The 57,671-nt window shown below is 43.7% G+C and carries 49 protein-coding genes, 3 tRNA genes and 1 pseudogene (1 of these 53 running past the window's edge); 29 read left to right on the top strand and 24 right to left on the bottom strand.

Features of this window, described 5'->3' with window-relative positions; translation table 11 throughout:
* A partial coding sequence (locus B3X18_RS01695) for a phosphate--AMP phosphotransferase (protein ID WP_286935082.1) occupies positions 1–1,024 on the bottom strand: 1,024 nt, incomplete at its 3' end.
* A 212-nt stretch (positions 1,025–1,236) separates the two neighbouring features.
* Here B3X18_RS01695 and B3X18_RS01700 point away from each other — a divergent pair.
* The 13 genes from B3X18_RS01700 (at position 1,237) to B3X18_RS01760 (ending at position 15,801) form a co-directional block, all read left to right on the top strand.
* Positions 1,237–1,944 carry an FFLEELY motif protein gene (locus B3X18_RS01700; protein WP_005023108.1) on the top strand — a complete coding sequence of 236 codons (708 nt, stop codon included), beginning with the start codon at positions 1,237–1,239 and terminating at the stop codon, positions 1,942–1,944.
* 153 nt (positions 1,945–2,097) lie between these two features.
* Positions 2,098–3,042 (top strand): bifunctional demethylmenaquinone methyltransferase/2-methoxy-6-polyprenyl-1,4-benzoquinol methylase UbiE, encoded by a 945-nt coding sequence (ubiE, locus tag B3X18_RS01705; protein WP_005023106.1) that lies wholly within the window; start codon positions 2,098–2,100, stop codon positions 3,040–3,042.
* Positions 3,043–3,055: 13 nt separating this feature from the next.
* Positions 3,056–3,730: a ubiquinone biosynthesis accessory factor UbiJ gene (locus B3X18_RS01710; protein WP_005023103.1), complete on the top strand. Its 675-nt coding sequence runs from the start codon at positions 3,056–3,058 to the stop codon at positions 3,728–3,730.
* Positions 3,731–3,742: 12 nt separating this feature from the next.
* Positions 3,743–5,362, top strand: a complete 1,620-nt coding sequence (locus tag B3X18_RS01715) for an ABC1 kinase family protein (protein ID WP_005023100.1) — start codon at positions 3,743–3,745, stop codon at positions 5,360–5,362.
* A gap of 182 nt (positions 5,363–5,544) precedes the next feature.
* Positions 5,545–6,327: a bifunctional phosphoribosyl-AMP cyclohydrolase/phosphoribosyl-ATP diphosphatase HisIE gene (gene hisIE / locus B3X18_RS01720; RefSeq protein ID WP_005023099.1), complete on the top strand. Its 783-nt coding sequence runs from the start codon at positions 5,545–5,547 to the stop codon at positions 6,325–6,327.
* 8 nt (positions 6,328–6,335) lie between these two features.
* Positions 6,336–7,838, top strand: coding sequence for a UvrD-helicase domain-containing protein (locus B3X18_RS01725; protein WP_005023095.1), 1,503 nt, complete (start codon positions 6,336–6,338; stop codon positions 7,836–7,838).
* A gap of 16 nt (positions 7,839–7,854) precedes the next feature.
* A complete protein-coding gene (locus B3X18_RS01730; RefSeq protein WP_005023092.1) occupies positions 7,855–9,207 on the top strand; it encodes an ATP-binding protein in 1,353 nt (450 codons plus the stop codon).
* A gap of 332 nt (positions 9,208–9,539) precedes the next feature.
* Positions 9,540–12,377, top strand: coding sequence for a monovalent cation/H+ antiporter subunit A (locus B3X18_RS01735; RefSeq protein WP_005023090.1), 2,838 nt, complete (start codon positions 9,540–9,542; stop codon positions 12,375–12,377).
* A 6-nt stretch (positions 12,378–12,383) separates the two neighbouring features.
* Positions 12,384–12,752, top strand: a complete 369-nt coding sequence (locus tag B3X18_RS01740) for a Na+/H+ antiporter subunit C (RefSeq protein ID WP_005016960.1) — start codon at positions 12,384–12,386, stop codon at positions 12,750–12,752.
* Positions 12,752–14,560, top strand: a complete 1,809-nt coding sequence (locus B3X18_RS01745; RefSeq protein WP_005023088.1) for a monovalent cation/H+ antiporter subunit D — start codon at positions 12,752–12,754, stop codon at positions 14,558–14,560. Before B3X18_RS01740 ends, B3X18_RS01745 begins: the two co-directional genes overlap by 1 nt.
* Before the next feature lie 3 nt (positions 14,561–14,563).
* Positions 14,564–15,103: a Na+/H+ antiporter subunit E gene (locus B3X18_RS01750; RefSeq protein WP_005023086.1), complete on the top strand. Its 540-nt coding sequence runs from the start codon at positions 14,564–14,566 to the stop codon at positions 15,101–15,103.
* Positions 15,100–15,372, top strand: a complete 273-nt coding sequence (locus tag B3X18_RS01755; protein ID WP_005016968.1) for a monovalent cation/H+ antiporter subunit F — start codon at positions 15,100–15,102, stop codon at positions 15,370–15,372. The genes B3X18_RS01750 and B3X18_RS01755 overlap by 4 nt, the downstream gene beginning before the upstream one ends.
* Positions 15,373–15,381: 9 nt before the next feature.
* Positions 15,382–15,801 (top strand): Na+/H+ antiporter subunit G, encoded by a 420-nt coding sequence (locus B3X18_RS01760; protein WP_005016970.1) that lies wholly within the window; start codon positions 15,382–15,384, stop codon positions 15,799–15,801.
* A 497-nt stretch (positions 15,802–16,298) separates the two neighbouring features.
* On the opposite strand, the gene B3X18_RS01765 is transcribed toward B3X18_RS01760, so the two are convergent.
* From B3X18_RS01765 to tpiA, 9 genes are all read right to left on the bottom strand, one after another.
* The gene (locus tag B3X18_RS01765; RefSeq protein ID WP_005016973.1) at positions 16,299–16,697 is read right to left on the bottom strand and encodes a ribosome-binding factor A; all 399 of its coding nucleotides are present in this window, start codon (positions 16,695–16,697) and stop codon (positions 16,299–16,301) included.
* On the bottom strand, positions 16,697–19,423 hold the full coding sequence (infB, locus tag B3X18_RS01770) for a translation initiation factor IF-2 (protein WP_005405706.1): 2,727 nt from the start codon (positions 19,421–19,423) through the stop codon (positions 16,697–16,699). Before infB ends, B3X18_RS01765 begins: the two co-directional genes overlap by 1 nt.
* 10 nt (positions 19,424–19,433) lie before the next feature.
* Positions 19,434–20,918 carry a transcription termination factor NusA gene (nusA, locus tag B3X18_RS01775; protein WP_005016980.1) on the bottom strand — a complete coding sequence of 495 codons (1,485 nt, stop codon included), beginning with the start codon at positions 20,916–20,918 and terminating at the stop codon, positions 19,434–19,436.
* Positions 20,919–20,958: 40 nt separating this feature from the next.
* A complete protein-coding gene (rimP, locus tag B3X18_RS01780; protein ID WP_005016981.1) occupies positions 20,959–21,483 on the bottom strand; it encodes a ribosome maturation factor RimP in 525 nt (174 codons plus the stop codon).
* Positions 21,484–21,690: 207 nt separating this feature from the next.
* Positions 21,691–21,767, bottom strand: a tRNA-Met gene (locus tag B3X18_RS01785).
* A gap of 86 nt (positions 21,768–21,853) precedes the next feature.
* Positions 21,854–21,930 (bottom strand) — tRNA-Met (locus B3X18_RS01790).
* Between the two features lie 42 nt (positions 21,931–21,972).
* A tRNA-Leu gene (locus tag B3X18_RS01795) sits at positions 21,973–22,057 on the bottom strand.
* Positions 22,058–22,109: 52 nt separating this feature from the next.
* Entirely contained in the window at positions 22,110–22,439 is a 330-nt protein-coding gene (gene secG / locus B3X18_RS01800; protein WP_005023077.1) for a preprotein translocase subunit SecG, read from the bottom strand.
* 10 nt (positions 22,440–22,449) lie between these two features.
* On the bottom strand, positions 22,450–23,244 hold the full coding sequence (gene tpiA, locus B3X18_RS01805; RefSeq protein WP_005023075.1) for a triose-phosphate isomerase: 795 nt from the start codon (positions 23,242–23,244) through the stop codon (positions 22,450–22,452).
* 288 nt (positions 23,245–23,532) lie between these two features.
* Here tpiA and pilB point away from each other — a divergent pair, with 288 nt between their 5' ends.
* The 4 genes from pilB to coaE are packed head-to-tail and all read left to right on the top strand — an operon-like array spanning position 23,533 to position 27,971.
* Positions 23,533–25,242: a type IV-A pilus assembly ATPase PilB gene (gene pilB / locus B3X18_RS01810; protein ID WP_005023073.1), complete on the top strand. Its 1,710-nt coding sequence runs from the start codon at positions 23,533–23,535 to the stop codon at positions 25,240–25,242.
* 29 nt (positions 25,243–25,271) lie between these two features.
* The gene (locus B3X18_RS01815; protein ID WP_005016988.1) at positions 25,272–26,498 is read left to right on the top strand and encodes a type II secretion system F family protein; all 1,227 of its coding nucleotides are present in this window, start codon (positions 25,272–25,274) and stop codon (positions 26,496–26,498) included.
* On the top strand, positions 26,498–27,358 hold the full coding sequence (locus tag B3X18_RS01820) for a prepilin peptidase (RefSeq protein ID WP_005016989.1): 861 nt from the start codon (positions 26,498–26,500) through the stop codon (positions 27,356–27,358). The genes B3X18_RS01815 and B3X18_RS01820 overlap by 1 nt, the downstream gene beginning before the upstream one ends.
* Position 27,359: 1 nt before the next feature.
* Entirely contained in the window at positions 27,360–27,971 is a 612-nt protein-coding gene (gene coaE / locus B3X18_RS01825; RefSeq protein ID WP_005016991.1) for a dephospho-CoA kinase, read from the top strand.
* On the opposite strand, the gene B3X18_RS01830 is transcribed toward coaE, so the two are convergent.
* The 4 genes from B3X18_RS01830 to B3X18_RS01845 form a co-directional block, all read right to left on the bottom strand.
* Positions 27,968–28,903, bottom strand: coding sequence for a DMT family transporter (locus B3X18_RS01830; RefSeq protein ID WP_005016993.1), 936 nt, complete (start codon positions 28,901–28,903; stop codon positions 27,968–27,970). The genes coaE and B3X18_RS01830 overlap by 4 nt on opposite strands.
* A gap of 24 nt (positions 28,904–28,927) precedes the next feature.
* Positions 28,928–29,683, bottom strand: a complete 756-nt coding sequence (gene rlmB / locus B3X18_RS01835; RefSeq protein WP_005016996.1) for a 23S rRNA (guanosine(2251)-2'-O)-methyltransferase RlmB — start codon at positions 29,681–29,683, stop codon at positions 28,928–28,930.
* Between the two features lie 103 nt (positions 29,684–29,786).
* Positions 29,787–30,110 (bottom strand): pyrimidine/purine nucleoside phosphorylase, encoded by a 324-nt coding sequence (locus B3X18_RS01840; protein ID WP_005016998.1) that lies wholly within the window; start codon positions 30,108–30,110, stop codon positions 29,787–29,789.
* Between the two features lie 67 nt (positions 30,111–30,177).
* A complete protein-coding gene (locus B3X18_RS01845) occupies positions 30,178–30,315 on the bottom strand; it encodes a hypothetical protein (RefSeq protein WP_005405738.1) in 138 nt (45 codons plus the stop codon).
* A 402-nt stretch (positions 30,316–30,717) separates the two neighbouring features.
* Here B3X18_RS01845 and recN point away from each other — a divergent pair, with 402 nt between their 5' ends.
* The 3 genes from recN to ruvX all read left to right on the top strand — a co-directional run bounded on the left by recN (position 30,718) and on the right by ruvX (position 33,698).
* Entirely contained in the window at positions 30,718–32,379 is a 1,662-nt protein-coding gene (recN, locus tag B3X18_RS01850; protein ID WP_005023065.1) for a DNA repair protein RecN, read from the top strand.
* A 328-nt stretch (positions 32,380–32,707) separates the two neighbouring features.
* On the top strand, positions 32,708–33,262 hold the full coding sequence (locus B3X18_RS01855; protein ID WP_005017002.1) for a YqgE/AlgH family protein: 555 nt from the start codon (positions 32,708–32,710) through the stop codon (positions 33,260–33,262).
* Positions 33,255–33,698, top strand: coding sequence for a Holliday junction resolvase RuvX (gene ruvX, locus B3X18_RS01860; protein ID WP_005023063.1), 444 nt, complete (start codon positions 33,255–33,257; stop codon positions 33,696–33,698). The genes B3X18_RS01855 and ruvX overlap by 8 nt, the downstream gene beginning before the upstream one ends.
* Positions 33,699–33,763: 65 nt before the next feature.
* Here ruvX and B3X18_RS01865 read toward each other — a convergent pair whose 3' ends face one another.
* The 3 genes from B3X18_RS01865 to B3X18_RS01875 are packed head-to-tail and all read right to left on the bottom strand — an operon-like array spanning position 33,764 to position 37,096.
* The gene (locus tag B3X18_RS01865) at positions 33,764–34,777 is read right to left on the bottom strand and encodes an HlyD family secretion protein (protein ID WP_005023060.1); all 1,014 of its coding nucleotides are present in this window, start codon (positions 34,775–34,777) and stop codon (positions 33,764–33,766) included.
* A gap of 26 nt (positions 34,778–34,803) precedes the next feature.
* A complete protein-coding gene (locus tag B3X18_RS01870) occupies positions 34,804–35,010 on the bottom strand; it encodes a DUF1656 domain-containing protein (RefSeq protein WP_286935085.1) in 207 nt (68 codons plus the stop codon).
* Between the two features lies 1 nt (position 35,011).
* Positions 35,012–37,096: an FUSC family protein gene (locus B3X18_RS01875; protein WP_005023056.1), complete on the bottom strand. Its 2,085-nt coding sequence runs from the start codon at positions 37,094–37,096 to the stop codon at positions 35,012–35,014.
* A 459-nt stretch (positions 37,097–37,555) separates the two neighbouring features.
* Between B3X18_RS01875 and B3X18_RS01880 the strand changes: the two genes are divergently transcribed.
* The gene (locus B3X18_RS01880; protein WP_005017013.1) at positions 37,556–38,326 is read left to right on the top strand and encodes an IclR family transcriptional regulator; all 771 of its coding nucleotides are present in this window, start codon (positions 37,556–37,558) and stop codon (positions 38,324–38,326) included.
* 227 nt (positions 38,327–38,553) lie between these two features.
* On the opposite strand, the gene B3X18_RS01885 is transcribed toward B3X18_RS01880, so the two are convergent.
* Entirely contained in the window at positions 38,554–39,168 is a 615-nt protein-coding gene (locus B3X18_RS01885) for an alpha-ketoglutarate-dependent dioxygenase AlkB family protein (RefSeq protein ID WP_005017014.1), read from the bottom strand.
* Positions 39,169–39,316: 148 nt separating this feature from the next.
* Between B3X18_RS01885 and B3X18_RS01890 the strand changes: the two genes are divergently transcribed.
* On the top strand, positions 39,317–41,119 hold the full coding sequence (locus tag B3X18_RS01890; RefSeq protein WP_005017016.1) for an ABC transporter ATP-binding protein: 1,803 nt from the start codon (positions 39,317–39,319) through the stop codon (positions 41,117–41,119).
* Positions 41,120–41,188: 69 nt separating this feature from the next.
* Here the strand turns inward: B3X18_RS01890 and pgsA are convergent, their stop codons facing one another.
* The 4 genes from pgsA to lpxO form a co-directional block, all read right to left on the bottom strand.
* Positions 41,189–41,776 (bottom strand): CDP-diacylglycerol--glycerol-3-phosphate 3-phosphatidyltransferase, encoded by a 588-nt coding sequence (gene pgsA / locus B3X18_RS01895; RefSeq protein ID WP_005017019.1) that lies wholly within the window; start codon positions 41,774–41,776, stop codon positions 41,189–41,191.
* A 106-nt stretch (positions 41,777–41,882) separates the two neighbouring features.
* A complete protein-coding gene (locus tag B3X18_RS01900; protein WP_005023051.1) occupies positions 41,883–42,680 on the bottom strand; it encodes an acyl-CoA thioesterase in 798 nt (265 codons plus the stop codon).
* A gap of 107 nt (positions 42,681–42,787) precedes the next feature.
* Positions 42,788–44,587 (bottom strand): excinuclease ABC subunit UvrC, encoded by a 1,800-nt coding sequence (uvrC, locus tag B3X18_RS01905; protein WP_005023049.1) that lies wholly within the window; start codon positions 44,585–44,587, stop codon positions 42,788–42,790.
* Positions 44,588–45,087: 500 nt separating this feature from the next.
* On the bottom strand, positions 45,088–46,002 hold the full coding sequence (lpxO, locus tag B3X18_RS01910; protein ID WP_005023047.1) for a lipid A hydroxylase LpxO: 915 nt from the start codon (positions 46,000–46,002) through the stop codon (positions 45,088–45,090).
* Positions 46,003–46,539: 537 nt separating this feature from the next.
* Between lpxO and fadB the strand changes: the two genes are divergently transcribed.
* The 3 genes from fadB to B3X18_RS01925 all read left to right on the top strand — a co-directional run bounded on the left by fadB (position 46,540) and on the right by B3X18_RS01925 (position 50,893).
* Positions 46,540–48,690 (top strand): fatty acid oxidation complex subunit alpha FadB, encoded by a 2,151-nt coding sequence (fadB, locus tag B3X18_RS01915; RefSeq protein WP_017400658.1) that lies wholly within the window; start codon positions 46,540–46,542, stop codon positions 48,688–48,690.
* Between the two features lie 12 nt (positions 48,691–48,702).
* Positions 48,703–49,875 carry an acetyl-CoA C-acyltransferase FadA gene (gene fadA / locus B3X18_RS01920; protein WP_005017032.1) on the top strand — a complete coding sequence of 391 codons (1,173 nt, stop codon included), beginning with the start codon at positions 48,703–48,705 and terminating at the stop codon, positions 49,873–49,875.
* A 169-nt stretch (positions 49,876–50,044) separates the two neighbouring features.
* The gene (locus B3X18_RS01925) at positions 50,045–50,893 is read left to right on the top strand and encodes a lipoprotein (RefSeq protein ID WP_414632241.1); all 849 of its coding nucleotides are present in this window, start codon (positions 50,045–50,047) and stop codon (positions 50,891–50,893) included.
* 92 nt (positions 50,894–50,985) lie between these two features.
* Here B3X18_RS01925 and B3X18_RS01930 read toward each other — a convergent pair whose 3' ends face one another.
* Positions 50,986–51,735 (bottom strand): hypothetical protein, encoded by a 750-nt coding sequence (locus B3X18_RS01930; RefSeq protein ID WP_034688278.1) that lies wholly within the window; start codon positions 51,733–51,735, stop codon positions 50,986–50,988.
* A 202-nt stretch (positions 51,736–51,937) separates the two neighbouring features.
* On the opposite strand from B3X18_RS01930, the gene B3X18_RS01935 reads away from it, so the two are divergent.
* The 4 genes from B3X18_RS01935 to B3X18_RS01950 all read left to right on the top strand — a co-directional run bounded on the left by B3X18_RS01935 (position 51,938) and on the right by B3X18_RS01950 (position 55,541).
* Positions 51,938–52,645: a DsbA family oxidoreductase gene (locus B3X18_RS01935; RefSeq protein WP_005023037.1), complete on the top strand. Its 708-nt coding sequence runs from the start codon at positions 51,938–51,940 to the stop codon at positions 52,643–52,645.
* A 628-nt stretch (positions 52,646–53,273) separates the two neighbouring features.
* Complete coding sequence (locus tag B3X18_RS15210) at positions 53,274–53,495, top strand: DUF456 domain-containing protein (protein WP_372410743.1); 222 nt, start codon at positions 53,274–53,276, stop codon at positions 53,493–53,495.
* Positions 53,496–53,801: 306 nt separating this feature from the next.
* Complete coding sequence (locus tag B3X18_RS01945) at positions 53,802–54,131, top strand: hypothetical protein (RefSeq protein WP_017400654.1); 330 nt, start codon at positions 53,802–53,804, stop codon at positions 54,129–54,131.
* Between the two features lie 255 nt (positions 54,132–54,386).
* On the top strand, positions 54,387–55,541 hold the full coding sequence (locus tag B3X18_RS01950) for a hypothetical protein (protein WP_016801146.1): 1,155 nt from the start codon (positions 54,387–54,389) through the stop codon (positions 55,539–55,541).
* Between the two features lie 352 nt (positions 55,542–55,893).
* Here B3X18_RS01950 and htpG read toward each other — a convergent pair.
* A pseudogene (htpG, locus tag B3X18_RS01955) lies at positions 55,894–57,671 on the bottom strand (molecular chaperone HtpG); it runs 145 nt beyond the window's last position.

The following is a 57,671-nucleotide window of genomic DNA, read 5'->3' on the forward strand; positions in this document are numbered from 1 at the left end:
TCATGATATCTTCATGTTCATCCAGCTTGTTCCAAAAGCGCCATAAGTAGGGACGGCGCAGCTCGTATTTTTCCGGGGCAGCAATGCTATAAATTGTATATTCACGTGGATCCAGCTTTTTAACAATCCGTTTAATGGCTCCCCCTTTACCAGCTGCATCCATGCCTTCAAAAACGATTACCACCTGACGTTCATCATGACGTAGTGCCGTTGCAACCTGACGACTTAATTCCTTTAAACGACTCTTATACTCATTTTCTGCCAGTTCTTCATTTTGGGGCTCCAGCAATAGTTGCGGAACAGCTGCCTGTTTCCAGTTAGCTGCTCCATTGTCCTGATGGACTGGCAGGCGTTGCATGGCTTCTAATATAGATTGCGCAAACTGCTGGTCACGGATTTTTTCATCCTCTCCATCAATGATCAGCCAGTCATCAGTAAAACGCTGACGTAACTTTTGCAGAGTTTCATACTGTTTTTTATTGCGCCAGTCCAGCCCATGCAGGCGGTGCCAGTGCAATTCTGAAGCATCGATATTGTCCAGACGCTTTTGCAGATTTTTCCAGGGCAGATCAAACCAGACTTTAACAACCTCGACATGATTATTCTGGAGGTCCTGCTCAAAGGCACGCATATTTTCGATATAACTGTCATACATGCCTTGGTCAAGCGGTTCAGAAACATGCATAGCTGTTGCCAGCAGGTCGCTGTACCAGTTCCCGAACATCACCACAATCTGCCCTTCTGCAGGTATGAAACGACTATATGGCTGCCAGAAAGCCAGCTTGGGGGTCAATAGATGTGGAGGATCAGCCTTGACCTGCAGATAACGTGGATCCACCCATTCACGAAGCTGCTTGACTGCCTCGCCCTTGCCAGCCAGCTCAATGCCACTTACCAAAATGACCAGACTTTTAGCCTGCGGTGTTCCCCGGCTTTCCCGCAGGGCATACTGGGCATCGATCAGGGCAAGTGATAACTCATCTTCATTCATCAGTTTAAAAGATCTTTTTTCTTGTCCGGCCATGCGTGCCTCATCATTTCTGTTTTGTTCAATATACTGTGATTTACACTAGCGCCCTGAAACTTAATGTATTATTTGTTTCACTTTATTTAGCGCATCTTTTATAGATTGACTGACTATTTTTTAATAAGTCCAGAATAATGTTGTCATAGCACCTGATTTAAACTCTGGCTATGCTTTTCTTTTTTTATATTTAAACTGGGTTGTGTTATCTCATGTCTAAACTCGACGCCCTTGACCAGCTTTTAAAACAATATAATGACTTAAGCTATCATCAGGATCCTGCTTTAAAAAAACGTTTATACGAGGCTCAAGCCTGGCTTAAAGCCCGAATCCAATCTACGCATCAGGGACTTTTTAGTCAGCCACAAAACCAGCTGATGGCTACATATTTTCTAAATCGTCTATATGGCGGACCAGAATTTGATGATCTGGCTAAACAGATTGAACGCTTACTCAAGTATGCACATAAAGCAGAGAAGCTATTGCCTGAAAATGCCATCAGAACCGGATTGAAATCCGTCAGTCTGGCAGTATTGGCAATGCAGCTTGATGAACAGGTGGCTGCACAGCTTCTTGAAGACTACCCGGCTGAGGAGCCTATTAATGATGAAATGATGCGTCTGACATTAATCAAATTAAATCAGTCAGATGCGCGTTACCATCAACTTGATTTACTTGATGAACTGGGGCTAAATCTTGATAAATACATGCGTTCTTTTGTTATGCATACTGCATTCAAAATGTGTAAAGGCGTAGCGCAAAAATACCAGTTCCAGCTGATGTACGATTTTATTGGGGAGGGGTTTATGGCTATGAAACCCATGAAATCAGCTGCTGCTTTCATTCATAGTTTCACCGAGAAAGAACGGCAAATCATCGACAATGTTCATTCAGGCAAGGCAGATCCGTTTAAAATATAATCTGTGCTAGAAACCGGATAAAAGATAACTCAACAGATGTTTTCTGTATATTATTCCGAGCAATTACAAGATGAACGCTGTAAAAATGGCAAGAATCTGTCATCATGCAATCTACTGCAAGATTTATTATTTCTGTGTTCAGGAGTGACTCGTATGTCTAATGAAAACCCTACATCCAGCCCAGCCACTGAGTCGGTATCCAATACAGAGAAAGTCAGTCCGTTCTTAACCGAGCCTTTACCGCAAGGTGCACCTCAAGGCCAGCAGCAATCCCTACAACAACAGCTGACTGATACTTCAACCAATACCCAGGTACCTAAATATAACCTGCCACGTGGTGCCAACACCGGCAACGTAGGTGAAGTGACTCACTTTGGCTATAAAAGTGTACGTGCTGAAGACAAGGCACAAAAGGTTGCAGAAGTATTTCATTCGGTCGCCAGCAAATATGATGTCATGAATGACTTGATGTCTTTCGGCATTCATCGCTTGTGGAAGCGTTTTGCAATTAACATGTCAGGTGTGCGTCGCGGCCAGCATGTACTAGATATTGCAGGCGGCACAGGTGATCTGGCTAAAGTTTTTAGCCGTGAAGTTGGCCCTACCGGTCATGTTGTTCTGTCTGATATCAATGAATCCATGCTCAATGTTGGACGTGACCGTCTGCTAGATGCGGGTTGTACTAATGTCGATTTTGTACTCGCTAATGCTGAAACACTGGAACCATTTGCAGATAACAGTTTTGACCTGCTGACTATCAGTTTTGGCCTGCGTAATGTGACAGATAAAGATGCAGCGCTACAAGCCATGTACCGTGTACTTAAACCGGGCGGCCGCCTGCTGGTTCTGGAATTTTCTAAACCGGTATTTGAGCCTTTTTCAAAACTCTACGACCTATATTCATTCACTGCCCTGCCGCTTATGGGCAAACTGGTTGCAAATGATTCTGAAAGCTATAAATATCTTGCTGAATCCATTCGTATGCACCCGGACCAGCGTACACTTAAAACAATGATGGAAAATGCCGGATTCCAAAACTGTGATTACCACAACCTGACGGGTGGTATTGTTGCGGTACACCGTGGATTTAAACTTTAAAAGGTAGAACGGTATGTGGTCGATTTTAGCACTGGGTGCTATCGAGCGTGTCATTCATCACTGGATTGAGCTGGATTCACTGACACGTATTCAGCTTAACCAGCTACAAGGCAAAATGCTAAGGGTTGTAATTGCTTCACCGCAGCTGTCTGTAGATATCTGCTTCGATGAAGATGAGGTGCGGCTGGAACCAACTATTACCGGGCATCCGGAGCAGTCTTCTGTTTTTGAACAGCGTCCTTTTGATCCAGAACATGCTTTTAGTGAAGCGACAGCAACCTTAAAGGTTGAAAATATAGTTGAACTGGCTAAACTTTTTCTGGCAGAAGAGATCGGTAATATTCCGGTACAAGGTGATTATCGCTTGCTACAGGAGTTACAGCGTATTATTCAGCAGGCCGAGCCTGATCTGGCAGCACATCTTTCCCCATGGATAGGTCCGGCCTTGGCACATGAGCTCGGCAAACTCCAGCTTGCACCTAAAATTTTAAAGCGTTCAATGCAAAGCCACTTCTTTTTTGCCGAAGATGCACTCAAAGAAGATAGCGGGCTATTTGCAGGCCGCTGGGAAATGGATGAGCTACATCACTCTACCCGGCAACTTAACCAGAATATTGACCGTCTAGAAGCACGTCTTCAGCAGCTTCAAGCTCAGCTTTTGTCTCAATCAGTCCAAAAACAAGACTAGGTAACACTCTCTATGATTCCGCACGTTACACGTTTACTCGAACTCTGGCGTATCGCAGCCCATTACAGACTCGACACCCTGGTTCCCGCGGAAGAAATACCTGTCAAAGCCCGTCCTATACTAAATTTAATCCGCCTGCATCCGGCTGCATGGTCGAGTAAAGAACGTAAAAACCCGCTCAAGCTAAAAGAAGCCCTAGAAGACATGGGGCCATTAGCAATCAAGCTGGGACAACTGCTTTCTACCCGTCGCGACCTGATACCACCCGAGATTCTGGCACAGCTGGTGCTGTTGCAGGACAGAGTCAAGCCTTTTCCAGTTGAGGTGGCTAAATCAAGAATCCAGCAATCCCTGAGAGCTGATATATATACCCTGTTTGCGCGTTTTGACGAGCAGCCGCTGGCTGCTGCTTCAATTGCCCAGGTACATACAGCTGCCTTGCATGATGGCCGTGAAGTGGTCGTTAAAGTAACCCGGCCCGATATCCGAGTGCAGATTTTACAGGATTTTGAAATTTTGGCCTGGCTGGGCCATTGGCTGGAAAGCCGGATTGAAGCAGCACGTGCCCTGCATTTATCTGAAATCATCCAGGATTATCGCCAGATTATCCTGAACGAACTCGACCTTACTCTGGAAGCTGATAATACGCGTCGTATGCGTCATTATTTTACTGGCTCTAGCATGATGTATGTGCCGGAAGTCTATATGGACAGTCCGGATGTAATGGTTGCAGAGCGTATTACGGGAGTTCCAATCTCAGATACGGCCACCTTTGACCGTATGGGGATGGACCGGGCCGATCTGGCTGAAAAGGGATTAACCATTTTCTTTACCCAGGTATTCCGTGACAACTTTTTCCATGCTGACATGCATCCGGGCAATGTCTTTGTGGAAACTATCAACCCGCAGAATCCACGCTTTATCGCACTGGACTGCGCGATTATGGGTGAACTCTCCAAACATGACCAGATGACTGTCGCACGAATGCTGCTGGCCGTGATGAACAGTAATTTTATGCAGCTGATCCAGATTGTGCATCAGGCGGGCTGGATCCCTCCAGGTACGGACCAGGATGCGTTGGCTCGTGAAATGCGCCGTACTGTCGGGCCAATGGTTTCCAAGCCAATGGATCAACTGGACTTTGCTGGTATTCTTATTCAGGTGATGGACATTGCCCGCAGGTTTCATCTGGAAATTCCACCACAACTGATGCTTTTGCTTAAAACATTAGTTCACGTGGAGGGTTTGGGTACTGACCTGTATCCACAGCTGGATATCTGGAAACTGGCCAAACCCATCCTGACCGACTGGATCAAGGCAAATATGCATCCCGTTAAGAATATTAAGGAAATAGGTCAACAAATTCCAGACCTGCTACTGGGTGCACAAGATTTACCAAGCTTATTGATTGACAGTCTTAATGGACTAAAAAACCAGTCATCCTGGCATGAAAAGCAACTGCGTGAGTTACAGGGTATGCGTCTGCAAATGAAACACCAGCAGCGACGTAGCTGGATTTTCGGCAGCCTCATAGCTATTTTTCTCAGTATAGCCATCATTGCGCCATGGTATTTGTCGGTTTTGCTTATTGCGTTTGCTAGCTTCTTAGCTTTATGGCGGGTAGTAAAATAATTTTAAATCAGTTTTAGTTTTTCTTGACTGACGCCATAGGATCAAATATTCATGGCGTCTAATCCTGTCGTTTTTTTCTTGGATAACGTTCTTATCTTCCGTGCTTTGCCGTACACTATAGCCTCATAAAAATTCCTGCCGGTCTTTTCACCGGTTCCATCTTTTATTGCGGTGATGTATTCATGAATAATTTGCAGTGGCTCGATGAAGTAAAATTTAACGATCAAGGTTTAGTACCTGCTATTGCACAGCATCATCAGACTGGCCGTATTTTGATGGTGGCATGGATGAATCGCGAAGCTCTGGCACTTACTGCTGAAAAAATGCAGGCTGTGTACTACTCACGTTCACGTCAGAAACTCTGGCATAAAGGTGAAGAGTCTGGATATTTTCAGACTGTATATGAAATCCGTCTGGACTGCGATGCTGATGTGATTGTTTTGCAGATTGAACAGCATGGGGGAATTGCCTGCCATACTGGACGTGAATCCTGTTTCTATCGAAAACTTACAGCCAATGGCTGGGAAATTGTAGATACCCAGCTCAAAGATCCAGAGCAGATTTATAATAAGAAAACACAGAATACACATACAGCAGTGATGTCTGCATCAAATGCTAAATCCGAACAGGTAGAGATTTTATCTTATCTGGGTGGGATGATGCGTGAGCGTAAAGCAGCTGATCCTGACTCATCTTATGTCGCCAAACTCTACCATAAAGGTTTAAATAAAATTCTGGAAAAAGTTGGTGAAGAAAGTGTAGAAACCCTGCTTGCAGCAAAAGATTTCGCTGCATTAAACAACCAGGACAATCGCAATGATCTGGTCTATGAGACAGCAGATCTCTGGTTCCATACTATTTTAATGCTCGGTTATTTTGATCTGGAGCCGCAACTGGTACTCAATGAACTGGCACGTCGCCAGGGTTTATCCGGACTGGTTGAAAAAGCCAGCCGCCAACATTAAGGCGTTTTGTGTCTATTCAAGAAAAACCTCAAGCCACTTATGAGCAGGCTGTCGCCATAGACAATGCCCGTCTTGGCCAATCCTTTAAAGTGATTGCCTATGCAGGAACAGGTAAAACCACAACCTTACAGATGATCAGCGATGCCATGCCACAAAGGCGTGGCATGTATCTGGCTTTTAACAAGGCAATTGCCGCTGAAGCACAGCAAAAATTTCACCGTAATGTCGACTGCCGTACTTTTCACTCGCTGGCTTTTCGTAGCGTACCGCGTGGTGTGACGGATAAACTGCGTCTACCACGTTTGAGTCCCAGTTTTATTGCTAAAGAATACCGGCTACAGCCTATTACATTACGTCGTTTAATGGGCGGACGCTATGAGAAGTATGTACTCATGCCCAGCCGTCTGGCGAGTCTGGTTGCCAATGCAGTCAGCTTTTTCTGTTCAACCAGTTCGCAATATCCGGCACCACGACATATTCAGGCTCCAAGCTGGTTACATGCAGATGATATTATTACTCTACAGCAACATCTGTATCCTGCGGTAGAACGGCGCTGGTTAGAATCAATTGATCCCAATCATCAAGCAGGTATCGGGCATGATATTTACCTGAAGCTTTGGGCCTTGTCTGAGCCGTATATTCCAGCTGACTATGTCCTCTTTGATGAAGCTCAGGATGCTGATCCGCTGATGCTTGGAATTTTACTTAAACAGAAAAGTACCCAGGTTATTTATGTGGGAGATGCCCATCAGCAAATTTATGCCTGGCGCGGGGCTATTAACGCCATGCAGCAGCTTCCCTTGCCAGAATCCCGTCTTACCACCTCATTCCGTTTTGGAAACGAGATCGCACAGGTAGCGAACTATCTGCTGGGTGCATTAGATGAAACTGTGCCCCTTCTTGGAAACCCTGAGCTAAAGTCGAGCGTAGTTAACAAGCCTCATATTAAAATGCGGGATGCTATCTTATGCCGGACCAATGCCCGGGCGATGGAGCTGCTATTGGCCGGTTTAGTACATGGAGATAAAGTCAGTTTACAGGCTGACCATCTTAAACTGAATCGTTTTGTCGATGCAGCCAGCCTGCTTAAACAGGGCAAGCGAGTTACCGATGTGCCTGAACTGGCTTGGTTTAATTCTTGGCATGATGTTCACGAATATTGCGAAACTAATGAAGGAAGTGATATTAAACCGCTGGTCAAACTGGTGGATGATCATGGTACGGATCCACTCAAGAGGGCACTAGCCAAAATTACCCCGATTGAGCAGGCCGATTATGTAATTTCAACTGCACATAAGGCAAAAGGACTGGAGTGGAACCGTGTCCATATTGAAGATGATTACCAGTTTAAAATAAATGGACTGGAACATAAAATCAGTGATGAAGAGCTAAGATTACTATACGTCGCATGTACACGTGCTAAAGTGAGCTTAAATATTCATCATATCTATGACCTGATCCAGCAGCTCAAGCTCAAGGCTCCTCAAAGTTTGCGCCGCTCCGTGGGTTAACTTATGCCGGGGGCATATGAAGCTCAAGTCTGTCCGTTTAAAACATATCAGCCATTTTACTGACCTACAGCTGGAACTTGATGAGCAGCCACTGACATTGATCATTGGTGATCAGGCTTCTGGCAAAACATCAATCCTTAAAAATATCTATCAGGCACTGACCTGGTTTCCTGCACGTTTAAAAGATCTCAGAACTGCAGGCGTAGTTATTCAGGACCAAGATATCATGCATAACCGGCTGCAGGCCAAAGTCGATATACAGGTGAGTATACCTGCCGAAATTGGTAACCTAGCTGAAAGTAGTAATGTTCAAGCCACAAGCTCGTCTCTGTGTTCATGGCAATTGTATAAAACTCTTAATACTCAAGGCACAGGTATCAGCAAAGTTGAAACTGTGCAGCTTGAACAGATGGTTATGCTGTACCAGCAGGCGATCAGACAGGATCCAATGCTGGGTTTACCGCTAATTGCCTATTACCCGGCAGAGCGCTTTACCAATGAAACCAATTTGCTGAGCAAAAATATTCCGACCATTTTTCAAGCGGCTTCAGCATACGATCTGGTATCAGTACCCTTCACCACTTTTATACGCTTTTTCGAATGGTTACGTGAAGTCAGTGATGTTGAAAATGCCCGGACTACCCAGCTTTTTCATGAGCTGCTCAAGCAACATCATGCATCCACTATAGAGTTCCAGCATGGACTCTCCCAGCTTCAGACACAGCTCTATGCCCCTTGTCTCAGTGCTTTAAAACATAGCCTTCAGACAGTCTTACCAGAATTAACCGAGATTTATCTGGAGTATCAGCCCAAATTACAGCTGATGGTCGTCTATGCAGGAAAAACGTTGATGTTCCAGCAGCTCTCCAGCACTTTAAAAACTTGGGTTGCCCTAGTCGGAGATATAGTACGCCGCCTTTGTTTATTAAACCCGCTAAGTCTATATCCATGTCTTGAAGGAGAAGGTATTTTGCTGATTGACAATATAGATGCACATTTAGATTTGCAAAGCTCGCACTACATACTTGAAGGTTTGAAGCAGGCTTTTCCAAGGCTACAAATTATTGCTACTGCCAGCCAGAGTGAGCTGCTGGAGACCAATCCCTTATACGCGCTGCGTTTAGACAACAGGCAATTATATAAAAAGCCAGAAAGTACCACCTGGACTGGCTTCACTACTCTCTATCAGGACTTAGAGGGACAAGAAACATTACCTGATTCAGCAAATACAAATGAGGCAGCGTGCTCGGCTTTGCCCCAGATTGTTGAGCTGATTAAGCAACTTTCAGCTACAGAATACGAAGAGCTTTTACGTTTGATAAAAAACGGTTCCTATTCACTTCCTATATCTGATGCTGATTTTAAATAAACCTGGTAATGAAACTATTAAACAGGCAATTGCCTTAGCAATATGAAAAAAATCTTGGGATCACGAATGAGTCGCGTATAATAAACAGGCGTAACACATAAGTCTTTGATGTTGTTATTTTCGTGTAATAAAATCAAATTTTACGTAATTTTTTATAGTAAGATTATTGATCGTTTTGCTATAGCATTTTACAAGTTGCGCAATACAACTTGTCCTTTTCTGATTTACATACAAGTTTCGGCTTTCAAGATTTAAAGCTTTGGATATCTCATTGATCTCCTATAAACCCTTGAAAGATAAGGTTCACCTTTAGGTCTCGACCTAATCATGACATGGATACGAGTGTGCTATCGATTATTATACTGCTCCCTTTAATACTTGGCACCACCCTTGTCTCGTGGCTGAAGAGATTCTCGCGCGGGGTAACAGCTTTAGGGGCGATTGGAGTCAGTTTAACCAGTTTTAGCTTATTACTGACTCACGCAAAAAGTATTTTAAATGGTCAGGTTTTTTCAGAAAGCTGGCCTTGGCTACCCGAATTGGGACTGAATCTGAGCTTGCGTCTTGACGCACTAGGGCTGATGTTTGCCTTGCTGATTACCGGTATCGGCACCTTAATTTATATTTATGCCTATTACTATCTTAGTCCTAAAAACTCCCTCAGCAAGCTCTACAGTCTACTCATGCTGTTCATGGCAGCCATGCTGGGCATCTCTTTATCTAATAACCTAATTCTTCTGGTGACCTTCTGGGAACTGACCAGTATTTCATCATTCCTGCTGGTCGGTTACTGGAGCAACTATGAAGCCGCCCAGCGTGGTTCACGTATTGCACTGACGATTACCGGTATGGGTGGACTGGCAATGCTCGGTGGTTTTGTTCTGCTTGGACATATTACTGGCACTTATGAAATTGACCAGATTTTAACTATGCGGGAGCAGATACAGAACCATTCTCTTTTTGTACCAGTCTTATTACTGGTTCTACTCGGTGCATTTACGAAAAGTGCCCAGTTTCCCTTTCATTTTTGGCTACCTAATGCCATGGCAGCACCTACCCCAGTTTCGGCCTATTTACATTCGGCCACTATGGTGAAAGCTGGTATCTTTCTACTGGCCAGACTGGCACCCATTTTTGTGGGGGCTGCGCTTTATCATAATATTGTTACTTTTATTGGCCTGTTTACATTAACCATGGCAGCTTTTTTTGCCATTTTTAAAGAAGATCTAAAAGGTCTATTGGCCTACTCTACCATTAGCCATTTGGGACTGATTGTTTGCCTGTTAGGCATCGGCTCACCGCTGGCTGTTGCTGCTGCTATTTTCCATATTATTAACCATGCAACGTTCAAAGCTGCATTGTTCATGATTGCTGGAATTATTGATCATGAATCAGGCACTCGTGATTTACGAAAATTAAGTGGTCTCTGGCAATTCCTGCCATTTACCGGCACCTTAACCATGATTACCGCTGCAGCAATGGCTGGTGTCCCCTTGACCAATGGTTTTCTGTCTAAGGAAATGTTCTTTACAGAGCTACTGGCTAATCTCTCAGGCCCAGTTGTAATAATTTTTGGCATCATGGCGACCTTAGCCGGAATATTTGCAGTTGCTTACTCTGTCCGGCTGGTTCATGGTGTGTTCTTCGATGGACCAATAAGTAAAGCGGTACCAAACCGCTCACCACATGAACCGCCATTTGGAATGCGGGCACCTGCGTTACTGCTGGCAATCTTATGTATTTTAGTAGGTATAGCTCCAGCCTTACTGGTTGAAGATATTATTAACTCAGTTACACGTGCCAGTTTAATGCAACCAGGATTTGAAGGTGCTCATTTGGCCATCTGGCATGGGTTCAACTTGCCACTGGTTATGAGTATCATCGCTCTGGCCGCCGGTGCAGGGCTATACTTTGGCCTGGCTAAAAATGGTCGTATCCGCTCAATTGATCTGGACCCGAAACTTGGAAAATTACAAGGCCGGGTACTGTTTGATCTTTTTCTAAAATACCTATTAATCAACTCACGTCGACTTAAACGCAAGACTGAGTCTGGGTCATTACAAAATTATCTGCTCTGGATCATCTTATTCAGTATCGCACTGGTGATGACCCCTTTATTTAATCAGGGCTTGACTACTGGAGCACGCGAACTTACTCATGCACCTGCTATTGCTATCGTTTTATGGCTATTACTGTTCTCATCCTGCTGGATGATGCTGTGGTTTCATCATGAGCGTATCAAGGCAGTCCTTATCAGCGGTGCTATTGGCTTAGTCGTCACCATGGTGTTTGTGGGACTTTCGGCACCTGATTTGGCATTAACCCAGATTACAGTCGATGTAGTGACCACCGTACTTTTACTGATGGGGCTGGGTTTACTGCCTCAGCTTACACCATACGAATCAAGCCGGACACGGCGCTGGCGTGATGCTGTGATTGCCATTGTAGCGGGCTTGGGTATTGGCTGGATTACCTGGTTATTATTAACCCGTGACCATGAATCTATTTCATGGTTTTTCCTCCAGCAGTCGCTGCCGCTTGGAGGCGGATCAAACGTAGTGAATGTCATCCTGGTTGATTTCCGTGGCTTCGATACCTTTGGTGAAATTACCGTTCTGGGTATTGCGGCAATTGGTGTGCTCTGTCTGATGGATGGTATGCGGGCACATGGCACCACCATGACTCAAGGCCTGACCTTCCGGTTTAATCCTTCACCGTTGATGTTGCGCTCTACGGCGTCTTGGGTATTGCCTCTTGCCCTGGTGGTAAGTCTGTATATCTTCTTACGCGGTCATAATTATCCAGGAGGTGGTTTTATTGCCGGGCTGATTACTGCAATGGCCTTAATTATTCAATACATAGCCTTGGGTCAGGACCAGACTGAACAGATGCTTAAAGTCCGTTCCGGGCGCCTCTACGAAGTCTGGATTGGTGTGGGCCTATTAATTGCAGGTCTGACTGGTATTGCTGCCTGGTTCTGGGCACGGCCATTTCTTACCAGTGCTCACATTTATATTTCTCCACCCGTTCTAGGTGAACTGCACTTAGCTTCTGCTGCGGCATTTGATGTAGGTGTATATGTAACTGTTGTCGGCGCTACCATGCTGATGATTTCTGTATTAGGCGACTCCAGACATTCCAGCATGTCAGGACCGATGCCAAGGGAGTAATTATCCATGATCAGTTTAGAATTCTTACTTGCCTCTGCGATTGGTCTACTGGTTGCTACAGGGGTCTATCTGTTATTAAGAGCGCGTACCTTTCCCGTGGTTTTAGGCCTGGCAGTTATTGGTTATGCCGTTAACATGTTTTTGTTTGCAACTGGCCGTATTCAGCTTAATGCCCCGGCAATTCTGTCACAGACTGTAAGAGTCACAGATCCATTGCCTCAGGCACTGGTATTGACAGCTATTGTGATCGGTTTCGCGACAACTGCTTTTATTGTACAGCTAGCTTTGCGTAGTCGCTATGAATCAGGAACTGACCATGTCGATGCTAAGGATGACCCGTCACCCAATCTTGATGCGCGCGGGGATGAGCCATAATGTCTGATTTCTTAAGTTTCTGGCATGCTCATACGCCAATTTTTAGTATTCTGATTCCGTTATTTACAGCAGTTCTCTTATTATTGTTGGGAAATCCGGGCTCAGGAGAGTTAGCGCAAGACTGGCGTCAGCCCTGGCGACGCGGTATCAGTTACTTTTCTGCACTTGCCGGGTTTGCTACAGCCATCAGCTATTTTATACAGGCCAGCCAAGGCAGCATTACTGTTTATAATTTAAGTGAATGGGCCGCGCCCTTTGGCATTATTCTGGTTCTTGACCAGTTATCTGCCATGATGCTAGTGCTTACCTATACCCTGGCGGTGCCTCTGCTCTGGTATGCCAGCAAGGACTGGGATACCCGTGGACGTTATTTTCATGCCATGGTTCACTTCTTGCTGATGGGGCTGTGCGGCGCATTTCTAACGGGTGACTTATTTAACCTGTTTGTATTCTTTGAAATACTGCTCATGGCCTCTTATGTACTGCTGCTACATGGTCAGGGGAAAGCACGTTTTCAGCTTGGGGTACATTATGTCACGATTAACCTGTTGGCTTCTGCCCTGTTCCTGATTGGACTTGGAATTATTTATGGCAGTGTAGGCAGTCTGAATATGGCTGATGTAGCGCGAATTGTACCTTCATTACCACCAGATCAGCATCAACTGGCAGTTGCGGGTAGCCTGCTTCTGTTTGCCGTATTTGCGATTAAGGCGGCGTTACTTCCGGTCGGATTCTGGCTGCCTAAAACCTATGCTGTAGCCACTACACCCGTTGCCGCATTATTTACCATCATGACCAAGGTAGGTATTTATGCCATCCTGAGGGTAAATGGCACTATTTTTGATGATTATTTTGCCCAGACTGCACTTAAAAGCTGGCTTCTACCACTTGCTATTATTACTGCTATTTATGGCACTATCGGAGCAATCGGTGCTGAACGCTTACGACGCTTCGTAGGCTTCATGATTGTATCTTCAATTGGTACTCTGCTGATTGCCATTTCGATGTTTAATACCGAAGCCTGGTCTGCGGCTCTTTATTACCTGGTGCACAGTACTCTGATTGGTGCTGCTTTTTATCTGCTGTGTGGCTGGATAACTTCGCAACGTGGCGAGTTTAAAGATCATCTGGATGTGTCACCAAAAATGAAACAGGACAAGACCATTGCTCTGGTTTACCTGATCATTGGTATGATGATGGCTGGCTTACCGCCATTTAGCGGCTTTTTTGGCAAGCTATTTATTTTACAGGCAACCGCTAATCATCCGCAGCAGGGAATTATTATTGCAAGCCTGCTGATTGTCAGCCTGCTCAGTATTATTGCTTTTGTCCGGGTCGGCTTCATCCTGTTCTGGCGAGCCACTACACCAGAAATGGACCCACGTGAAATTGCTTTCGAAGCGTATAAGGTTTTACCTGAAACAGCGCCGGTACGTAATGATAAAACCTTGTACCTGTTACTTCTGCTTCTGATCCTTTATGTGGTTTTTGCTGCACCGATCCAGCGCTATAACCATAATACGGCACTGCAGATTCAAAATGATCAGGCTTATGCAGATACGATTTTAAAACGTGGTCCGCTTAATCAGGTCATCAGTGTTAAACCTTACGATGCCAGTTATGTACCAGAAACAAAATATGGCGGCGAGAATAAAGACCGAAATGCCAATCTGATTCCATTTATGATCAGTGAAAATACACTAGAAGGTGGACACATCTCGGAATATAAATGGCGACAAATTCAGCAACAGCATAGTCTGGAACCTGCTGTTCCGGAAGATGCACAGCTTAAACCCATGGAGCCTTAATTAATGAAGAAATCCATGCATAAAATACCTGTTTTAGAGTGGTGTTTTCCACATCCCTTTGTTTCAATACTGGTAGGTTTAAGCTGGCTCATGCTGGCACATAGCAACGATGCCGCCAACCTGGCCATGGCAGTTTTACTGGGCATTGTTGTACCGAAACTGGTTCAGCCCTTTATTATTCGTACACCGGATATTCACTGGGGTATGGCCTTAAAACTGTTTTTTGTAGTGTTGTGGGACATTGTTACCGCCAATATCAAGGTAGCCATTTTAGTACTTGGCCCCTCTCGCAACCTTAAGCCAAAATGGTTTAGGGTACCGCTAGAGAGTGATCACGAACAGGTTAACAGCTTGCTGGCGATGATTATTACTACCACGCCTGGAACAGTCAGTGCGGGCATAGATCAGGAACGTGGTGATATTCTAGTCCATGCCTTAAGTGCCGAAAGTGAGGAGGAAGAAATTGAAACTATCAAGCAACGCTATGAAGCTCCTTTACTGATCATCTTTAATGTCGAGCCAGCTCAAGGAGAAATCGAATGATCTTACCTTATGCACTAGGAATCTGCCTGATCGCGATTATGGTCTCGATGTTAATGTGTCTCTACCGTCTGGTTACAGGCCCATCCATAGTTGATCGGCTACTTGCACTGGACACATTTTTCCTGAATGCCACCTGTCTGGTAGTTGTACTCGGAATTTACTGGATGAGCACTTCACTGTTCGAAGGAGCACTGCTGGTGGCCATGCTGGGTTTTGTTTCTACTGTTGCGCTTGCCCGTTACTTTACCAGTGGCCATGTAATCGACTAGGAGAACGAAATGCAAGAACAGTTCATTATGGAAATACTGGTTTCTTTTTTCCTGGTGGTTGGCTCATTTTTTATGGTGGTTGGGGGCATTGGCATGGTGCGTTTACCCGATTTATTTATGCGTCTGCATGCCCCGACCAAGTCCAGTACTTTGGGCTTAGGTAGCTTCTTGATTGCCAGTATCATCTTCTCGGCATTCCATGGCCGCTTTGGTTTTGCTGAGATTTTAATCACCTTGCTGGCTTTTATCACAGCACCTGTTTCCGCTAATTTGATGGCACAGGCTGCGCTCCATCTGCGTTTACGCTCTAGAAGTGGTGATGTACCGGAAGCACTGGACCGGCCTTTGCCTTGGGAAGGTTATCGACGCCGGGTAACCAAGCGGATTAGAGAGAGTCGAAGAGGAAGAAAAAACACCCCAGATTCTTGATGATTCTATTTCAGAATATTAAGGATCTGGCTGAATCATCAGGTCATGATCAAGGATGGTACTTGACCTGAGATCAGTTACTCACATATTAAATAGATTATTAGAATTTATAACCACATTCTGAGCTTTTAATTTCTAAGCATGTATTGCTAGATAAAGATTAAAATATTTATGGAATCAATCATTAAATAATTGATATAAAGTTTAGCCCAATAATTCAAGGGTTTAATTTATAAACTAAAATTTTCATTTCTGGCTTAACAGAAGCCACCTTTTATAGAATACGAGTAAAACCTGTAATAAAAGAACTTTTTTTAATTCTTCACGATGAAACCTTTTATTTTATATAAAATTATCAGTGATAAATATCAGGTCAGATTTTTACTCTAATAGCGTAATAAATAATTTAAATAAAATAAATTTTTCAATTAAAAAAAAGCGGACTTTAAAGCCCGCCTTTTTACCAAAAATTTTTTTAAAAGAATTCAGAATAAAAATTATTCTTCATCTTCTTTACGCTCAGGCAGGTCTTTCACTGCCTCAGCAATCAGCCCAAACATATAGTTGCCGTAGGCATTAGTCTTGTCATAATGGAAACGCAATCTTGGTGTAATGCGTGTCTTAATACGACGACTCAATTCCTGGCGCAGGAAACCTGAAGCCTTGTTTAGAACTTCAAGTGTCTGCTGATGTGCCTGTTCATTCTGGTCATCAGATAACTCACGACCCATAACTGTGACATACACATCGGCATAACCTAAATCTGGGCTCACTTTCACGGCCGAGATGGTCACTAGGCCACCCAGACGTGGATCTTTCAGCTCTTGGCGGATCAGCTCAGACAGCTCACGCTGTACACTGTCGCCCATACGCTTCAGACGTTGACTACCCGCCATTAAAGACTCCGTTTGATTTGCTGAACATCATAAACTTCGATTTTATCGAGTTCCTTGATGTCATTATAACCTTTAACTGCCAGACCACATTCGATACCCGCACGAACTTCGTTTACGTCATCTTTATAGCGGCGTAGAGATTCTAGTTCACCCTGGAATACTACAACGTCATCGCGCAGTACACGGATTGGTTTATTACGATAAATCGTACCTTCCATGACCATACAGCCGGCAGCAGCACCAAACTTGCTTGAACGGAATACTTCACGAACCTGAGCTACACCCAGAATCGTTTCACGATGTTCTGGAGCCAGCTTGCCGCTCATTGCATCTTTTACATCATCAATCAGTTGATAAATCACGCTATAGTAACGGATATCAATTCCATCAATGTCAGCTTTCTGACGTGCTGTGTTGTCTGCACGAACATTAAAGCCGAGTAGTACCGCTTCAGAAGATTCAGCCAGTGTCACGTCAGATTCAGTAATTGCACCTACACCTGAACCAATGATACGTACTTTTACTTCATCTGTAGCCAGATCGGCCAGCGCCACATGCAAGGCTTCTAAAGTACCTCGTACATCTGTCTTCAGTACCACGTTTACTACAGGCACATCTTTCTTACCCATAGACGCCATGATATTTTCCAGACGCATTGCACTTTGACGCTCAAGACGTTTTTGGCGTTCACGGTCCATACGGGCATCAGCAACTTCACGGGCTTTTTTCTCGTCATTCACCACAAGAACTTCATCACCCGCCATTGGCGCTTCTGGTAGACCCAGAATTTCTACCGGAATTGAAGGACCTGCAGATTTAATCCGTTTACCGTTTTCATCTGTCATGGCACGTACACGGCCATAAGATGCACCGGCAAGAACCAGATCACCGACATTAAGCGTACCATTTTGTACCAGGATCGAAGTAACTGCACCACGGCCCTTATCGACACGCGCTTCAATAACCACACCTTGCGCTGCACCTTCTTCAGAAGCTTTGAGCTCCATCAGCTCTGCCTGGATCTGGATCAAGTCAAGTAACTCATCAATCCCTTCACCACTATGTGCAGAAACTTTGGCAACTGGTACATCACCACCCCATTGTTCAGGCACGATTTCTTTAGCGGTTAATTCATTCAGTACGCGGTCTGGATCAGCCGATTCTTTGTCCATCTTGTTGATTGCAACAATAATCGGTGTTCCTGCAGCACGTGCATGATCAATTGCTTCTGCAGTTTGTGGCATGACACCATCATCTGCTGCAACGACCAGCACAACAATATCAGTCGCCTGTGCACCACGTGAACGCATTGCGGTAAAGGCAGCGTGTCCCGGAGTATCCAGAAAAGTGATAATTCCCTTGTCGGTTTTCACATGGTAAGCACCGATATGCTGGGTAATTCCACCTGCTTCACCGGCAGCCACTTTCGAGCGACGGATACGGTCAAGCAAAGATGTTTTACCATGGTCAACGTGACCCATAATTGTCACGACTGGAGGACGTGTAGTTTGAGCACCACGAGCCTCTTCAGCAGCTTCTAGCAGGTTATCTTCTGCCTGTGTATCAGAAACAAGTACCGGATTATGGCCCATTTCTTCTACAACCAGGGCAGCAATTTCCTGATCAATTGCCTGGTTCTGAGTTACCAGTTCACCCATTTTCATGAGTGACTTGATCACTTCACGTACTTTAACTGCCATTTTCTGTGCAAGATCAGCCACCACGATGGTTGAACCGATCTCAACATCATAAACCTGCTTTTTAACCGGTTTTTCAAAGCCATGTTTATTGGCCTGACTGGTTTTTAAACCACGTTTATGCTGATTCTGGTTAAATGACTGCTCTTCTTGACCACGACGACCACCTTTTTTCGGTGAACGTGTATTATTAGTATTGGTACCCCGCTTGATTTCACGGTCTTCTTTAGCAAATGAATCTTCATATGCCTGACCAACCAGACCTGCCGCGAGTGGAGAATCATCTACAACACGAATAGTTTTGGTGGCATCTTCATTTGAATATTTGGAAGCCATCTGGCGCATTTGTTCAAGCGTACGCTGTTGCGCCTCTTCAGCAGCCTTGCGACGCGCAGCTTCTTCAGCCGCTTTTAATTGTGCTGCCTGCTCTTCACGTGCTTTACGCTGCTCTGCAGTCTCGGTTGGCTTGACTACCGGCTTAACAATCGGCTTATTGGTTGAGCGTTTTTTCACCACAACTTCAGCTTTTTGCGGGCTTTTCGCAGTTTCCTGCTTAGCTGCTGCACGCATTGCTTCCAATGTTGCATTCGCTTTATTTTCACCACTAAGTTTTTGCCCGTCATTTTCCTGACGCGCTGCCTGTTCAGCTTTTTGACGTGCAATCATGTCAGCACGCGCCTGCTCTTGCGCATCAGCTTTAGCGCGCGCTTCAGCAGCAATCTGTTCAGGGTTCGGCTTAGTAAAAGTATGTTTTTTACGTACTTCTACATTAATCGTTTTCGCCTTACCTGAGGTACTGGCCACTTTAGCCGTACTAGTTGTTTTACGTTTCAACGTGATTTTTCCTACGCCACTATCCGCTTGCCCATGTACTTTTTTGAGATGACTCACTAGTACATCCTGCTGCTCGGTAGTAATAATATCTTCAGCTTGACGCTGTGGTAAGCCTGCATCGCGAACTTGCTCTAGGAGCTTTTCTACAGGACGACCTACGCTGAGCGCTAACTCTTGAATCGACTTGTCCGTCATATATTTCCTCCTAGTTAAACCATGATTCACGCGCTTTCATAATGAGCTGACCCGCACTCGCGGCATCCAAACCTTCAATATCAGCAATATCGTCAGTTGCCTGATCGGCCAGGTCATCTACAGTCACTACACCACGAGCGGCAAGTGAATAAGCAATCTCTCGTGTCATCCCTTCCATATTCAGAAGTTCTTCACTCGGATCTTGAATATTTTCCTGCTGTTTTAACGCATCCGCTAAAGCAGCTTCTTTGGCACGGCTTTGCAACAACTCGACCAGTTCGGTATCCAGCTCAATTTCATCGAAGGTTTCTGCTGGTACATAAGCCACTTCCTCAAGTGAAGTAAAGCCCATTTCAACCAGTGCCATCGCCAGGTCTTCTTCAATATCCAGACGTGAAACAAACATATCCAGATATTGCTGTGCTTCATTCTGCTGGCGAGCACGATACTCGTCTTCCAGCATCATATCCAGCTTGTAACCGGTAAGTTCTGAAGCAAGACGTACATTCTGGCCCTGTGAACCAATTGCACGAGCAAGCTGGTCACTGGTCGCAAAAATGATATCTGCACTATGTGTATCTTCATCCAGTACAATTCCAGAAACATCAGCCGGCTCTAGGGCACTGGCAATATACTGGGCCGGATCATCAGACCACACTACAACATCAATACGCTCACCGTTGAGCTCCTGCTGAACAGCCTGGATACGTGTACCACGCATACCAATACATGCACCCACCGGATCAATACGGTGGTCATTGGTTTTTACGGCAATTTTAGCACGAACACCAGGTTGACGTGCTGCTGCTTTAATCTCAATGATTTCTTCAGAGATTTCAGGAATCTCTTTTTTCATCAGGGCAATCAACATTTCAGGCTTGGCACGCGAAAGTAGAAGCTGAGCGCCACGGCCTTCACGGTTTACACTGTACAAAATGGCATTGATCCGCTGTTTTGGACGCAAAATCTCTTTAGCGATCATTTCTTCACGCGCCAGATAAGCTTCTGCATTATCTCCCAGATCAATGATAAAGCCATCTTTGGTCTGCTTCTTCACTTCACCGTAAATCAGCTCGCCTACTTTAGACTCATAAGCATCCGCAATGAGCGCACGCTCTGCTTCACGAATCTTTTGTACAATAACCTGTTTGGCAATTTGAGCTGCGATACGGCCAAATTCAATTGACTCGACTTCCAACTCCCGAATATCGCCAATTGACCATTTTGCTGGGTCTACATCGGAAATCGCATCTTGACATGCCGGCATTTCATGGTCTTCGTCTGCAACCACTTCCCATTGACGGAATGTACGATAATCCCCAGTCTTACGATCAATTTCAACACGTAAACGTGCTTCTTCTGCGGTGGTACCTTCGTAGAATTTTTTCTTCGTCGCTGCAACAAGCGCCTGCTCTAAAGCTTCGAAGATCGCTTCCCGACTAACACCTTTTTCATTACTGACCGTTTCAACAACGGTAAGAATTTCACGGCCCATAAGTCACCTATTAAATTGAATTCTTCTTAATGGAATTAATTTAGTCCTGATAGATCAAATTTGCTTTATCGATATTGTTGCTATCGATTTCGAGCACCTTGCTGCCTTCTACTTCTACCTGAATCTGTTCTTGCTCCAGGTCCACACTCACCAGTTTAGCTTGAAATTTACGGCGGTTATCAACAGCACTAATCAGACGTAGAGCCACCTGCTGACCAATATAAGCCGACATCTGTTCAAGCTGGAAAAATGGGCGATCCCATCCTGGTGAAGAGACTTCAAGTGAATATTCACCTGAGATTGGATCATGCACATCAAGAATTGCGCCCACTTGCTGGGTCACCCGGACACAGTCCTGCACACCAATTCCACGGCCCTGTTCCAGCTCACCGTCTTCATTCAGCACAGGTTCTGCATTTTCATCTACAGGTTTATCAATAAAGATGCGGACTAAAGAACGTTTGCCCTGAGGAAGGAATTCGATTCCCCACAACTCGACGTCACAGGCTTCGACCGCTGGTGCAATTAAATCATGGAGGGCTTGGGTTTTATTTGATAATTTCATTTACTCTCGTCTTCTCGTGCCATTCAACCGGTCAGTACGTTCTGACCGATGCAGACTGTTATAGTGAAGCATCACTATTTGACCAATTGATGTCGACACTACACGATAGCCAATAAAAAAGGGCGTCAATCGCCCCTATATTTTACACAGAAAACTAAAGTCCACTGTGCAAAAAGGCCCACCTATTTGTGAGCCCTCTTAGAAACTTGGTAGCGGGAGCTGGATTTGAACCAACGACCTTCGGGTTATGAGCCCGACGAGCTACCAGACTGCTCCATCCCGCATCAACGTGCAAAAATTATAAACGAATTTCAAAAAAAGTCAATCTGACTTACAAGAAACTCTCAACTGCTTTACACTGCAATTGAATTGGTAGCGGGAGCTGGATTTGAACCAACGACCTTCGGGTTATGAGCCCGACGAGCTACCAGACTGCTCCATCCCGCATCAATGTTTTCTGCTGCATGCATCAACGATCTGGTTTATCGTTGGTGCGGAAGGGGGGACTTGAACCCCCACGCCCGAAGGCACTACCACCTCAAGGTAGCGTGTCTACCAATTCCACCACCACCGCAGCAGGTCGCATTCTAGTAGCTTCCCTAGTAAAAGAAAAGCTTTAATTTAAATTATTCACCAGTTTTTGGTGCAGTTGGTGAAGTTTCAGGCGAAACCGGTTGCACAGGCGCACTGGTTTGTACACTTTGCAAGCTATAAGCAGCTGTAGTCTGTTTTTTTGCAAAGACTGCCAGGGTCAGGCTGGTTACAAAAAACAGTGCAGTTAAAATAGCGGTGAGCCGGGTCATGAAGTTACCAGACCCTGAAGCACCAAATACGGTTGCCGCACCACCGCCTCCAAAAGAAGCTCCGGCGTCAGCACCTTTACCATGCTGAACCAGGATCAGTCCAATCATCAAAACAGCCAGAATAATATGTATTACCAATACAAACGTATGCATGCCGAACTCCTCATTCTTTTATTTGGGCAAATGCCTGAGCAATTTTATGGAAGGACTCGGCGTTTAAGGAAGCCCCGCCAACCAGTGCCCCATTAATATCCGGACAGGCTGCCAGCTCTACTGCATTCTCAGGCTTAACACTGCCACCGTAGAGGATGGCTATATTAGAGCCAAGCGGGGTGATTTGGCAAAGTGCTTCACGAATTTTTTCATGCATGGCCTGTGCATCTGCGGCAGAGGCAGTCTTACCCGTACCAATTGCCCAGATCGGCTCATAAGCAATCATGATATTTTGCCATTGCCCGGCCTGTACAACTTCGGCAATGTCACAAATCTGTTGCAATACCACTTGTGCTGCCTGCCCTGCCTCACGCTGCTCCAGGCTTTCCCCTACACAATAAATAATTTTCAGACCGGCATTTAATGCATTTTTAATTTTTTCTTTTAAAATCTTTAGATCATCACCCAACAGTTCTCGACGCTCTGAATGGCCTATGAGCACCCAGTGAATCTGACTGTCTTTTAATAGCTCTGCACTAACTTCGCCGGTATACGCCCCAGTTCCTGCTATACGTGAGACATCTTGTGCCACTATATGCACCGGACTTGCAGCATTTCCAAGCTGCTGTTTTGCAGAGGTCAGCGCAATTGCCACAGGCGCTATCCCCAACTGACATTGCTCAGGACTGATGTGCTGTTCTATAAGTAATTGCTTAAATTGTTCAATGAGTTGCTGGGCATCTGCGTGCATTGGGTTCATTTTCCAATTACCAACAACCCAAGGAATAATTGTCGAACCCGACATACTTCTAACCTTTCATCAAAAATGCACCACATTCTACACGGAATTCATCTATTTGAAGATAAATTTCGTAACTCCATTGCTGCTATTAGGCTTTTAAAGTTAAGCTTATTGTTCTGTGATATGTCCTGACGTTCTATATAGAAAATTCTTCCTAAAGATAGCCATTGTTCAGGTTAAATACATGATTTCATACCAGAGCCTTTATTTAAACTGTGGTATTTTTCGGCAACAAAAGTATAATTTTACAGAGATCTATAAATCGTCGGTCATTTAAAGGCGCAATAAACAATGACAGTTAATTTTACTCCAAAGTTTTCCGGTTTTATTCGCCGTCTGGTTGAGGATAACCACGTGTCTGCTGCTGAAATGCAGAATGCGGTCGATACTGCTAAAAGAAACCGGCAGGATATCGTGCCTTATCTGATCGATCATTTTAAGCTTTCACCCTTACTGATTGCAGAATTTATCTCGATTGAATTTGGTGAAGCTTTATTCGATTTGGCTGTTTACGATACTGTCCAGATTCCACGAGATGTAGTTGATGAGAAACTGATACTCAAGCATCGGGTCTTGCCCCTCATTAAGCGTGGTCATACTCTGTTTGTTGCTACCAGTAATCCCACCAATATTGAAGCTTTAGAAGCTATCCGGTTTAACAGTAAACTGAATATTGAAGTTGTTATTGTCGAGCATGACAAACTGCAGCGTACTATTGAGCAGAATTTTTCTGAAGAAAGCAATTTTGATTTTGGTGATGAAGAACTCAATATTGATGTTTCAACCAGCAATTTAGATGAGGACGACAGTCAAGATAATGCGCCTCAGGAAGAAGAAGCTCCAATTGTTAAATATATTAACAAGTTATTGGTAGATGCCATTCGTATTGGTGCATCAGACTTACATTTCGAGCCTTATGAAAAATATTACCGAGTACGTTACCGGGTCGATGGCGTGTTAAGACAGGTGGCAACACCACCTTTACAGCTGGCCACCCGACTGGCTTCACGTTTAAAGGTTATGTCACAGATGGATATTTCCGAAAAGCGCGTTCCCCAAGATGGCCGGATCAAATTAAAACTCTCTAAGACCAAAGCTATTGATTTCCGTGTGAACTCACTGCCTACACTATTTGGAGAAAAACTGGTTCTGCGTATTTTGGATCCGTCCAGCGCCATGCTGGGTATTGATGCATTAGGCTATGAACCCGAGCAAAAAGCCCTGTTTATAGAAGCTTTAGAAAAGCCGCAAGGTATGTTACTCATTACCGGGCCTACCGGTTCCGGTAAAACCGTATCGCTTTATACAGGCCTCAATATTTTAAACCGTGAGGATACCAATATTTCAACTGCCGAAGACCCGGTAGAAATTAATCTTGAAGGTATTAACCAGGTCAATGTGAATAATAAAGTCGGGTTAAGCTTCTCTGCCGCGCTAAAGTCATTCCTGCGTCAGGATCCAGATATTATTATGGTAGGTGAGATTCGTGACTTGGAAACAGCAGAGATTGCCATTAAAGCAGCTCAGACCGGTCACATGGTTATGTCTACCCTGCATACCAACAGCGCTCCTGAAACATTAACACGCCTAAGAAATATGGGCGTAGCAGCATTTAATATTGCCACTTCAGTTAATCTGGTCATTGCACAGCGTCTAGCTCGACGTTTATGCAACCAGTGCAAGGTACCAGCAGAGATTCCTAGAAATAGTCTGCTTGAGATGGGCTTTACCGAAGATGACTTGGCCAACCCTGATTTTCAGGTTTATCAACCTGTCGGTTGCCCGGAATGTCGTGATGGTTATCGGGGTCGTGTGGGTATCTATGAAGTAATGAAAGTTACACCGGAAATTTCAAAAATTATTATGGAAGACGGTAACGCCCTTGAAATAGCAGCAACAGCAGCACGCCTGGGTTTTGATAACTTGCGTCGTTCTGGCCTAAAGAAAGTCATGCAAGGTGTAACCTCTTTACAAGAAATTAACCGTGTGACCAGTGAATAAAGTCAGCATTTAAAAATAAGGATAAAGCAATGGCAGTCAAAAAAGCACAAATGATGCCGACTTTTGCTTATGACGGCGTCGACCGTAAAGGAATTAAAGTTAAAGGGGAGCTGACAGCCAAGAATATGGCGTTGGCTAAGGTGACTTTGCGCAAGCAAGGAATAACTATCAAAACCATTCGGGAAAAACGTCGCAATATTCTAGAAGGCTTGATGAAGAAAAGGGTTTCTACACTAGATATCACTATCTTTACACGTCAGTTGGCCACCATGATGAAAGCGGGTGTGCCCCTTGTACAAGGCTTTGAAATTGTCGCTGAAGGTCTCGAAAATCCGGCTATGCGTGAAGTGGTTTTGGGTATTAAGGCTGAAGTTGAAGGAGGCAATACATTTGCCGGTGCACTGCGTAAATATCCCCAATATTTTGATAACCTGTTCTGCTCACTGGTCGAATCTGGTGAACAGTCTGGTGCACTTGAGACCATGCTCGACCGGGTGGCCATCTATAAAGAAAAGAGTGAACTTCTCAAGCAGAAAATTAAAAAGGCGATGAAATATCCCGCCACAGTTATTGTGGTTGCGGTGATTGTAACGATTATTCTGATGGTTAAGGTAGTTCCGGTATTCCAGGACCTGTTTAGCTCGTTTGGTGCAGATCTGCCTGCATTTACCCAGATGGTTGTCAATATGTCGAACTGGATGCAGAAGTACTGGTTTATTCTCATTATCGCAATTGCTGCTCTTATTTTCGGTTTTCTTGAAGCCAAAAAGCGGAGCCAGAAGTTCCGTGATGCGCTTGACAGAATGGCTCTTAAACTGCCAATTTTTGGTGATCTGGTCTATAAAGCAATTATTGCCCGTTATAGCCGTACGCTAGCAACCACATTTGCAGCCGGCGTACCACTTATTGATGCGCTGGAATCTACTGCAGGTGCAACTAATAATGTAATTTATGAGCAGGCTGTCATGAAAATCCGGGAAGATGTAGCAACCGGTCAGCAGCTTCAGTTTGCTATGCGTGCCTCTAACCGTTTTCCGCCTATGGCAGTACAGATGGTTGCCATTGGAGAAGAATCGGGCGCCCTTGATGCCATGTTAGATAAAGTCGCGACACATTTTGAAAATGAAGTTGACAATGCCGTTGACGGTCTGACTTCCATGATGGAACCCCTGATTATGGCAATTCTGGGTGTATTAGTGGGTGGCCTTGTGATCGCCATGTATCTGCCAATTTTCCAGATGGGTTCAGTTGTTTAATGCAAGAATTAATTACCTTATTAAGTAATAACCCGACTGCGCTCTACATTGTGGTTGGGCTTTTCAGTCTATGTATTGGCAGTTTTTTAAATGTCGTTATTCTTCGCACTCCTAAAATGATGGAGCAGGAATGGCGCAATGAATGTCAGTTGTTGCTTCATCCAGATCAGCCCCTAATTGATGAAACAAAACTCACGCTCAGCTATCCGGCTTCTACCTGTCCCAACTGTCATACGCCGATTCGCTGGTATCAGAATCTGCCTTTAGTCAGCTGGCTGCTACTCAGAGGCAAATGTGGTCAATGCCAGAATCCGATCAGTATCCGTTACCCTCTAGTTGAACTTTTAACTGCTCTGTGTTCACTTATTGTAGTAGCTGTCTATGGCCCTACCCTGCAAATGCTATTTGGTCTGTTACTGACTTGGGCATTAATTACCCTGACCTTCATCGATTTTGATACACAACTGCTTCCAGACCGGTATACCCTGCCGCTTGCCGCCCTAGGCCTAGCTCTGAACAGTTATGCATTATATACCTCGGCAAGCTCTGCTATTTGGGGTTATGTGATTGGGTTTTTATGCTTATGGATTGTATATTATCTGTTTAAAGTCATCACCGGTAAAGAAGGCATGGGATACGGGGACTTTAAGTTACTGGCCGCACTCGGAGCCTGGATGGGTCCTTTAATGCTGCCTTTAATTGTGCTACTTTCATCTTTAGTCGGGGCAATTATTGGTATCGTACTGCTCAAGATTCGCAAGGAAAACCAGCCTTTTGCCTTTGGTCCCTATATTGCGATTGCCGGCTGGATCGCTTTTTTATGGGGTGAGCAAATTATGAAAATTTATCTGGGAGGCTGATATGACATTTATCTTGGGGTTAACAGGAGGAATAGGCAGTGGAAAGTCAGCTGCCAGCCAGTGGTTTGAGTCTCAAGGTATACAGGTCGTAGATGCCGATGTAGTAGCACGTGAAGTGGTACAGCGTGGCCAGCCAGCACTGGCACAAATTCATGATGCTTTTGGTGACTGGGTGTTACAAGAAGATGGCGAGTTAAACCGGCGGGCATTGCGTGAACATATTTTCAAGCTACCGGAAGCGCGTCAGACTCTGGAAGGAATTACCCATCCTGCTATCCGCCAGGCGTTAATCCAGCAGCTACAGGCTGCCCAAAGTCCTTATGCCATACTGGTTTCTCCTCTTTTATTTGAAACCAATCAGCATGAACTTGCCCAGCATACACTTTTAGTCGATACCAGCGAAGATATTCAGATTATGCGTGCCTGTGCGCGTGACCAGCAGTCTGAGGAGCAGATCCGTCAGATCATTGCCGCACAGATGCCTCGCTCACAAAAACAGACTCTCGCTCATGATATTGTAACCAATGATGGCCATCTGGAGCATCTATATGCTCAATTACAGCCTCTTCATCAGCTTTACCTCATCAAGGCCGAAAAGCTAAAAGCAGATTAGGAGATGCGAGAGTCTGAACCAGAACCTTTTTTCTGGTTTTCCAGCTGCGCCTGTAAAGTATCTTTGCGGAACCAGCGCCATGGCTGTAAAGCTCCAAAACTCATCCCGATTAATCCAGCAAGCACAGAGAGACTTAATGATTCGCCGAGCAATGGTATAGCAAGCAAGGCTGCAATAAAAGGTGCCAGAGTTACAATACTTCCAGTTTTAAAAGCCCCTAAACGCTCAATGGCTGCCACATAAGTCAGGGTAGCAATGATTACCACAAAAACGCCGTGGAAAAGTGTCTGGATAACCAGATGCAGAGGTTCTGGCTCACTGAGATGTTTAGGTATAAATAACAAGTAAATTGGAACATAGATAAGGGCTGACCAAATTACGACGCTCGCCATAGAGTGCCACGCAGACAGCTTCCATTGCTTGAGCAGTACAGTAAATACGCCCCACCAGATGGCACTGGTAAATAGAAGGATATCTCCTATACCAAATGCATGACTGCTTGAGCGTGAAATCAGATAACTCATGACAGCTAAAGCAAGTAGCATAATGCCAAGACTTAGCCAGGTATGCTGATCAAAAGGCTGTTTAAATAAAATCCATGCTGCTACAGCAGTGGTTAGTGGAATACAACCGTTGAGAAAAATCGCGGCATGGGCAGCAGGAGCATACAAAAATGCTGTATACACTGTTAAGCAGTACCCTAAGCCGCCAATCAGTGCCAACAGAACAGACTGCCTCGTCCATAAAAATGCCGTATCTTTTTTATACAGCAGAATAGGCATGAGAATGAGAAAGGCCAGACCGAAACGTAAGGCCGTAATATCCCAAGGACTGATATGCCACTGGGCATTTAAACGGGAGAATAAAGTGAAACCGCCCCAGATACACATGGTAATCGCCACAAACAGATAACCTTGAACCCGGGGAGTCATACTGAATCCTTTTAATTAATCAACTTATAAACTTTTAGCATTACGCTGACGACAGGCTTCATAGAGCGCCATACCGGTTGCCACACTGACATTTAAACTTTGCAGATTTCCAGCCATCGGAATGTAAACCTTGTGGTCGCACTGTGCCTGGGTGATAGGTCTTAAACCGGTATCTTCAGCACCCATTACAATCACTATAGGTCCGGTCAGGTCACATTGCTGAAGCGGCAATGCTTGTTCGTCGAGCATGGTTCCTATTACTCGTACTTGTGAATGCTCTTTCATCTGTGCAAGCGTACGGGCCAAATTGGTAACCTGAATGAACTTGACTTTCTCCGCCCCACCGGCTGCCACTTTCCGTGCCGTCGGTGTCAGACTGGCTGAACGGTCACGTGGCACAATAACTGCCTGTACACCCATTGCTGCGGCTGTACGGATACAGGCCCCCAAGTTATGCGGATCAGTTACCTGATCCAGGGCCAGCAATAGAACATCCGGTGTTTGTTCAAGTAACTGTTCTAGATCTTTTTCATTCATAACCGGATGTGGACGGACAGCAGCCACAACCCCCTGATGAAAGGGTAACCCGGCCAGCTTTTCAAGACTGTCCCGGCTGGCTTTTTGCACGCTAATTCCGAAAGGTTCAGCCAGTTCCAGAATCTTTTGCAAACGCTGGTCTTCACGCCCTTTTAGTGTAAACAGGGTCAGAACCCGTTCTGGCTCCAGTTCTAATAATGACTCCACTGCATGAACGCCATAATAATATTCAGGTTTCGCCATGAACGACCTCTAAGCTGGTGACTTGTGAAAAACAAAAATCCTGCAAAGTAACTTCGCAGGATCTCCTATATCAGTCTAGTGTACCTGATTTATTGCAGAATGCTTAGCCTTCTAGGTGGCAAACATAATCAAGCACATCATCAGTTTCAATTTTAAAGGTGCTGTTACCTGGTACATAAAAAGACTGACCGGCGCGGAACAGTTCAGCCTCTTCATTATTGGCAATTTTAACACGGCATTCACCAGAGATAATCTCCATACGCTCAGGCACATGGGTTTCAAAGGTAAGCGGCTGCTCTGTCGGTAAAATGACCCCCAGAGTTTTTTTAGTACCGTCTTCAAATAAAATTGTATGGCTAATACACGAACCACCAAAATAGACATTTGATTTTTTTATTACTGATACATGATCAAACTGTGCTGACATGCGTATTCTCCAGATAATGCGCATTTATATACGTTATGATTGCGGTAGTTTAATTGCGGCGGCGCAACTAATCAATTGCCGTTTCAACAGGAAAAATCAATATTTTCCATTCCTTGCCGTTCAGTTTATTCAGATCTACAGGCAGCCTTAAACCAATAGTTGAAAGATCCAGCATAACGGTTGATGAGCGACCATTTTTTATCATTCTCTGTCTATAACTTACTATGATATTGTGTCTGCTATATTTGTTGCACTTATGGTTATACAGATAAAATTTTGAGTTAAACATCTAATTCATCATTACATTTTTGATCAAACCGTATTTTTCATTTTGTAATTCTAACCATCAACAATATATGACTGGCATAACAACAATGGAACACTGATCTTTGCTGGCAATATATTCTCTTAATTAGTTTTCAGTATTGTTAAAGCGAATACAGCTTTTTGCCAAGAACAGAACAACTGTATTTACAAAATTTTTATTCGCATATTTATTTTAAGATCGCGTTATCATATTTTGAATGTCTTAAAATAAAAGCCATCTTGTGACCACAACAAAACTTGACTATCTTAGACACAAACCTTTCGCAGCCTGGATGCGTTTATGCTGACACATTTAACACTGATCAATTTTGCGCTTGCTGACCATCTAGCCCTTGATATTGAACAAGGTTTTAACGTACTCACAGGTGAGACCGGTGCTGGTAAATCCTTATTACTTGATGCGCTTTCTGCCTGCCTCGGTGAACGTACCGATACCAACTATGTTCGTTATGGCACAGACAAGGCCGACATTACTGCCGTCTTCAGCTACCAGCCAGATAGCCCTGAAGCAGGGTGGCTCAGTGCGCATGAGTTAAATGATGAATCAGGTGAAATACATTTACGCCGGGTAATTTTTGCTACAGGCCGCAGTAAAGCCTGGATCAATGGCCGCCCGAGCAGCCTATCTGAACTGAAAGAAATTGGACGTCTTCTGGTTCAGCTTTATAGCCAGCATAGTCAGCAGCAGCTTCTGGAACCACCTTATCCACGCAAGTGGCTAGACCGCTACAGTAATTTTTATAATGAGGCCCAGCAAGTACGTGATGCATATAGCCAGTGGCAGAAGAATATTCGCCAGCATCAGGCTGCGCTTGAAGCACAGGCTAGCCGATTACAGCGGATCAGTACGCTGGAGCTACAGCTTGAAGAACTTGAAGATATAGTTGCTATTCACTATAAAGAAATAGAGCAGGAATTTGACCGTCTCAGCCATCATGAACATATTATGCAGGACTGCGCTTACAGCCTGAATATACTCGATGAAGCAGAATCCAATCTTTCTCAGGAGCTCTCTTCGGTAATTCGCCGGCTGGAAACACATGCTGGGCGTAGTGAACAGCTATCCAGTATTTATAATGCATTATTAAATGCGCAAAGTGAACTAGATGAAGGGACAGCGCAGCTACGCCAGTTTATTGACCGGCAGAGCTTTGATCCAGAACGTATGGAAGAGTTGAATGCCCAGCTTGAAATTTTTCATCGTTTGGCCCGTAAGTATAGAACCCAGCCAGAGCAGCTAAAAGAAGAATATGAACTCTGGCAGCAGGAACTGGAAAAACTGCAACAGCTCGATGACCCAGAAATGCTGGCCGAACAGGTTGAACACGCTCATCAGGACTTTTTGCAGAAGGCTGAGCATCTGGACCAGATTCGACGTGAAGCCGCGATACCACTTGCCAAACAGCTGACTGAACAGGTAAAACCACTGGCCCTGCCCGAAGCTTATTTTGAATTCCGTTTTGATGCACTGGAACAGCCTACTGCAGAAGGCCTGAGCTTTATCCAGTTACTGTTTACCGCCAATAAAGGCATACCGGCCCAACCACTGGCACGGGTAGCTTCAGGAGGTGAGCTGTCACGTATTGCACTGGTAATGCAGGTGATGAATGCCGAGAAAACTGAAGCTGAGGTTCTAGTGTTTGATGAAATCGATGTCGGGATCAGCGGCGGTACTGCCGAGATTGTAGGACGACTGCTTGGAGGGCTGGCACAGCATGTACAAATTCTGTGTATTACCCATCAGGCCCAAGTGGCGGCTCAATCTGACCAGCATCTTCTGGTAAAGAAACTGCAGACTGATCCGGCCAGCAGTACCATCATTGAACTGGATGAAGATGAAAGGATTCAGGAACTGGCCCGTATGACAGGTGGCGTTGAAATTAGTAACACCACCTTGCAGCATGCCAGACAGTTGCGTCAGCTTAAATTCCAGCAGGCTTAATAGATAATATCTTTTAGCAATCAGCAGCCAGTTTGAGCTCTTGATTTTTATAAAATCGCCACAACTATCTTCAAGCAGCAGCTTTTATATTCTAGTCTGTCCCCATTCTGCAAGCCTTGAATAGACAGTATTTAAGGCTACATCTGACCAATAAGTTTCTGCTTTTTTGCTGAAAGGCACAGATGCTTACGTGCAGAGGATTGTATTCTCGACAGTAGTCACTTATAAGTGAAGAGACCATACTCTGTAATTTTATTGAAATTTATCTTTTTGCCTCAATTTTTGTCCAGACAAAACTTTATGCTGACAATTTAGGAGAACAGCTTAGGTGACCAAACAATATTTGACGCATCGTTGTCTTATCGCTCCTCCAGAAATTGCCGATGATTTCTTTGCTCATACGGTCATCTATCTGGCTCGACATGATGAAGACGGCGCACAAGGGATCATTATCAACCGACCTGCTGGCATTCAGATCAAGGAATTGTTGAATGACTTGGAAATTGATGCAGATAATGTCCAACCTCATGATGTGCTTCAAGGCGGTCCATTGCGCCCGGAGGCAGGTTTCGTTTTACATACCGGTCAACCCGTTTGGCATTCGTCTATTGCTATTGGTGAAAATGTTTGTATCACCACTAGTAAAGACATTCTGGATGCAATTGCACACAATGAAGGAGTGGACCGTTACCAGATAGCGCTGGGTTATGCCAGTTGGAGCAAAAATCAACTTGAAGAAGAGATTGCACGCGGTGACTGGCTCATCTGTGATGCAGATATGGACTTGATTTTTAATCTGCCTTACGATGACCGCTGGGACGCTGCCTATAAAAAAATGGGCCTAGACCGTACCTGGCTAGCTTCCGAGATTGGTCATGCCTGATGCCTCTCATCCGGGCCTGATTATGGCTTTTGACTTTGGCACTCAGAAAATGGGCATGGCTATCGGACAGGCAGCTATTCAGAGTGCTAATCCCTTGACGCTCTTCCCGATGAAGGATGGAATCCCGAATTGGGAACATTTGCTGAAGATTGTCAAAGAATGGCAACCGGACCTGTTTCTGGTCGGTTTACCCTTAAACATGGATGAGAGTGAGTCAGAACTTTCTGCCCGTGCCCGCAAGTTTGCACGGCGACTGCGTCATCAGACCAATATTGAGACCCTGATGGTGGATGAGCGTCTAACGACTCGTGAAGCCCGTAGTGAACTGAATCAGTATCAGGCTCAGGGTGGGAACCGTAAACTTGCGGCTGACAGTATTGCAGCTGCCCTGCTGATTGAAAGCTGGTATCGGGAACCAGATGGACTTAAGCCCTGATATTTTATCTTCTATAAAAAAAGAAGAGTAATACTCTTCTTTTTAATGATTTTTGCCAAGACCGGTCAAATATGATCTTTGGCTTCAATGATTCGTACTGTTGCGGTACGGCCTGATACCAGGGTTAACCGGTTTTCTGGCAATTTATCAATCATGATTTTGACCGGTACCCGCTGTGCCAGACGCACCCAGCTAAATGTAGGGTTGACGTTGGCCAGCAGGTTAGAACTGTTGCCACGCTCACGGTCCTCAATTCCTGTTGCTATACCCTGCACATGACCATAAATCTTTTCCGAATCTCCCATGAGCTGTACTGTGGCTTTATCTCCCACATGTATTCTGTCAAGTTTGGTCTCTTCAAAATAACCGACCACATAGAGCTGCTGGCGGTCGACCAGGGCAGCCACTGCCTGTCCAGATTTCACGTAATTACCAGGACGCATATCGAAATTGGATAAAGTGCCGTCTGCCGGTGCAATAACTGCTGAGCGGTGCAGGTTGAGTTCAGCCAGATGTACCTGGCTGGTGGCAGCTTCAATCAATGCTTTCTGCTGACGGATAGTGGCCTGCGCCTGCTGAATAGCAGCCTGCATCTGTTCATGCTCAGCACGCGCCTGGTCACGCACTGCGAACATCTGGTCTTGTTCCTGCTTGGAAATTGCACCATTCATTAGGCTGGCATAACGCTGTGCATTTTTCTCTGCCAGCCGGATATTGGCTTGAGACTTGATTGAGTTGGCATGTGACTGGGCTAGAGCAGCTTCAGCTTCGGCCAGCCCTGCCCTGGCTTTAGCCAGATCAGATTTAGCCTGTTCAACATCTAGCGCCTGACGGGCGACATCTATTTTAAACAAGACCTGACCTTTTTTTACCGTCTGGTTATCTTGTACCAGAACTTCTGTGACCAGTCCGGAAACATCTGAAGAAACCTGCATCACATCACCCTTCACCCGACCGTCACGGGTCCAGGGTGCAGCATTATAGTAGTTCCATAAATGTATAATGGCATAGAGAGCAACTGCCGCCACCAGCAGCAGAGATAAGGGACGAAGCAGCTTGCGCGCATCAAATGAGTTCATCACGGTCAACCTATCACCAGAGAAAATCAAGCAGAAAAATAAAGAAAGAGCCAGTGGATACAGAGCAGTAGCACTAGATACCAGCAAAGATGAAATATGCCTGGCCACATAATCCAGTCATTTGTAACCCAGCGATGGGTAAATACATCTGTAAGCTTGAGTAATCCGTAAGCCAAAATCGCCTGTATCAGCAGAATCGGAACATAAAGTCCATAAATATTGACTTCACCCATCTCAAGCTCCTGCCATATTAAAATGTGGTTGTGTATTGCTTATCCCGATATGGCAAATACTGCACTGGATATTGTTCAGTGAAATTAGCAGTCGAAGTCGCAGCTCATTATCTTCAACATTTGTGGCAAGTAAACGTAACTCTTGGAGCTGCCGTACAAGTTCAGTGGATGGTACAGCGTTCCACAAGCCTGCCTGCTCACGTAGTTCAAAATAGTGCTCGAGCTGCTGGCCCAGCTGTGCAATCTGTTTCACCAGCAGCTCATGATCAGATAACTGACCTGCCAGTTCCTGCAGCCGGCTTAAATCGACAATCGCACTACATTCAACCAGTGCTGCATTAATCGAAGAACGAATCTCAGATGACTGAACCATTTTGGTATTCAGTACACCGATTCGGTCGAGCATACTTCTAAGATGAATCCTGAACTGGGTACCATAAGGCAATACAAGTGCTTGGTGCATGGCTTTACTATGCAGGGCCAGTATTCGTGTTGCGCTGGTTTCTGGTGACATGGCGCGTACAAAATAGATCACAATCAGTGAGACCAGAACACCCAGAATCATGGCAAAAGAGCTGTCAAAATAGGTCACTGCATCCATATTGTAAGAATTACGCAAATTTAGCCCCATCATGGTATTAATACCCAGTACCATTCCTACTGGCATCAGAGAAGGATTGGCCATCATGGATACAGAAAACAGGAACATGGGCAGAAGCACCAGTGCCAGCTCCCAAAACGCCGTAATATGTGGAAAAATACCAAAGGCATATACAAACACCAGCCCAGCCGAAACCAGACTGCCCCAGATAAAGATACGCAGCACGGGTACCGGGTTATCAAGTGCTGTCAAAATACATGCTGTTACTGCCCCCATCTGTGCCATCATGAAGCCCATGCGCCAGCCAGAAAGGATCCAGAGCGCACAAACGATCAGTGTAATCAGAAAAGCGCTGACTCCTCCGCGCACTGCCACGCCATAATCACGATGTAAACTCGGATAAGTTGTAGTAATTGGAGTAATACTCTCAGGGATATTTTTCTCACCTGCCTGAATCAGCCCCCACAATAATTTAACCGTCCGGATATTATGAATAAAATGCCGGATGTCCATTTTTATACTGCTTAAAACGATATATTGTTCAGGGTTAACATCTCGCAGCAATTCATTGAAGTCAGCCTCGAACTCTGCAGGCAATTCAGTCAGTTGGCTCTCGGCTACAGGCTGCTTTTGATTTAGAAAATTCAGCACATGCTGCTGAAGTTTTTCCAGATACTCAGATTTTTTAAAATCAAGTTGATGAAGCTGTTCGCGCTTTTCCGACATGGCGACCAGATTGGCAATTACCATGGACATTTGATGCAGCATTTCCTGCAACTGTTTGGTCATGCCCTGCAATTCACCCTTCTCGTAAGACAAGTGCACAGCAAGTGCATGAATATCACTACTGTCACGGGTTATTCCAGCCAGCAGTTCGCTATAGTTCTGGTCTGGATGCGGATTTTTCAATAAATTACTAAACAGGTTTTCAGTATCATTCAGAAGTTTAGTGACACGCTGCCTGATGACCGAGCCAATATGTATCGGTAAAACTGTCGCTGAGACCACAGCATGGGCAATCACCCCGATTGAAATTTCTAGTACCCGAGCCAAAGCCAGATCAAAGATGTTATAGCTGTCTATATAGCCAATCGCATTACATACGATCATGGCAGTAGAATAACCGGCCAGCATAAATACATAACTGCGCGGTGTACGGTCCAAAAGAGAAATATAAAGTGCAAAACCGACCCATAGCGCCAGTATAATAGAAAATAGCCACGGTGTATTGATCAGGGGTGGAGTCAATAGCAATGCGATTATTGCCCCGGCAACCGTTCCGATAAGCCGGTATACACATTTGGAAGAGACCATGCCTGAGAATGGACTGGCAATAATCATCACTGTACCAATCGACCACATCGGGTTAATCAGATCCAGACGAAAAGATACAAATAGAGCCAGCATGCCAGCAATAAAAGTTTTAAGCGCAAAAGTCAGTTCCATCCGGCCCGGACGAAAGGCCAAGATTTGTTTAAATAGCATGTGGTATCTCGAAAATAGAAATCCGTTTTAAGGCGTACTTCCAAGTCAACAACAACTTACCCTTGCCTAGACCTGCTAAATATCGCACATGGCAGGGCCCTAGCTTTTAAGCCCTGATATAGATATTGCAGCAGTCAACACATCCCCGTTTTAAAAGCAGGATCAATGTTCAGGTAAGTTTTCTTTCAGACGAAAGAAAAGGAGAGAATAAACAGCACTTATTTTAATCTTGATAGTTTCTAAATAAGATACTTAATGTGAGTATTTTTTCAAATAAACACGAAATAGTCAATAAAGTATCTTATTATGATAATAAATAAATTATTTTGATTACTAGTTATTCCTTAAGCGTACTTTAATAGGCCAAGTTTTCCAGCCTGAAAATATATTCACCGGTCTCTACAATTTGTTATAAAGGTAATAGCTCATCATTAAGATTTTGGACAACAGTAGGTATACATGGCACTTTCTAGTTTTGGCAAGATTCTGACGGTTCTTGATTTATTTTCAGTTTCACGGCCTGTCATCAATGTTGACATTATCTGTGAGGAACTCGGCCTGTCCAAACCGACCAGTTATCGCTACCTCAAGGAACTGGTTTCTTCAGACATCCTGCAGCGTATTAGTGGTACATCAGGTGATTATACGCTGGGTTCAAAAATTGCTGTACTGGACTATATTTCACGTACAACTGATCCTGTAGTACAGGCCAGCAGTCCGTTTATGAGTGAAATTGCAGAACGCACCGAATTGTGCTGTCTGCTTACTCACCTTAATCAGGATTACTGCATTGATGTGCATCATGAGGTTTTCCGTAATACCGACCTGCTGTCCTATGGTCGTGGTTGTCCACGTCCGGTATACGTCGGGTCTTCTCCCAAGGTTATCTTGGCACATCTGCCAAAACAGCGTCTCCATAATTATTATGAACGCTTTGCTACCCAGCTCTCTGAAGTCGGCTTTGCGCAGGACCTGGAAAGCTTTATACAACAGATGAAAAAAATTAAAAAACAGGGTTATTATTTTTCTCAGGGCGAGCTCGACCCACGGGTATCCGGTCTGTCTGTACCCATCCGGTTTTCTTCTAAAGAAGCGCCTATGGCATTAACTGTACTGGCTTCAAGAAGCCGCTTTGAGTTTATTAACGTCAGTAAACTGATTGAGACATTGAAAGAAAATGCTGCACAAATCGAGAAGAAATTTTCTGTTATTTCAGAAGAAGGGAACTGATCTATTAAGTAATAATCTATACGATAATTTACATAAATTACTCGAAGAGATTTCTTGTAATTTTAAATAAATTCTCATATGATGATTTTGTTCTTCAGTAATTGCCAAAAGTGTTCCATGACATTACTGTTCTGTTTTTTCGAAAACAGCTCCTCTGAATAAAACAGCCCATGTCCTCCACACATGGGCTGTTTTATTTTATTGTCTCTGCTGGTCTGCCCTGCTTTTTAGCCCTCTGGCCAGAAATACCGAAATGTAAGATTAATACGGGGTTCCTGTACCCGAGTGCTTTTCATTAAGGCATGTTTCCAGAAATGCTGGGTTTCATCGCGCATTAACAGCAATTGCCCATGCTGTAATAAGACCTCTATCTTGTCATTTTGGGTTTTATGCCTAAAACAGAATTTACGGGTTGCCCCCAGACTGACAGAAGCAATCACCGGATTTTGACCTAGAGTTTTTTCATCATCACTATGCCAGCCCATGCCTTGGCTGCCATCTTGGTACAAGTTGGCCAGACATGAGTTAAACTGTTGGCCCGTCAGTTTTTCAATATACTGTTTAAGTTTCCAGAGACTGTCATCCCATATATGTCCTTTTCGTGTAATACCTGAATAGCGGTATTCAAATTTTTCATCACCATACCAGGCGATCATACGGCTGGTTCGTATATGCTTGCCATAAAGGATAACTTCATCATGCTGCCAGGCCAGCTGTTGTAGAAAATATTGCAGATAGGCTGTTGCGTCTGTCTCGGTCAGTATCTGACCATAATCTTTAACAGAGCCGTTATAAGGCAGCAGATTTGATCGGGGCTGGGCCGCAAAGAGCTCAAGGTTCATTACTGCTCCGGTCAGATCAGGGTAATACTTATTTTAAACATGGTTTTATCACTTTGCTCAATTCACAAATTGTCACAGAGCGGTGGGTTGAGCCGGTATATTTAAATCCTTAGACTGAATTTAGAACTTAAGAACAAGAACGACCTGCATGAATTTATGGCATTTATTTAAAAAGATCTCCCCTTTTGTCAGGCCGTACCGCCTGCTGGTTATGGCAACACTGGGCTTGACGCTAATCGGTGCATTTACGGCCCAGGTCAATGCACTGACCTTGCAGTATGCTGTCGACAGTATTAACCGTCTGGTCGAAGCTGGTCAGGGACTGAATGCAGGCTGGCATATTCTGGTTACCATTAGTGTAATTCTGCTGGGGAAGGAAATTATTAGTGCACTGGTTTCCTTTGGCCAAAAATTTTATGGTGAAAAACTTAGAATTCTGGTGTCACAAGACTTGGCCCAAGGCATTATTGAAAAATTTTTGACCTATCGGCTGGCCTTTTTTAACCAGGAAAATAATCAGGCAGGCAAATTACAGACACGAATTGACCGCGGAATCGGGTCTTTGACCCGACTGGTACAGATTTTTTTTATTGATATCTTGCCTCTATTTACCAGTGCAATTGTCGCGCTTGGTCTCATGTTTTATGCCAATGTCTGGGTAGGACTTGTGGCCCTATGTATCGTGCCGGTATATTTCTGGCTAACCTACAAACAAGCCCAGAAGCTGGGAGGATGGCGGCGCAACCTGCGCGATGGAAGAGAAAAAAAGAGTCAGGGCATTTTGAGTATTATTAACTCAATTACCGTAATTAAATCTTTTAATCGCGAGTCGATAGAAGCAGAGAAACAGCTCAAGCTACAAAAAGAACTGACCCAAAACCAGATGCGTACCCGTCAGACCAGCTTTTTGTTTGATGGCATGAAAACCTTTATTGAACAGATCGGTATTGTTCTGATCATTATTCTGACTGCGTATTTTGTTCTGTCCGGCCAGATGAGTATAGGGATGATCATGTATCACGTACTACTCTTCAATAACGTTTCTGCCCCTATTCGCTCGTTGCACCGTATTTATGATGAAGTTAATGATGCCATGATTTATTCAGAGAGTTTTTTCCAGATTCTGGAGGCTGATGATGAAATTGAATCAAGCGGTACACGCAAGCCGGTTATTCAGGGCCAGTTCGAGCTAGAAAATGTCGATTTTTATTATCCAAATGGACATCATGCTCTCAAGAATATAAATATGCAGACTCAACCCAACCGTATTACTGCACTGGTAGGCCTGTCTGGTGCCGGAAAATCCACTCTTATCAGTCTGCTGGATAAATTTTATCTTCCAGCCTCAGGTAAACTCTACCTCGACGGAGTTCCAATTGAAGAGATTGATACGGCCTATCTGCGTGACCATATTGGTCTAGTGCTGCAAAAAAACCACATTTTTCAGGGTTCAATTCTTGAAAATATTCGTTATGGTAAGACTGATGCATCGCTGGATGAAGTCATCGAAGCGGCACGGAAAGCATCTATCCATGAGCAGATCATGCAGTTGCAACATAGCTATGAGACGGATGCCCTGATGCTTTCTGGTGGTCAGCAGCAGCGCATTGCTTTGGCACGGATGTTCCTTAAAGATCCACCGATTATTTTTCTGGATGAGCCCACTGCAAGTCTGGACGCGATTGCTTCCGAGCAGATCAAGCAGAGCCTAGACAAGATCAAGCAGGGACGGACGGTTATCATTATTTCACATAGCCTGTCACAGATCATTGACGCCGACTATACGTATGTCATGAAAGAGGGACGAATCGTCGAGCACGGCGAACATGATGCACTTTATCATCAGGACGGAGTTTATAAGGAAATTTTCAATGCCATGGCGAAAAGCCTAAATATTGAAAAAATTGCCAAGACTTTTGGTGAAGAGGCTGAGGAAGAAACTCACAGTTAAGGCCTGTATTGGCTTAAAGAAAGTTATAAAAAATCCCCTGTATCATGGGGATTTTTTATAGGGCCACTGTTAAGGCTGCTTTAAATAAGGCCAGGCGGCCTTTAGATAAATAAACATTGACCATAAGGTTAAAAGCACTGCGGTATAAAGCAGTGCATAAGCAATTAATTCAAGCGGCGGCCAGTTCAGCAGAAATACAGAAATCGCAATCATCTGAAATGCTGTTTTGTACTTACCCACCGTAGAAACAGCTACGCTGGTCCGAGCTCCCAGTTCTGCCATCCATTCACGTAAGGCGGAAACTGTAATCTCACGAGAAATAATAACAATCGCAGCAAAGGCCATTGAAATTGTCGGTTGCCATTGCACCAGCACAATCAGTGCCGCTGCAACCATCAGTTTATCTGCCACAGGGTCAAGAAAGCGCCCAAAGGCTGAAGTCTGATTCAAGGTTCGGGCCAGATAGCCATCGAACCAGTCGGTTACTGCAGCAAGCACAAAAATTGCAGTCAAAATAATATGCCGGGTCATACTGCTTTCATGCCCACTTACCTGCATTGCAGGTGGCCAGTAAACCACCAGCAAAAATACCGGAATCAATCCGATACGTGCCAAAGTCAAGATGTTCGGAATATTCAGGATACGACCTGTAGTCATAGACACCGCCAGTGTTTCCCCCTACCACATGATCATGTAATAGAAAATTTTGAGGATTTATCCATTTTTAGTAGGGTCACTTTATACGAAATGATATTTAGTGTCACTAGGCAAACACTGTTACAGTCTGCCGGGAAATCGCAATCAGGCGATTTTCGGCATCCCAGATATGGGCATATTCGGTTGAATAGCCGTCCCCTGCAAAATCTGTAAAAGCTTTATATTTAAACCAGTCATGCAACTCATGCTGGACCGGATGTACCAAAGTGATATGCCACGTCAAGGAACTGGCAGGAGCCACCTGTTTAAAGAGCGGTATCACAGCAGGTGGCCAGATATCCATCAAGGTCAACAAATGAGCCAGCTCAAGTTCGCTATTATCATGAAATTCGGGCTTAAACCGGAACCAGCCACCAAAGTCTGGAGTTTTGCTGCCACTACAGGGTAACTGCCCTTCGGCCCAGCACAGTTCAAACTGCTGATAACACAGTGGTAAGAAGCCCTCCCGATAAGGCAGACAGTTTAATTGTTCAGGCAACGGATAGTCAGGAGCATGACGCTCCTGATGGACTTCAATTGCAGATGGGCGCTCAGCACCAAAGCTGGCCAGCAGAATACTTTGGACTTCATCATTCTGCCATAACCTTACCTCTACCGTCGTTACGGATTTACCTTCACGTAACACCTCAGCGGTGATTCTGGCACGACTCTCCTGTACCGGGCCAACAAAGGTCACACTAGTGCTCAACAGCCGTTTTTGCAGATCATTGACAGTTGCTACAGCCTTGTGCATCAGGATTCCCGCTACCAGTCCGCCATAAATGGTCCGGCCCTGTAACCAGCCTGCTGGAATATCAATCTCTTCTGAAACTGTCACAGCCTGAAAAAGTTGTTTTAATGACATCCCTTGCCTCAATTATTCTTGTGCTCGGGCCATCATGACAAGTTTTTTAAGTGCTGTGAATGGCTGCTGACTCGGGAGTCATCCTCTACTTTGGTAATTTTTGCCTATTATTCATGCAGTATTTTATAAATCGTTCGAGCCAGTGCCGGACCCAAACCGGGAACTACCATTAACTCTTTTTCTGAAGCCTTCAGTACACCCTGAATCCCACCAAAATGGGTAAGCAAGTCACGCCGGCGCTTTGGACCAAGTCCAGGTATGACTTCTAGAACCGAACCTGCACGGCGTTTGTCCCGCTTGGCACGGTGCCGGGTTATGGCAAAACGATGTGCCTCATCACGTACCTGCTGAATCAGATGCAATGCTTTATGGTCTTCAGCGAGCTGAATCTTGCGGCCATCCGTAAAGTGCAGGGTTTCTAGTCCCGGTTTACGTCCTTCACCTTTAGAAACACCTACCATGAAAGCATCCAGGCCCAAGTCTTGCATGACTTCCATTGCCATATGTAACTGGCCTTTACCGCCGTCAATCAGCAGCAAGTCTGGTAATAGACTTTTTTTATAACGCCGGGTCAGAGCTTGCCGCATGGCTGCGTAATCGTCTCCCCCGGTGATATCCTGAATGGCAAACTGCCGGTAGTCACGTTTACGTGCTCCTCCCTGATCAAATACAACACATGAGGCAATCGGTGCTTCACCCATAGTATGCGAAATGTCAAAACACTCAATTCGGTCAACTGGCCGGCCCATGACCTGCTCTAGCTGGTGAAAGCGTTCATGCAGTTCAAGATGGTTGCTCAGCTGCCCCTTAATGGCATGCTGCACGTTCATGACTGCAAGCTCCTGCCATTCGGCACGGGTTTCCCGTACTTTATGCTTGATCTGTACTTTCTTGCCAAATTCAGTCTGAATAGCCTGTTCAAGTTCCTGTGTGTTAGGTAAGGCTACATTTACAATCAGCTCAGCCGGAACCTCATCAGCTACCTGAAAATAAAAGTTAGCCATAAAGTCACTAAGCATCTGTCCCAGGTCATCACTTTGCATGTCGGGAAAATAGCTTTTACCCCCTAACATCCGGCCATTACGCACATGCATAATCTGGACACAGGTTACTCCGGCCTGATAGGCAATTGCCAGAATATCGGCTTCACCCTTGACCTTATAAACTGCTTGCTGGGCCTGTACTTCGCGCAACAGTCCCAGACGGTCCCGATAAAATACGGCCTTTTCAAATTCGAGCTTTTCTGCGGCCTCTTCCATTTTGGCAATCAGTTCCTGATTCAGCTCTTTGGTATCACCTTGCAGAAAGCGAATGGTATTCTTTACATCTTCCTGATAATCCTCAGGACTTACCAGTCCGACGCACGGTGCAGAACAACGCTTAATCTGATATTGCAGACACGGCCGTTTGCGCTGGGCAAAATAGCTGTTTTCACACTGGCGTACATTAAACAGCTTTTCCAGTACCACTAAGGTGTCACGAGCACTATATGCACTGGGATAGGGTCCAAAAAACTTGCCAACCTGATGCTTGCCCTTGCCCCGGCCACTGGCTACCCGTGGATAAGGCTTGTCACTCGACACAAAAATATAGACATAAGATTTATCATCACGCAGCATGATATTGTACGGCGGACGGTGCAGCTTGATCAGGTTTTGTTCAAGTAATAAGGCTTCTGTTTCAGACCGGGTGATTAGAGTCTGAATATCATAAATACGTGCCACCAGTGCCTGAGTTTTGGGATGCTCGATAGTTTTAACAAAATAGCTCGACACACGATTTTTTAAATTCTTGGCTTTTCCTACATATAAGAGTTCACCATCTTTACCCAACATACGGTATACCCCGGGTAAAGTGGTCATGTTTGCCAGAATTTTTTCTATATGTTCGCGTGCATTTTCGTTCACATGGGGCCTATATTGACAAGATCTTGCTCTTCACATGATGTGATGCTTTTACTGGCTTTTTCAAGCATCTTCACAATTTTCAAAGAAATTCACTAGCCTTTAACATCAAACTCATTACGTATAGATATATTATTTGAAAAATCAAATTTTGCTGGTCATTTAAGAAAACACCTGTGAAGAAATATTAATCCCTGATCTTGCTAGCCGGTTTTGTTTATACTTAAAAAATTGAATATTAGTTATCAAATAATGGTCTGAATATTTTAAATTTATTTAATTTTCAGAAATATCAATTATAGAACAGGAAACTGTATTAAACAGAGTAAAATAGCTTACGACTTATAGCAATGGGTTCATTAGTCCTGATTCAAAACACCTTTAAAAGTGCACATTCTATTTTTATCAAAATTGATCTATCTGTTTTGATGTACATCCTGCTAAGTTATGCCTGATTTATCAAAGCATTCGAATATAAAAATGCCCCGCAGGGCATTAAATTTTTAAGTAATATATGGCCGGATAAAAATCAGGAAGAAAATACCCAGCATTAAAAACCATTTTAAAACGTAATAAAGTTGGCGATTGGTCTTTTTCAATGCTTTAGCTTTAAGCCTGATCTGGTAGACATAAGCAAACAATTTATTTAAACCGCCTGTCTGGTCGCCAGCCTCATTCGGCGAGCTGGCCGCAGTCATCACTTTTTTACCAAACCAATGATTAAAATTTTGCATCAAACGTGTTTTTAATGGACGCTCTACATCGCAAAACAGAATAATCCGGTTTTCATCTGTCTTGTTCTCTGCATAATGGATATAGGTTTCGTCGAAAACTACACTCTCCCCGTCCCGCCATGAGTAACGTTGACCATCTACATCAATAAAGCAGCGATCATCATTAGGTGTCAATAAACCCAGATGATAGCGTAATGAACCAGCATAGGGGTCGCGATGTCGAACTAACCGGCTATCTGGGGCCAGCTCAGTAAACATGGCAGCTTTAATGGTCGGTAATGTTTTTAATAGGGCCGTGGTTTTTGGACAGAGTTCTGCTGCAGACGGATGGCTAGAATCATACCATTTCAGGTAAAAACGTTTCCATCCAGTCTTAAAGAACGAATTAAAACCCAGATCGTTATAACTGCTGGCTGCCTTGATCCCGCCCTGCTGGTACAAGGCTCTGGCCTCATCCCGAATCATTTCCCAATGCTCGTCCAAGGTTTGCAAATCCTTAAAATGCTGGGTAGCAATATAAGGCTGGTTAGGTACCTTAGAAAACAGGTACATTAAAAAATTAATCGGTGCGAGAAGCGTTGAATGGTCAAAAAATTGACGATAGAACGAATGACGCACTTTACCGCGATTTTGGATATATAACGCTGAAATCACAAAAATCGCCAATACGATCCATTTAATCATATAGCTACTCTGCAACATAAAAAGAGAGATTAGAGCTGCTCGACAGGTCAATGGCTCTGTAAATGGCGGCGATTTTATCAAATGTTGATAAAAAAGACGATAAAGGGTAGCCAAAATAGAACTCTATCTAATGATGTATTATCAATAACAACTCCTAAACATAACAATTTCAGTGCATTCAGAAATTTTAAAATTGAATTTAACAGGTTACTAAAACATAACCTGAGTATTTAAACTGCCTATTACGGTAGATATTCTCTTGTTTTCTATAAATAGTTTACATCAACTGATTAAAATAATAATTATTATAATTAATGACTTATTTCAAATAATCTATCAAAGATTTACTTATTGGAATCACAACCAGAATATTGACCTTTAAAATTGATGACCCTTGCGTCACGGCTTGATACAACTTGTTATGTTCTTTTTAGATATAGTTATCGTAAGATTAGCGGAGCATCGATGTGTGCGGGAAATGTACACACGCTTCATTACATCAACTTAGAAGTCCTCCAAAATAAAGGAGATCAGGGCATGATCCACGCTGGCAATGCCATTACCGTCCAAATGCTTGAGGACGGGATTGCAGAATTCCGCTTTGACTTACAAGGTGAGTCGGTTAACAAATTCAACCGTGCAACGATTGAAGATTTCAAGGCTGCGATTGACGCCGTATCCGCTGCTGATATTCAGGGTTTAATCGTTACTTCAGGCAAATCTACATTTATCGTTGGTGCTGATATCACTGAATTCGGTGATAACTTTGCACAAGGTGAGCAGGCAATTGTTGATTGGGCGATGCCTGTCCATGAAATTTTTAACAGCTTTGAAGACCTGGACATTCCTAAAGTGGCTGCTATTAATGGCATGGCACTGGGTGGCGGTTTTGAAATGTGTCTGGTCTGTGACTACCGTGTCATGTCAGAACAAGCACAGGTGGGCTTACCTGAAATCAAGCTGGGGATCTTCCCGGGTTTTGGCGGTACAGTTCGTTTAAGTCGTGTTATTGGTATTGATAACGCTGTTGAATGGATGGCAACTGCTGCACCGAAAAAACCGGCTGCTGCACTAAAAGACGGTGCTGTTGATGCTGTTGTGTCAGCTGATAAGCTCAAAGATGCTGCAGTTGATCTGGTTAAGCAGGCTATTCATGGCCGTCTGGACTGGAAAACCAAGCGTCAGGAAAAGCTGGATCCTGTAAAATTGAGTCCACTTGAGCAAATGATGGCGTTTAATACAGCCAAGGGTGCGGTACTGGCTAAAGCTAATCCGGCTCAATATCCTGCTCCAAAACTACTATTGGATTCTTTGCAGGCAGGTGCAAGCTTACATCGTGACGAAGCTTTGAAAGCTGAAGCTGAAGGTTTTGCCAAAGCAGCTATTACTCCGCAAGCAGGAGCACTTATTGGTCTGTTCTTAAATGACCAGGTTGTGAAAAAAGCTTCTAAACAGCATGAAAAAGGTGCACATCCTGTAAATCAGGCAGCTGTTCTGGGTGCAGGGATCATGGGTGGCGGTATTGCTTACCAAGCGGCAAGCAAAGGTACACCAATTATCATGAAAGATATTGGTAACCCGCAACTGGCCTTGGGTATGTCTGAGGCAAACAAACTGCTGACCAAGCAGGTTGAACGCAAGAAAATGAAACCTGCGCAAATGGGTGAAACCCTGGCACGTATTCGCCCGACTTTAAGCTATGAAGAGTTTAAAGAAGTAGATATCGTGATTGAAGCAGTCACTGAAAACCCAAGAATTAAAGAAGCGGTTCTGGCAGATACTGAAAAATCGGTACGTGAGAATACAATTATTGCATCCAATACTTCTACAATTTCGATTACGCGCCTGGCAAAAGCCTTACAGCGTCCGGAAAACTTTGTTGGTATGCACTTCTTTAACCCGGTACACATGATGCCGCTGGTTGAAGTCATCCGGGGTGAAAAGACATCTGAAGAAGCAATCGCAACAACAGTAGTTCTCGCCCAGAAAATGGGTAAAACTCCGATTGTTGTTAACGACTGTCCGGGCTTCCTGGTTAACCGTGTATTATTCCCTTACTTCGGTGCATTTGACCTGTTACTTAAAGATGGTGCTGACTTCCAGCAAATCGATAAAGTCATGGAAAAATTTGGCTGGCCAATGGGTCCTGCTTATCTGATGGATGTTGTGGGTATCGATACCGGCGTACATGGTGCAGAAGTCATGGCTGAAGGTTTCCCTGACCGTATGAAGCCAGATTACAAAGGTTCTATCCAGACCATGTATGAAGCAAAACGCCTGGGTCAGAAAAATGATGTCGGTTTCTATAAATATGAGCTCGACCGTAAAGGCAAGAAAGCCAAAACTGTTGACCCGACTGCCTATGATGTCATTGCTCCGGTAATATCAGATGAAAAACGTGAATTTGATCCTCAGGAAATCATTGACCGCATGATGCTGGCTTTCTGTAATGAAACAGTTCGTTGCCTGGAAGACAATATTGTGGCTACTCCTGCTGAAGCAGACATGGCGATGATCATGGGTGTAGGCTTCCCTCCATTCCGTGGTGGCCCATGCCGTTACATTGATCAGACCGGTGTTGCTGAATATGTAGCGCTTTGCGATAAATATGCGCACCTAGGTAAAGCTTATGAAGCGCCACAAATGTTGCGTGACATGGCAGCTAACAATAAAAAATTCTACGGTTAAGGAGTGACGTGAATGGCTACTTTAAATCCACGTGACGTTGTGATTGTTGATGGTGTACGTACAGCCATGGGCAAATCGAAAAACGGTATGTTCCGCAATGTACGTGCCGACACCATGTCTGCTGAACTTATCCGTGCACTAATGGTACGTAACGAATTCGACCCGAATGAAGTTGAAGACGTGATCTGGGGCTGTGTAAACCAGACCCTTGAACAAGGTATGAACATTGCCCGTAATATTGCTTTGCTGGCAGACCTTCCAAAAACTGTTGCCGGTCAAACCGTTAACCGTCTTTGTGGTTCTTCCATGCAAGCCATTCATACAGCAGCTGCACAGATTGCAACCAACCAAGGTGATATTTTTATCATCGGTGGTGTAGAGCATATGGGCCATGTAGGCATGATGCACGGTATCGACCTGAACCCGGCTGCTTCCAAGCATTATGCTAAAGCATCTAATATGATGGGTCTGACTGCTGAAATGCTGGGTCGTATGAACGGCATTACCCGTGAAGAACAGGATGCCTTTGGTGTGGAATCACACCGTCGTGCTTGGGCTGCGACTGAAAATGGTCTGTTCCAGAACGAGATTGTGGGTATTGAAGGTCATAATGCTGACGGTTATAAAGTATTGTGTGATATCGATGAAGTAATCCGTCCGGATGCCAATATTGAATCTTTCCGTGCTTTACGCCCAGTATTCGACCCTAAAGGCGGTACAGTCACTGCTGCAACCTCTTCTGCATTGTCTGATGGCGCATCTGCCATGTTACTGATGTCTGCTGAACGAGCTCAGTCTCTCGGCCTGAAACCACGTGCCGTAATTCGCTCTATGGCAGTTGCAGGCTGTGATGCTGCGATCATGGGTTATGGCCCGGTTCCAGCAACCCAGAAAGCACTAAAACGTGCTGGTCTCTCGATTGCTGACATGCAGACAGTTGAGCTAAATGAAGCATTTGCCGCACAAGGTCTGTCTGTACTGAAAGGTTTAGGCCTTTATGACAAACAAGACATCGTAAACTTAAGTGGTGGCGCAATTGCGTTAGGACATCCACTGGGCTGTTCTGGTGCGCGTATTACCACTTCTCTGCTGAACATTATGGAACAGCAAGATACACAAATCGGTCTTGCGACCATGTGTATCGGTTTAGGTCAGGGTATTGCTACCATTATCGAACGTGTTTAATTCTTAAAATACTAAACTTAAAGAAACTCTGCTCAATGCAGGGTTTTTTTACAATTTTTTTAATAAAAAACTTGGCTCTGCAACAAAAAATAGTCAATATCAATACTCAATGTGACGAATAATAACTTATTGCACATTTTTCTTTCACAATTAATCTTATATTTCTCAAATGAGAAAAATTTTATTCAGCTTAAGCTGTGCTGTAGTACTTACAGGTTGTAATACTATGGCGATTAAACCCGAAACACGTAGCGCTTTAGACCGTCAACAAAATGAGCTCCGACAATCTTCTGTAGCAATTTTAACTGATAGCTGTTTATTGCGTGCAGAGTTAGGGACTTCTCACATTATTGGACAAGAAAGTGCTCAACTGGCCCTAGGCTTTAATGAGGCTCTTGCCCAGCAATTAAAAGAAGTTTCGGTTAATACAACTGTGAAATCAGCACCCTTCATTTGCGGTTTTATGCCAAAGAAACAGATAATAGGGTATGACATCCGTTTACATCCAAAGGATAAACGGCAGGAAATTAATCAGTTTCCTGTGCTTAACGCTTTAAATCACACTACGCCCAATCTATCTCAACAAGACACCCTTTTACGTCTGTTTGAAAAATTGAATAAAACCACTGTTTCACCCAACCAGAATACTTTTCAACCAGTCAATCTGGATTTATCTGCTGAAGATTTAAGTACGCTTAAAACCTTTACTCAGGCAGATAAAATGTTTGTTGTGAATATTTCCGGAGCTCAGCCGTCTTTCGGGCGTAAATTCTCACAAGCGACCTTGAGTGCAGGCGTATCACTGGCAACCATGGGAGCAGGCGCTGGACTAATTTATTATTCAATGCCGGTTGAAGGTCAACGTTATTCTTTAAATCTGATAGATCTCAGTAAAAATCAGATAGTGTGGCATCAACAAAATAACTTTGCTGGAAAACTTTATAAAGTAGAGCAAGTGGATTTTGTCGCGCCTAATTTCCTGGATCCACTTTTCCCTGCTACAGTCGCGAAAAAATAAATCGCCTTTTATTTTAACCCTAAAAAAGAATCATCCCTGAACACTACAGGGATGATTCGAGCTAGAAACAACATGATTTCGAGGCTCTTAAGCTATAGTTCTTGCTTCAGGGCTTCGACATTTTTCTGTTCAATCTTTTCGATTTCAGCATTAAGCTGTAATACTTCCTGATATAAAGTGTTGAACTGTTTTACCTGCTCATCTTCATAAAACAGAATTGTTTCACCTTGCTTGACCCATTTGTACTTTTTCAGCATTTCAAACATGGCTTCTGCTTTTTCTAGAATTTGTAGTTCTAACTGAAAAATTGCCTGATCTTCGTCACTTTTCTGGCTACGTTCGAGCTTGGTAAGCATAGCTTTACGCAAATCAGTACGAATGGGTAACTGCTCTACTTTTTCTAAAGTCTGCTGTTTAATCTGGCTGGTTTGCTGCTGATACTGCTGCGAAATCTTGCGAACCTGCACCAGCATTTGCTCAGTTTCCTTATAATTCTGTTTCCGGTCTTTATCGAGCCGGTCTACATCCAAAAAATCAACCCAGTCAGATTTCTCCAGTTCCCGTAAATAACGGTTACGTGCCTCTGCACTATTTACCCAATAACTGAGCAAAGTATCAGCCATGAGCTGGTAATCTCCGGACAAACGCTGGTCTTTCGTTTGTAAATGTATAGGGGTGGTCCAATCTTGAGCTTGAAGATACAGCTGCTGCATTTTTTCAGTCATCACTGTTTCAAACTGCTGTGCCTGTACCTCATCCTGACGCTGTGCTGAGTACTGATAAAATAATAGAGCAAATATCGCAAAGGTCACTACACCTAAAATCAAGAATATACGTGGCATATTTAGCTCCAGTGACCGCTTCATTTTTATACTAACCTGTATCAGAACATAGCACTGTTTGACTTTTATGACTAAAAACAGTTCTTTATATTTTAAAAAATGAAGGAATCCGGGCTGACTTGCATTTTATTACAGCCTCTCTCTTTAAAAGCGCTCATGTCGCCCTTATCATTTGAAATGAAGCATAGAAAAGAGAAACAGCATGCGTGTAGATATCTGGTCAGATGTAGTCTGTCCTTTCTGCTATATCGGAAAGAAACGTTTAGAGTCGGCAGCTGAACAGGCAGGAGTCGAACTTGAAGTCTATTGGCATAGCTATGAGCTTGATCCAGAAGCACCAGTCAAGCATGAACAGTCCAATACAGAGCGTCTGGCCCAGAAATACGGGCGTACAGTTGAAGAAATGGAAGAAATGCAGCAAAAAATTGCTGCTATGGCCGCAGAAGAAGGAATTGAATTTAACTGGAAACAGGCCAACTCAGGTAACACCTTTGATGCTCACCGTATTATCCATCTGGCCCAGAGTAAAGGTTTAGGCAATCAGGCCGAAGAAGCATTTTTCTATACTTATATGACACAGGGCTTAGCCATTGGCGAGCGCGAAACAGTAGAAGATGTGGCAGCGCGGATCGGGTTAGATGCAGCGGAAGTCGAATATGTACTAGATACTGATACCTTCGCAGATTTTGTGCAGCATGATGAGAAGCTGGCTCGTGAACAGCTTAAAGTTACGGGCGTTCCTTTTTTTGTGTTTGACCAGCGTATTGCTCTGGCAGGTGCACAGCCACGTGATGTGTTCATACAAGTTTTTGACCAGGTTTTAAAGACACAGCAGGAAACAAGTATAAATCAGCCAGAAGATGGCGTAGTTTGTACCGATGAGAACTGTGAGATACCTGACCAAAAATAATTTTATTAATAAATCCCCACAAGCTGGGGATTTATTAATAAAATTTTATAGATTTAATTTATTTTACTGACTTTTAAAAATAAATTATTAAAAATACTTAAGATATTTATAATATTTAATAATTTTTATTTTCTAATGTGGATTAAAATCTAATAATACAAATTAAATTTCTAATTTTTAAATTTATTTTAATATTAAAACAACCACTTAAACTTAAATATATTTAAATTATAATTTATCCTGATTTCAATAAGTCATATATTACTTACCAAAGTTTAAAATAACTTTAATATAGCTACAAGAGACACTTTTTATTAACTAAAAGCAAGGTCAATATAACAGCACTTCAACATTAAAATTTTCTATTTTCCTTAATATAGATGACTAACCTGTTTTATTTTTACATGAGGGAAAATATATGACTACTGCAAAAAATGATAGCAATACTTCAAATACTCATGCATCTACACAACATGACCATCAGCAAGACTCAAGCGTAATAAACAATGTCATGGAAAAAGTAGATCAAATTAAAGAAAAGGCACAAGATAGCCTAGAGAAGATCAATAAAGATGCAGCAGAGCATGGTGGTGTAACCAATATGGTTAAAGATAAAGTAACTCATATGATGGATAACGCTGGTGGTCAAACAAATAGTAAAGGCAAATCTGGCTATGACACCTCTGCAGGCAAAAAATCACGTTTTTCTCCTACAGTTAAAGGTGTAATGATTGGAGCTGTAGCCGGTAGTGTATTACCTGTATTTGGCACATTTAGTGGTGCAATTATTGGTGGTATTGCAGGTAAAATGTATGACCGTCGCTGCAAGATGAAACTATCTCACTCTTAATTTTGTAAACTGAATAATAATTTAAAATCAGCTGTATCTCTTTCCTACTCCTCATACCCCCATGAGGAGTCCTTTTTATCTAGTTAGCCATTTTCAGAGCATTTTGTTTTTTATATAACTTCCCACGCGAACATAGTTAGCATCAGCATCTGTAGAGCAAATGTAATTAATGCCTGTTTTTTAGACACTTTTATAAAGTTGCAGCTTTTTAAAACAGCAATTCAGATAATGAAGTATTAAAATAAACCTTACTGTTAAGATAGTCACTCTTATACAGACCGTTTTTTTTAATGAAGGAATTTTTTCATGGGCTTTATGAAATCTGTAGTTGCTGTTGCCATAATTATGGTATCGGGACAGGTATTGGCTGCAGGCGAAGCTATGAATACTCAGCCCATAACAACAGAAGGCAATGTATCCGATAATCAACTACAGAATAAACCCCGTTCAGCGGCCAAATCTGAACTTTCGGTTGAAAGTACCAAGCAAGAAGCACAAGCTCCTTTGAGCAAATCAGAACAGGAAAAACAGAGAGCTGCGGCTCAAGAACAATTAGAAAAGATGAAAGAAAAAACAATTGCTGAAAGCTCACCTAGAAAAGGCTTTTTTCAATGGTTTAAGAAGTCTGCTGTCTAGTTATTAGAAAATTTTTAAAGAGAGCCATATTATTGGCTCTTTTTTTATAAGCGTCTTTAGATTTAGCGTTCTATACTGCCAGCTTATAGGCTCATAAAATGGGCTTAATTTAAGAGTCTATAACATATAAATTAGTCTAAATGCTCTAACGTTAAAAGAATAAAGGATTTTTTTTTATTTTGTAGCTATATCTTGCATTTATAGGACAAATCAACAAAAGTGTTAGCCGACAAATGTAACAATAATGATTTTACAATGAAAAAACTTAAGGTTTTAAATTTATTTTTACAAGGGCTAATCTTTGCGGCTGGGGCATTAGGTAGTGCATATAGCTTTGCTGAAACTAAAACAGCCACTCTTCCCTACGCCAATTATCTAGGCGATAAAAGTCAGGATAATGAACCTGACTTGCCTGTTGAAGAGCGGGGACCAGAATGGCTGGACTATATCCCATCATGGGTAGATAAAACGCCTACTCTATTACCCAAGCAGTCTGATGAACCTATTGTGCCTCCAACCGAGGTAACTGAAGACAAAAGTTGGGCCGACCGCAAACAACGTCAGATCCGCAACTGGGCTGATAGATCTTCAAATAAAATTGATAACTGGTTTGGTGAGACAGATCCAAACAAACCAGCAGATGCAACACTACGAATTTTAATTGATAACCGCTGGGATAAACATGATGGCTATGAAATTAAACCGCGTATTCGGGGTAAAATTAATTTGCCCACCTTGGAAAAACGTTTAAGCATTGTATTTGGTGATGAATCTCTTGATAACGAGATTCGTAATAATGTCGCAATTAGTAATGAAAACCGTAATGAGCCGGGTAAATCTCTTGATACGCGTCGTACCCGTGAAGAAAATTCTTCTCTTGCTTTACGCTGGTCGAATTTTGCCAAGCGCCTACCCTTTGAAATTGATGCTGACTTAGGTATCCGCTCAGGTGATGATATCTATGCGCGGATAAAGGCCGAACGTGATTGGCAACTGCGTAATGATTTTACTTTCCATGCTGAACAAATCTATCGTTATGGTATCGACAGTGAAAATTATTTAAGGACCAATCTGGAACTGGTGCATGCCCGTCCAGAGCAACCTGTGCTTGCTAACCAGTTTTCACTGGTCTATGCCGATGAACAGGATGATGACCTCACTTGGGACAACCGGGCCTATCGCGAACACCAGTTCTTTGCCGGAAACCGTTTTAACTATGGTCTTTATACGGGCGGTTTTTATAATAATAGCGACCTGCGTTTAAACAGTTGGGGGCCCTTTATTTCATGGCGTCAACCGCTTTGGCGTGAATGGTTCTATGTACAGGGAGACCTGAATTATCAAAATGATCAACGTGAAGACCGGAGTCATTACTTAAGTACACTGGTCCGTCTGGAAGCAATTTTTTAATTTAACAGTAAATTAATAGGTAGAAAGATATTGTATAGGTCTACAGGAGTCATTAAATATAATACGCTGCTATATATAGGAGTGTATTCCAATATTATGAGTCTTCATAGAAACTTATTTAAATATCCAGTTTATAGAACTTAAAGGTTTAGTTTTTTAGTCATATTAATAGATATTAGTGTGGCTAAGATGATAAGGTAATCACTAAAATTATATTACCCCTATTAATTCTATAATTTGAATTGATTTTATAGATTATTTATTTAAGCCTAAGCTGAATGAAAGTTTATAAATAGATTTATAACCACACCATATAAAAAAGCCTCCCAAAGGAGGCTTTTTTATAAAAATTTTATTTCAGTAATAAACTGTTGATACGTTTTAGATAGGCTGCCGGGTCTTCCGGTAAGCCCCCTTCTGCAATCATGGCCTGATCAAAGATTACGTTTGCCAATTCATCAAACTGCTCAGTATTTTCAAGCTTTTGTACCAGCGGATGTTCAGGGTTAATTTCCAGAATTGGTTTGCTCTCTGGAATAGGCTGCCCAGCCTGTTTCAGCATACGAATAAGTTGCGGAGAAAGCTCACCTTCAGCTGTAACCAAACAGGCCGGTGAATCAACCAGACGCGTAGTTACACGGACTTCTTTGGTTTTATCTTTCAAGGCTCCACTCAGCTTTTCTACTACCGGCTTAAGCTGTTCCTGTGCTTGTTCAAGAGCTTTCTTCTCTTCTGCATCCTGAAGATCACCCAAGTCCACTGCCCCTTTGGAGATATTCTGCATCGGCATACCATCGAACTCATTTACAAAGTTCATAGCCCATTCATCAACACGCTCAGACATCAGCAGAACTTCAATTCCTTTCTTTTTGAATAATTCCAGCTGAGGTAAGTTTTTGGCAGCAGTTAGACTATCGGCAGTAACATAATAAATTGCCTTCTGACCATCCTTCATGCGTGCTTTATAATCTGTCAGAGAAGTGGTGATTTCATCATTGTTTGAAGTTGCATAGCGTAATAGTTTAAGAATACGCTCACGATTGCTGAAATCTTCTCCTAAGCCCTCTTTCAGCACTGCACCAAACTCAGTATAGAACTGCTTAAATTTTTCCTGGTCTTTTTCATCTTCAGATTTAGCCAAGGCATCAAGCATGGTCAAAATACGGCGCGCATTGCCTTCGCGGATGGTTTTAACATCACGGCTTTCCTGTAGCAATTCACGACTCACGTTTAATGGAAGGTCAGCACTATCTACCACGCCCTGTACAAAACGCAGATAATTTGGAATCAGGTTATCTGCATCGTCCATAATAAAGACACGCTTTACATAGAGCTTGATACCAGCTTTGGCCTCACGAGTGAAAATATCATGTGGTGCTTTACTCGGTACATATAACAACTGGGTATATTCGGTACTGCCTTCAACCCGGTTATGTGCCCATGCTAAAGGAGCTTCAAAGTCATGCGTTAAATTTTTATAAAATTCGATATATTGCTCTTCGGTAATCTCGTTTTTATTACGGGTCCAAAGTGCGCTGGCTGAGTTGATAACTTCCCATTCATCAGTTTTGACCATCTTGCCACCCTTGGCTTCTTCACCTTCGGTCGCTTCTTCTTCCTGCCAGACTTCTTTTTGCATCTGTATTGGCAGGCTGATATGGTCAGAGTATTTATTCACAATCTGTTTAACTTTATAGCTTTCCAGATACTGCAACGCATCTTCACGCAAATGCAGAATAATATCTGTACCGCGAGATACTTTTTCAATTTGCTGAACTTCAAATTCACCAGTACCACCGCTAATCCAGCGTACGCCTTCATTTGCTTCGGCACCAGCACGGCGCGATTCTACTGTAATCTTGTCTGCTACAATGAAACCCGAATAAAAACCGACACCGAACTGTCCAATCAGCTGAGCATCAGATTTTTGATCGCCTGTCAGTTTAGACATAAAGTCTTTCGTACCTGATTTGGCAATCGTACCCAGATTATCAATCGCTTCCTGCTGACTCAGACCGATACCGTTATCAGAAATGGTTATGGTTTTATTGTCTTTATCCAAACTGATACGTACATGCAGATCTGGATCGTTTTCCTAATATTCAGGATGGTTGATACTTTCAAAACGCA

This window comes from Acinetobacter sp. UBA6571 (assembly GCF_002434085.1).
Taxonomy (GTDB): domain Bacteria; phylum Pseudomonadota; class Gammaproteobacteria; order Pseudomonadales; family Moraxellaceae; genus Acinetobacter; species Acinetobacter radioresistens.

Bases quoted from the DNA above. Each gene is read 5' to 3' on its own strand.
- B3X18_RS01700 (WP_005023108.1), top strand. From the start codon at position 1,237: ATGTCTAAACTCGACGCCCTTGACCAGCTTTTAAAACAATATAATGAC.
- ubiE (WP_005023106.1), top strand. From the start codon at position 2,098: ATGTCTAATGAAAACCCTACATCCAGCCCAGCCACTGAGTCGGTATCC.
- B3X18_RS01710 (WP_005023103.1), top strand. From the start codon at position 3,056: ATGTGGTCGATTTTAGCACTGGGTGCTATCGAGCGTGTCATTCATCAC.
- B3X18_RS01715 (WP_005023100.1), top strand. From the start codon at position 3,743: ATGATTCCGCACGTTACACGTTTACTCGAACTCTGGCGTATCGCAGCC.
- hisIE (WP_005023099.1), top strand. From the start codon at position 5,545: ATGAATAATTTGCAGTGGCTCGATGAAGTAAAATTTAACGATCAAGGT.
- B3X18_RS01730 (WP_005023092.1), top strand. From the start codon at position 7,855: ATGAAGCTCAAGTCTGTCCGTTTAAAACATATCAGCCATTTTACTGAC.
- B3X18_RS01735 (WP_005023090.1), top strand. From the start codon at position 9,540: ATGGATACGAGTGTGCTATCGATTATTATACTGCTCCCTTTAATACTT.
- B3X18_RS01740 (WP_005016960.1), top strand. From the start codon at position 12,384: ATGATCAGTTTAGAATTCTTACTTGCCTCTGCGATTGGTCTACTGGTT.
- B3X18_RS01745 (WP_005023088.1), top strand. From the start codon at position 12,752: ATGTCTGATTTCTTAAGTTTCTGGCATGCTCATACGCCAATTTTTAGT.
- B3X18_RS01750 (WP_005023086.1), top strand. From the start codon at position 14,564: ATGAAGAAATCCATGCATAAAATACCTGTTTTAGAGTGGTGTTTTCCA.
- B3X18_RS01755 (WP_005016968.1), top strand. From the start codon at position 15,100: ATGATCTTACCTTATGCACTAGGAATCTGCCTGATCGCGATTATGGTC.
- B3X18_RS01760 (WP_005016970.1), top strand. From the start codon at position 15,382: ATGCAAGAACAGTTCATTATGGAAATACTGGTTTCTTTTTTCCTGGTG.
- B3X18_RS01765 (WP_005016973.1), bottom strand. From the start codon at position 16,697: ATGGCGGGTAGTCAACGTCTGAAGCGTATGGGCGACAGTGTACAGCGT.
- infB (WP_005405706.1), bottom strand. From the start codon at position 19,423: ATGACGGACAAGTCGATTCAAGAGTTAGCGCTCAGCGTAGGTCGTCCT.
- nusA (WP_005016980.1), bottom strand. From the start codon at position 20,918: ATGGGCCGTGAAATTCTTACCGTTGTTGAAACGGTCAGTAATGAAAAA.
- rimP (WP_005016981.1), bottom strand. From the start codon at position 21,483: ATGAAATTATCAAATAAAACCCAAGCCCTCCATGATTTAATTGCACCA.
- secG (WP_005023077.1), bottom strand. From the start codon at position 22,439: ATGCATACGTTTGTATTGGTAATACATATTATTCTGGCTGTTTTGATG.
- tpiA (WP_005023075.1), bottom strand. From the start codon at position 23,244: ATGTCGGGTTCGACAATTATTCCTTGGGTTGTTGGTAATTGGAAAATG.
- pilB (WP_005023073.1), top strand. From the start codon at position 23,533: ATGACAGTTAATTTTACTCCAAAGTTTTCCGGTTTTATTCGCCGTCTG.
- B3X18_RS01815 (WP_005016988.1), top strand. From the start codon at position 25,272: ATGGCAGTCAAAAAAGCACAAATGATGCCGACTTTTGCTTATGACGGC.
- B3X18_RS01820 (WP_005016989.1), top strand. From the start codon at position 26,498: ATGCAAGAATTAATTACCTTATTAAGTAATAACCCGACTGCGCTCTAC.
- coaE (WP_005016991.1), top strand. From the start codon at position 27,360: ATGACATTTATCTTGGGGTTAACAGGAGGAATAGGCAGTGGAAAGTCA.
- B3X18_RS01830 (WP_005016993.1), bottom strand. From the start codon at position 28,903: ATGACTCCCCGGGTTCAAGGTTATCTGTTTGTGGCGATTACCATGTGT.
- rlmB (WP_005016996.1), bottom strand. From the start codon at position 29,683: ATGGCGAAACCTGAATATTATTATGGCGTTCATGCAGTGGAGTCATTA.
- B3X18_RS01840 (WP_005016998.1), bottom strand. From the start codon at position 30,110: ATGTCAGCACAGTTTGATCATGTATCAGTAATAAAAAAATCAAATGTC.
- B3X18_RS01845 (WP_005405738.1), bottom strand. From the start codon at position 30,315: ATGATAAAAAATGGTCGCTCATCAACCGTTATGCTGGATCTTTCAACT.
- recN (WP_005023065.1), top strand. From the start codon at position 30,718: ATGCTGACACATTTAACACTGATCAATTTTGCGCTTGCTGACCATCTA.
- ruvX (WP_005023063.1), top strand. From the start codon at position 33,255: ATGCCTGATGCCTCTCATCCGGGCCTGATTATGGCTTTTGACTTTGGC.
- B3X18_RS01865 (WP_005023060.1), bottom strand. From the start codon at position 34,777: ATGAACTCATTTGATGCGCGCAAGCTGCTTCGTCCCTTATCTCTGCTG.
- B3X18_RS01870 (WP_286935085.1), bottom strand. From the start codon at position 35,010: ATGGGTGAAGTCAATATTTATGGACTTTATGTTCCGATTCTGCTGATA.
- B3X18_RS01875 (WP_005023056.1), bottom strand. From the start codon at position 37,096: ATGCTATTTAAACAAATCTTGGCCTTTCGTCCGGGCCGGATGGAACTG.
- B3X18_RS01880 (WP_005017013.1), top strand. From the start codon at position 37,556: ATGGCACTTTCTAGTTTTGGCAAGATTCTGACGGTTCTTGATTTATTT.
- B3X18_RS01885 (WP_005017014.1), bottom strand. From the start codon at position 39,168: ATGAACCTTGAGCTCTTTGCGGCCCAGCCCCGATCAAATCTGCTGCCT.
- B3X18_RS01890 (WP_005017016.1), top strand. From the start codon at position 39,317: ATGAATTTATGGCATTTATTTAAAAAGATCTCCCCTTTTGTCAGGCCG.
- pgsA (WP_005017019.1), bottom strand. From the start codon at position 41,776: ATGACTACAGGTCGTATCCTGAATATTCCGAACATCTTGACTTTGGCA.
- B3X18_RS01900 (WP_005023051.1), bottom strand. From the start codon at position 42,680: ATGTCATTAAAACAACTTTTTCAGGCTGTGACAGTTTCAGAAGAGATT.
- lpxO (WP_005023047.1), bottom strand. From the start codon at position 46,002: ATGATTAAATGGATCGTATTGGCGATTTTTGTGATTTCAGCGTTATAT.
- fadB (WP_017400658.1), top strand. From the start codon at position 46,540: ATGATCCACGCTGGCAATGCCATTACCGTCCAAATGCTTGAGGACGGG.
- fadA (WP_005017032.1), top strand. From the start codon at position 48,703: ATGGCTACTTTAAATCCACGTGACGTTGTGATTGTTGATGGTGTACGT.
- B3X18_RS01925 (WP_414632241.1), top strand. From the start codon at position 50,045: ATGAGAAAAATTTTATTCAGCTTAAGCTGTGCTGTAGTACTTACAGGT.
- B3X18_RS01930 (WP_034688278.1), bottom strand. From the start codon at position 51,735: ATGCCACGTATATTCTTGATTTTAGGTGTAGTGACCTTTGCGATATTT.
- B3X18_RS01935 (WP_005023037.1), top strand. From the start codon at position 51,938: ATGCGTGTAGATATCTGGTCAGATGTAGTCTGTCCTTTCTGCTATATC.
- B3X18_RS15210 (WP_372410743.1), top strand. From the start codon at position 53,274: ATGGATAACGCTGGTGGTCAAACAAATAGTAAAGGCAAATCTGGCTAT.
- B3X18_RS01945 (WP_017400654.1), top strand. From the start codon at position 53,802: ATGGGCTTTATGAAATCTGTAGTTGCTGTTGCCATAATTATGGTATCG.
- B3X18_RS01950 (WP_016801146.1), top strand. From the start codon at position 54,387: ATGAAAAAACTTAAGGTTTTAAATTTATTTTTACAAGGGCTAATCTTT.